Source organism: Cryobacterium fucosi (assembly GCF_004403515.1).
GTDB classification, from domain to species: domain Bacteria; phylum Actinomycetota; class Actinomycetes; order Actinomycetales; family Microbacteriaceae; genus Cryobacterium; species Cryobacterium fucosi.
The window spans coordinates 55817-112548 of the sequence record NZ_SOHH01000075.1 but is presented as its reverse complement, the minus strand read 5'-3'; the positions used below and the strand labels follow the sequence as shown (position 1 = coordinate 112548).

The following is a 56732-nucleotide window of genomic DNA, read 5'->3' as shown; positions in this document are numbered from 1 at the left end:
TGCCCCTCAGCCCAGGCGAGCGAAACAGACTCATCGCTGAGATCGGTGCCGACGTGCTCGGATACGGTCCGCTCGAGCGCCTGCTGGGCGACGAGAGCGTGACCGAGATCATGGTCAACGGCCACGAACAGATCTTCGTCGAGCGACACGGCCAGCTCACCCTCAGCGACGCCAGCTTCACCAGTGAAGCCCAGCTCCGGCGGGTCATCGAGCGGATCGTTGCCAAGGTCGGTCGTCGGATCGACGAGTCCTCACCCCTGGTCGATGCCCGCCTGGCCGACGGGTCGCGGGTGAATGCCATCATCCCTCCGCTCGCGGTCGACGGATCCTCTCTCACAATTCGCAAATTCGCGCGTGAACCGCTCACCGCCGCCGACTTGATCGGGCTCGGTACGTTGAGCCCGGGCATAGCCGAGGTGCTCGAGGCGTGCGTGAACGCCCGGCTCAACATCATCGTCTCGGGCGGGACCGGCACCGGGAAGACGACGCTGCTGAACGTGCTCTCCGGATTCATCCCCGCCACTGAGCGCATCATCACCATCGAGGATGCCGTCGAGCTCCAACTGCAGCAGGACCACGTCATCCGGCTCGAATCCAGGCCGGCCAACATCGAGGGCAAGGGTGAGGTGACCATTCGGGACCTCGTGCGGAACTCGCTCCGGATGCGTCCAGACCGCATCGTGATCGGAGAGTGCCGCGGCGGGGAGAGCCTCGACATGCTCCAGGCCATGAACACCGGCCACGAGGGATCCATTTCGACGGTGCACTCCAACTCGCCAAGGGATGCGATCTCAAGGCTCGAAACGCTGGTCCTGATGGCAGGCATGGACCTTCCGCTGCGCGCCATCCGGGAGCAGATTTCGTCGGCCATCGACGTGATCGTGCAGATCAGCCGGCTGAAGGACGGCACCCGCCGGATCACTCACGTGACCGAGGTACAGGGCATGGAGGGTGACATTGTGACGCTGCAGGATGCCTTCGTGTTCGACTTCGCCGCCGGAGTCGATGAAGACGGTCATGTCCTCGGCCACGCTGTGGCGACCGGGGTGCGGCCGCGATTCGCCGACAAATTCCGCGAGATGGGCATCCCCCTGTCGCCCGGAGTGTTCCAGGCTGAACTGGTGACGCGGGGTCGGCGATGAGCCCCGTCCTGTACGCCGGCATTGCGGCCGGGCTGTTGGCCCTGCTCGTGCTCGTGTTTCTGGTCATCGCGCCGAGCGGCCCGAAGGTTCCCCTCGAACGTCGCCGTGCCCCCGGAAGCGTCGTGGAAGCGTCGACCCTCACCAGGATGACCGACCGAACGGTTGCAGCCATCGACGTGATGATCCGCCGCCGGGCGTCGATACCGTTTGGTGCGGCGGAACTGGAACAGGCCGGCATCCGCATGCAGCCATCCGGGTTCGTGCTCATGGTCTTCTCTGCAGCGACCGTGCTGGCGCTCTTCGGCCTCCTGCTGGGTTCGGACACCGGCTGGACGGTTCCGCTCATGGTCGTCGGTGTGGCCTGCGCCCCGATCGGTGCCATGGTCCTGCTGCGGATCCGCACCGCCCGGCGCCGCGCGCAGTTCGCCGACCAGCTCGACGAGTCGCTGGGGCTCCTCGCCGGCGCCCTGCGTGCCGGTCACGGTCTGCTCCGCGCGGTCGACGCCGTCTCCCAAGAGACGGAATCGCCCACGACCGAGGAATTCGCCAGGGTCGTGAATGAAACCCGGATTGGTCGTGACCTCAGCGACGCGCTGGACAACACAGCGACGCGTATGCGCAGCGACGATTTCCAGTGGGTCGCCCAGGCCATCAGCATCAACCGGGAAGTGGGCGGCAACCTGTCCCAGGTGCTCGATCAGGTCGGACACACCATCCGGGAGCGCAACCAATTGCGCCGCCAGGTGAAGGCGCTCGCCGCGGAAGGAAAGATGTCCGCCTACGTGCTCATCGCCCTCCCGATCGGCGTCTTCTCCTTCCTGCTGTTGACCCAGCCGTCCTATTTCAGCGGCTTCCTCGGCAACATCTGGGGAACCGCAGCCCTGGTGGTCGCCGCCATTCTGCTCGTCGTCGGCTCGATCTGGATGATGGCCGTCGTCAAGGTGAAGTTCTAGGAGAATCCCATGCCATCACTCATAGCTGTCCTGGCCGCCCTTGCCGTCGCCGGCGGACTCGGCGCCCTCATCGGAATCCTGGTCGGCGGACGCGCTCCGTCACCGGTCACCGAGAGGGGTGACGCGTGGACGCTCGGACGCGCTTCCCGGGACCCGCTCACTCTCCGGGCGCGGAACATCGTTCCCCGGGGCTATCTCGGAAAGCTCGAGCGCCACATTGTCCTGGCGGGCCGTCCGCCCGCCTGGACCATCGACAAGATCCTGATCGCCAAACCCCTCATGGCTGCCGGGGGTCTGCTTATGGCGGGGCTGTGGATCAGTGCTGACTCCTCACCGGTACGGATCGCGCTCGGCGCCGCTCTCGTGCTGCTCTGCTTCTTCGTCCCTGACCTGCTCATATTGAGCCGGGGGCAGAAACGGCAGGAACAGATCCAGAACGCGCTCGCCGACACGCTCGACCAGATGACGATCGCCGTCGAGGCCGGCCTCGGCTTCGAATCCGCGATGGCGAAGGCCGCGACGAACGGAAGGGGCCCCCTGGCCGAGGAGTTCATTCGTACCCTCCAGGACATGAGCATTGGCCGCTCACGCAAGGACGCCTATCAGGAGCTCAGCACCCGCACCTCCTCGGCCGACCTGCGCCGCTTCACCCGGTCGGTCATCCAGGCTGACAGCTACGGAATCGCCATTGCCGATGTGCTGCGCGTTCAGGCTGGCGAAATGCGGCTGCGCCGGCGCCAGCGGGCCGAAGAGCAGGCGATGAAAGTACCGGTCAAGGTCATTTTCCCGCTGATATTTTGCATCCTGCCGGTGCTCTTCATCGTGCTGCTCACGCCCGCGGTGATCAGCATCACCAAGGCGTTCACCTAGGCCGCTGGGGATACGGGGCCGGTAGATCGCAGATCAGCCGGTCCTACTCCGGGTCAGGGGCCGAGCAGCTCCGCGGTCGCCTGCTCGAACACGTCGAGGTGGGCCTGCACGTCCTCGGCGCTCGTCTCCGGGCTCATCAGCGCCATGTTGTGGAACGGCGTGAGCAGGATGCCCCGGTTCGCCAGGTAGAGGTGCAGGAAGTCCTCGAGGTCGCCGTCGGCGGCCGCGTTGGACTCCGTGCCGTTCCGGGGGTATGGCTTGACGAAGCGGTACTCGGCGCGCGCACCGAGCTGGTTGATCGACCAGGGCAGGTCGCGCTCGTCGAAGATGCGCTGGATGCCCTCGGTGTAGAGCGTGGCGGCGGCGATCATCTGCTCGAACGCGGCATCAGTGAGCACCTGCTCGAGCGTCGCGCGCATGGCGGCGACCGAGAGCGGGCTGCCGGCCAGGGTGCCGCCGACCCCGCCCATGTCGACGAGATCGAGGTCGGTGCGGCCGAGCGCCCGGTCGGCCAATTCGGTCGACAAGCCATATGCCCCACTGGGAATACCCCCGCCGATGGCCTTGCCGATCACGACGACGTCCGGGTCGAGACCCCAGGCCTGGGTTGCCCCGCCGGGCCCGACCGAGAAGGTGTGCGTCTCGTCGATGATGAGGAGCGCTCCGTAGCGGCGGGTGAGTTCGCGCACCCCGTCGTGATAGCCGGGATCGGGCAGGACGATGCCGATGTTGGTCAGTGCCGGTTCGATCAGCACCGCGGCGACGTCGCCGTGCTTCAGCTGGCGTTCGAGTCCGTCGAGGTCGTTGAACTCGGCGACCCGGCTCGTCTCGGTGACGTCGACGGGGGCGCCGACGTTTCCAGGCCGGCTCATCCCCTCCCCGTCCGGGCCGACGACGATCAGAGACTCGTCGACGCTGCCGTGATAGCAATAGCTGTGGAAGAGGATCTTCGGCCGGTCGGTCAGGGCGCGCACGAGACGGATGGCCCAGCGGTTCGCGTCGGTGGCGGTGAGGGCGAAGCTCCAGCGGTCGACCCCGAACCGGCGGGTGAGTTCCGCGCCCACCCACTCCGCGTCCTCGGTCGGGAGCATCGTCGTCAGGCCGCCCTGTTCGTAGACGCGGCGCCCGATCGCGTCGACCACGGCGGCGGGGGAGTGCCCCGCCATCGCTCCGGTGTCCCCGAGTGCGAAGTCGAGGTATTCGTGCCCGTCGAGGTCGGTGACGCGGTTGCCCCGCGCGGTGGCGAGGTAGAGCGGGAACCCGCCGGCCTTCTTGTTCATCCAGGTCATCGGGACCTTGCCGAAGAGATGGGTCGCGTTCTCGTACGCGCTGGCGGACTTCGGATTGCGTTCGGCGAAGGTGGCCAGTTCACGCTGGTGGAGTCGGGCTAGCCGGTCACGGTCGATCATGGCGCTCCTCGCTGAGACTCACGGATGTGCTGCGAGCATACTGGCGGAGACACCGGATGGTCGATGCCTCGGCTAGCGGAAGTTCACGAACTGCAGTGCGACCTCGAGATCCTTGCCCTTGAGCAGGGCCATCGTGGCCTGCAGGTCGTCGCGGCTCTTCGAGCTGACGCGCAGTTCATCGCCCTGGATCTGGCTCTTGACGCCCTTGGGTCCCTCGTCCCGGATGATCTTGTTGATCTTCTTCGCGTTCTCCTGGTCGATGCCGGCCTTCACCCCGGCCTCGATCCGGAATTCCTTGCCGGACGCGAAGGGCGCGCCGGCGTCGAGGCTGCGCAGCGAGATGCCGCGCTTGATCAGCTTCGACTCGAACACCTCGAGGATCGCCTTGACGCGCTCCTCGGAATTGGCCTTCATGAGCACCTTCTCACCGCTCATCTCGATCGAGGCGCCGACGTTCTTGAAGTCGTAGCGCTGGGCGACTTCCTTGTGGGCCTGGTTGAGGGCATTGTCGACCTCCATCGGGTCAACCTTGCTAACGATGTCGAACGTTGAGTCTGCCATGCCTGCAATGTTATCGACTGGCCAGGGTCAGCGGGGCGTCTGAGCCGTGCTTGAGCGCACGATGAGCTCGAACGGCATCGGGGTGTTCAGGTTCGACGTGACGTGCTTGCCCGGGCTGAGCTGGTCGAGCAGGATCTCGACGGCCTTGGCGCCCTGGCCCTGGGGGAACTGGGCGATCGTGCTCAGCCCGAAGAAGTCGGCCAGCTCGTGGTCGTCGACGCCGATAACGGAGACATCCCGCGGCACGACCAGGCCGAGGTCCCTGGCGGCCAGGATGGTGCCGATCGCCATCTCGTCTGAGGCTGCGAAGATGGCGGTCGGCCGGTCGTGCGGGGTTCCGAGCAGCTGCTTCGCCGCCTGGTAGCCGCCGCGCATCGTGAAGTCGGCCGTCATGAACAGCTCTGCCGACGGGCTGATCCCGGCCGCGTTGAGGGCGAGTTCGTATCCGACCCGGCGGTTCGTCGGCAGGTGGAAGTCCAGGTCGAGGTCCTTGTTGCCGCCGATATGCGCGATCCGGGTGTGGCCGAGCGCGAGGAGATGCTCCGTGGCGAGCCGGGCGACGGCGACGTCGTCGATCGTGAGCGTGCGCACCCCCTCGATCGGGCCGCCGACCCCGACGAGCGGCTTGCCGAGCGCGTGCAGGCTGGTCACCTCGGCCGCCGTCAGCTCGAGCGAAATGGCGATCACGGCATCCACCCGCTGACGGAGCAGGAAATGGTCGAACACGCTCCGGCGTTCGACGACGCCACCGGTGAGGCTGTACAGGGTGAGGTCATAGCCGTTCTTCAACAGGGACTTCTGGGCTCCCGCGACGACGCTGGAGAAGAACCAGTGGTCGAGGAACGGAACGACGACCCCGATGTTCTTCATCCGCCCGGAGGCCAGGCTCGACGCCGTCGACGAGACGACGTAACCCAGCTCGTCCGCCGCGGCTTCCACTTTCAACCGGGTGGCGGGGGAGACGTGGCCGTTGCCGCTCAGGGCGCGCGAAACCGTGGCGGTGGAGACGCCCGCGTGACGGGCGACCTCGTCGATGCCGACCATGGGATCCTAACGGCGGTGAATTGAGCCTTCGTCGATCATATCGACCGGCGGATGCGCGCCTCACGCGGGCGTTGATTTCTCACTGGGGTCAAAACTCTTGTATTCTGTCTGAGCGTCTCCGGTCACGTGTTCTCATATGGTCGGGTGCGTATTGGCAAGTTACCCAAGTGGCCAAAGGGATCTGACTGTAAATCAGCCGTCTTAGACTTCGGGGGTTCGAATCCCTCACTTGCCACTCACTCTTTTTCGTATCCCGTAGCGTTGGAGCATGACTGCTCCCGCTTCGACCGAATTGCTCCGCCTCGCCCAGGACATCGCCCTCGAAGCCGGTGAGCTCGCCCTGACCCGGCGGGCGGAGGGCGTGCACGTCGCCGCCTCCAAGTCGTCGCCCGAAGACGTTGTCACGGATGCCGACCGGGAGACCGAGGCACTCATCCGTCGCCGCCTGGCCGACGCCCGTCCCCATGACGGCTTTTTCGGCGAGGAATCGGACGCCACCGGCGGCACCTCCGGGCTGACCTGGGTGGTCGACCCGATCGACGGCACCGTCAATTACCTGTACGGGATCCCGGTCTGGGGCGTCAGCATTGCCGTCGTCGAGGGTGATCCTGACCCGGCAACCTGGACCACGCTGGCCGGCGCGGTGCGGAACCCCGCCGCCGATGAGCTCTTCACCGCGGCGGCCGGGCAGGGGTCGTTTCTCGGCAAGCGCAGGCTGCAGGTTCCCTCCGGCGTTTCCCTGTCGCTCGCGCTGCTCGGCACCGGCTTCTCCTACCAGGCCGCCCGCAGGGAGCGCCAGGCGGACGTCGTGCGCGGCCTGGTCGGCCAGGTGCGGGACATCCGCCGGATCGGCTCGGCCGCCCTCGACCTGTGCTCGGTGGCCGCCGGCCGGCTGAACCTCTACTACGAGCGCGGCCTGAACCCGTGGGACCAGGCTGCCGGGGCGCTGATCGCGCGCGAGGCCGGGGCCAGGGTCGGCGCGTTCGGCGACGACCGGGAGGGAATAGACCTGCTGATTGCGGGCGCGCCCGACCTCTACGCGGTGTTCGAACCGATACTTTCCGAACTTTTCGACCGGCACATGGATGAGGGCGGTCGGTAGCGCCGCCACGCCGCGCACATCCGCGGAATCCCGGGCGAGTCTCCGGCGGAAGCGCGCTGTCGGGAGCCTCCGTCGGGACGCCCCGGCACCCCCGTTTTCGGGTGTCATTCGGCCTCGCCGAATGGGAAATCGGCGGTTCCCGGGTTACGCTGTAGTGATTCGTTACTTTGGCACCGGCCAAGACGACACTCCTGGCTCCCTGTCCGACGCACCGAAAGAACCCTCCTTTGCCCTCTCACTCCCCCTCATCGGCTGCCTCTGCGCCCGATGCGAGTGACCCGGCAGGACAGCTTTCCGCAGGATCGTCGCTGACCCGTCGCGAGCTGCGCGAACGCGAGCGTGCCGCGCGCACACCCGTGGAGGTCGCCGACGCGCGGCACACGAGCCGCCGGGAATCCGGTGCTGTCGCGACGCCGCTCGCCGGGCCGGTCATGCCCGCGCCTGCCGAGGCGCCCGCGTTCGAGCCGGAGCCGCTCGAACCTGCGCCGGTGTTCATGCCGCTTGCCGAGGCCCTTGCCGACGCGGACCCGCATCTGCCCGAGCTGGACACGGTCACGATTCCCGACACTGACCGGCTCATCGCCGCCCCCGCGGTAGCCGAGGCCCCGGTTTCCGACCTCGAGAAGCTCCAGACGGATGTCTCGCCGGTCACGACCTCGACACCGATCCAATTCCCCACCCGCGCCCAGGCCCGCGCCAGGCAGGCCGCCTCCCGCTCCGAGCAGCCCAGCGTGCAGCCGGCAGCGGTGCTCCCCGACGTCCCGCGCCCGGAAGCGGTGCTCCCCGACGTCCCGCGCCCGGAAGCGGTGCTCCCCGCGGCGTCGTTCCCCGACGCGCCTCGGTTCCGGGCCGCCGCAACGGCGCCGGCGGCGGCACCGAGGTCACCCGGGAACGCCAAACCGACCAGCGGACGTGCCCGGCGGCTCGCGACCACCGGTGTCACGTTCGTCGCGATGGCGTTCGTCGCCCTGATGGCCGTCTCCACCTCACTGCCGGCCGAGGCGCTGCTCTCCTCGGCCGATGTGCAGGCCGCTGCCCGGGCCGCAGTGCAGCCGACCAACACGGAGCCCGCGCAGACGCTCACCATGAGCGGCGGCACCGACGTCGTCTCGGTGCAGCGCGACGGCTACGAGTCGAAGACCATCGCCGAGGTCGCGGTGGCCAGTGGCATCCGGATGGAAGCCACGTTCACCAACAACCCGAACGGCACGATCCAGTGGCCGTTCGCCGTCGGAGTGCACATCGGCGACCGCTTCGGCCCCCGCGACTGCGCCGGCTGCTCGTCCAACCACGGTGGCCAGGACTTCAACCCGGGCCTGGGTGCTCCGATCCAGTCGATCGCCGACGGAGTCGTCAGCTACAGCGACGACGGTGAGGGCACCCTCGGCACGCACATGATCATCGACCACATGATCGACGGCAAGCTCGTGTCGAGCGTCTACGCGCACATGTTCAAGGGTTCGATGCTGTTCAAGACCGGCGACGTCGTCAAGGTCGGACAGGTCATCGGCAAGACCGGAAACACGGGCATGTCGACCGGGCCGCACCTGCACCTCGACATTCGGCTCGGCGGCAAGGACGGCACCAGGGTCGACCCGCTCGTCTGGCTGTACGCCAACACCAACTAGCGGGCCACACGCCGCTCAGGCGCGGTCGCGCTCGGGCAGCTCGTCGTCCAGGCGGGCGCGGGCGATGGCGGTGAGGAACCCCTCGGGCAGCGCGTACTGCGACAGCCCGGCGATGCTGAGGATGTCGGGCTCAGCCCGGCCGTCGGGCTCGAGGGCGACGACCTGGTCGTGCAGGCGTTCCATCTTCACGTCGAGGCGATTGGCGACATCCGCCGCCTGTTTGAGGTCGGTCACCAGGTCGACCGGCACCTCGCCCTGGTACTTGTAGAAGATCTTGTGTTCGAGGCTGGCCCAGAAGTCCATCGCGACGGTACGGATCTGAATCTCGACGGTGACGGGCTCGACCCGGTCCGACATGAAGACCGGAATCGCGACGATGAGGTGCAGGCTCTTGTAGCCGTTGGGTTTCGGGGCCGCGATGTAGTCCTTGACCTCGAGCACGGTGATGTCCTGCTGGTTCGTGAGCATGTCGAGGATGCGGTACGTGTCGGAAATGAAACTGCAGGTGATCCGGATGCCGGCGATGTCCTGGATCTGGGCGCGGATGTCGTCGAGCACGAGCGGGCAGCCCTTGCGGACGGCCTTCTTGAGGATGCCCTCCGGCGACTTCAACCGGAAGTTCACGTGCTCGATCGGGCTGTAGTCGTGGATCGAGCTGAACTCTTCCTTGAGGATGTTGATCTTGGTCATCATCTCGTCGGTCGCGAACTTGTAGGACATCATGAATCGGGTGAGCTCCGTCTTCAGCTCCCGGTGCTCGGCGGTGCTCCTGGCGGTGTCGATCCCCTTGTCGATGCCACTGACGGTCACGTTGACTCCTCCTGCGCGCTCACGGTACCGGCGCTGCATGTCGATTCTCCCACCCGGGGTTGCGGGGCGGCTGGCAGAGCCAAGGGCGCGCACCCGGGCGAAGCGGGCCGAGCTGGAGCAGCAGACGGGGAATCGCTCAGCCGGCGCGGAACACTTCCGCCGCGATGACCAGGTCTTCCCAGGACATGCCCGAACTCGAGAAGACGCGTGGGCGAGAGCGATCGACGGATGCTGCGCCGGTCACGATGTAGCGCATCGGCACCAATGTGCCGGGCTCGACCAGGCCCTCCCCGATCGGGATGAGCAGATTGCCGGCCTCGCGGAGCGCGACGGAGGTGTCTTCCACGACGAGTTGTGCGCGTCCGACCAGGGCCGAAGGGAGTTCCCGCGCTCCTGGTTCGTGCGAACCGACGGCCACGGTGCAGGAGTCATCCGGCACCAGGGTCCCGTCGAACAGCGGTTCTCTGGCGGTCGTCGCGCAGACGATCAGCTGGGCATCGGCTACCTGGTCGGCCGTGCCGACGCTGGCCCTCAGGCCGCTCTCCCGCAGGCGGGAGGCCAATGAAGCGGTTCGTTCCGGGTTTCTGCCGACGATCGTCATCCTTTCGATCGACCGAATGGCCCGCATCGCCTCGATGTGACCCCACGCCTGCGGTCCAGAGCCGAACACGAGCAGGTGCTCCACTCGAGGCGGTGCCAGGTAGTCAGCCGCTACTGCCGAGACCGCCGGCGTGCGGAGCGTAGTCAGTGCGGCCCCGTCGAGGAGCGCGATCGGGCTGAGGGAGGAGGCATCCATCAGCAGGTAGACGCCCTGGATGCGGTCCTTGCCCAGGGCCGGGTTGCCGGGCGACACGGTCGCGATCTTGACCCCGGCATAGTCGCTGGACTCGCTGGGCATGAGCAGTAGTTGCCCGTTGGTCAGGTCGAGGACGCTGCGGTCGAAATCCTTCGCGGGGTCCAGGCCCGCTGCCAGAGCCCGATCCAGGGCAACCACTGCGTCGCCGAAACTCACGCGGGCGAATACCTCGTCGGCCGAGATCCAGGGGAGCGCCGCATTCGTTGTCACAGCACGAATCCTGTCGAGAGTGGGTCGTGCGCGTCGAGGGTGAAGGTGTGTTCACCGGTACGGTACGCCATCCCCTCGACCTCGGGAATGATCGCGTCGCGCCTGCCGGTTTCGGTGTGAGGAACCGGCCGGGACCGACCGATGAACCGAGTGCCGATGATCGAGTCGTGAGTCAAAACCTGATCCGCGGTGAGCCTCCCCGAGCCGGCCAGGAGTGCGAGCCTGGCGCCGGTGCCGGATCCGCACGGTGACCGGTCTACCCGGCCGTCGGCGAAAACCGTGACATTTCGCTGATGTGGCCCATCGATCGTGTCGCCGAGATCATCGAAGATGACGGTGCCGTAGACGCCGTTGAGGCGCTCGTCTTCCGGATGCCGTGCCAACTCGGTGTCGTTGAGCGCCCATTTGATCTCCCGCCCGATGGCGCACAGCCGATCGTAGTGTTCCGGCGTCACCCGGAGGCCCAACTCCGACGCCTCGACGGAGGCGTAGAGCGCCCCGCCGAAGGCGAGATCGACGGCGACCGTCCCTCTCGACGTCTTCACCTCGACCGAACGGGCGACCGGATACGAGGGGACGTTCTCGAAAGTCACGCCGGTGACCCGTCCGGCGCTCTGGCGAACACGGGCGACCACGCGTCCGGACGGGACATCGATGGTGACCGGGGTTATCCCATCCGGCGCTGCTCGCACCCTCCCGCTCTGAACCGCCCATGCGCCGAGCGCAATCGTGCCGTGCCCGCACGCGGTGGAGTATCCGTCGTTATGCCAGAACAGAGCGCCGAAGTCTGCGCCGTCGTCGTCGGGTGGCACGATGAAGCCGCCATACATGTCGGCATGACCGCGAGGCTCGCGACACAACAACTGACGAACGGCGTCGACGTCAGCGGACTCTCGTGCGTGGACTCGTCGTTCGCCGACGGTCGTTCCGTCGACCGGTGGGAGCCCGTCTACTACTATTCGAAAGGGTTCACCCGCCGTGTGATAGTCGACAGTTCGCACCGGGCGCGTAATATGGCACATACCACGATGGTACCGAGTCGAAGATAATCCCGCGAGCACTGCGGTGCACACTGGGGCAATGAGAGTGAGAGCAGCCATGGCCGTCTCGGCAATTCAAAAGGTGGTGAAGGTCGCGAGTCTGCGCGACCGGATCGGTGAGTCGTTGTCGGCCGCGATCATTTCCGGCGAACTCGCTCCCGGAACGCTCGTCTCGGTTCCCACTCTCGCGGCCCAGTTCGCCGTCTCCGCGACCCCGGTGCGTGAAGCGATGCTCGATCTCGAGCAGCGCGGATTCGTGGCATCCGTGCGCAACAAGGGATTCCGGGTCACGGAGGTCAGCGAGCAGGACCTTCGGGAGATCATCGAGCTGCGGCAGCTGCTCGAGGTGCCGGCGATGCGGGCCCTCGCCGGTCGATTCCCCGCAGACACGCTGCCCGGCTGGCGTGCGCTGGCCGCTGAAATATCGGCGTGTGCGGAGAAGGCAAACCTGACCGGCTTTATCGAGCGGGACCGGGAATTCCACCTTGGACTTCTGGGGCTGTACGGCAACGATCGTCTCGTCGGGGCGGTTCGCGAACTTCGGTTGCAGACCCGCATGGTCAACCTGGCCCGGATGGCGCACAGTCAGGAACTCTCGGAGTCGGCCCGTGAGCACCACCTGATGCTGGATCTGCTCGAGCGGGGGGATGGTGCGGCGCTCGAAGCCCTCACCATCAAACATCTCGGCCACGTCGTTGGCTGGTGGGCGGGTAACACCGAAGTTTGAGCGCTGGATCGGCGATGGTAACGACATCGTTTCGATCGTTGACGACAGTGGCTGTGGCATGTCATATTGTACTGGCGCGACCATGAGACTCACGCCAGCGCGTGGACACCTGGTTCGAGCATGAAGAGGTACCCGATTGTCACCATCAAAGGAGAGGCAGACAATGAAACTCGGAAAGCGCAGCACACTTCTGATGGGAGTCGCTACGGCGGTGCTCCTCACGACCGCCGGATGCAGTGGCGGCCTGCTGGGTGGTGGCGGGAACAGCACGGCTGATTCCGGTCCGATCAAGCTCGCCATGGTCATCCCGATCTCGGGCAGCAGCGCCCCGACGGGGGCTTACATGCGCAACGGCGCCCAGATGGCGGTCGACGAGATCAACAAGGATGGTGGCGTTCTCGGCGGGCGCCAGCTCGAACTGGACGTCGAGGACGAGGCCTGCGACGCACAGCAGTCAGTGGCAGGCGCCAACAAGGCCGTCTCCAACGGCGCGGTCGTCTCCGTGGGCGGCTACTGTTCCGGCGCAACGCTGCCGGAGATTCCGATCTTCCAGAAGGCCGACATCCCCATGATCATCCCTGCGGCGAACTCGCAGGACCTGGTCAAGCAGAATGCGAACAACGTCTTCATGATCAACGGAACCGGCAAGCAGCAGTCGACGGCCGCGCTCACCTTCATCAAGAAGCAGGGGTTCGCCACGGTCGCACTCGTGGATGACAACACGAGCTATTCGAAGGACATCAACACCGAGACGAGGTCTCAGATCGAGGCCGACGGGACGGTCAAGGCCGTCCTCAGCACCTCGGTCACCGCGGGAGAGAGCGACTACTCGGCTGTCGTGCGCGACATCATGGGCGCCAACCCCTCGCTCGTCTACTGGACCGGCTACTACCAGGAGGGTGGCCTGATCATCAACCAGCTGAAGAATGCCGGCTTCGCAGGAAAGATCATGGTGGCCGACGGCAGCGTCGACCCGTCGCTGGCCCAGATCGCCGGCGCCGGCGCCGAAGGCGTCTACGCGACGATGACGCAGACACCCGAAACGCTGAAGGGAGCAGAAGACTGGATCGCAAACTACAAGAAGGCCTTCAAGTCAGACCCGGGCCCGTATTCGACCCAGTCCTACGACGCAGTCCGGCTGGCGGCCAAGGCGATCGATGACGCGAAGAGCACTGACGGCAAGGCCATCATCAAGGCCCTGGAGGCCATCGATGGGTTCCAGATGTTCTCCGGCCCCCTGAAGTTCACGCCGGAGCGCACGCTCTCCAGTGGCGGCTTTGTCATCCTGGCCATCAAGGGCGGCAAGTTCGTCCTCGAGGATGATCTGTCCTGATCCGTTGTGACGGATGCCGCGCTCGATGCCGGACAGGGTCGCCACGGCATCCGTCACCACTGCTGATTCGAAACGGATTCCTATGTCTCAACTCATCTGGGACGGGCTGTTCGTCGGCTCGTTCTATGCCCTGATCGCGCTGGGATACAGCATGGTCTACGGAATCATCAAACTGTTGAATTTCGCCCACGGCGACATCTACATGTTGGGAGCCTTCGTCGGCTTCGCCGCTCTCACCTCCCTGGGGGGCATCCCGGCATCACTGTCGATCGGCGCGCTTCTCGTCGTGATGCTGGTGAGCATGCTCCTGACCGGCACTGCGGGGGTCCTCATCGAACGCCTCGCCTACCGTCCCTTGCGCGGTGCGCCTCGACTCGCTGTGCTGATCACGGCGGTCGGAGTCTCGTTTTCGCTTGAGTACGGCGTCAGCGCGATCGCAGGACCCAACCCCCGGGCATTCCCCATTCGCCTGGAGGGCAACGTCTTCAGCCTGCTCGGGGCCCGGATTTCCCTGCCGCAGATCATACTGATGCTCATCGCCGCGGTGCTGATGATCCTGCTGAACTTCTACGTGCAGAAGACATCCACGGGCCGGGCGATGCGGTCCATCGCGCTCGACCGGAACGCGTCCCTGCTGATGGGCATCAACGTCAATTCCGTGATCACCCGCACCTTCTTCATCGGCTCGGCGCTTGCCGGCGCTGCCGGGGTCATGGCGGGTGCCTACTATGGCAAGATCGATTTCCTGATGGGCTTCATCATAGGCCTGAAGGCGTTCACCGCCGCCGTGATCGGCGGCATCGGAAACATCAAGGGCGCGATGCTCGGCGGGTTGGTCCTGGGGTTTGTGGAGGCCTTCGGCGCCGAGTGGTTCGGCGGGCAGTGGCGCGATGTCTTCGCCTTCGCCGTGCTCATCCTCTTCCTCACCCTGCGGCCGACCGGCATACTCGGCGAACGCGTAACGGAGCGTGTCTGACATGAGCGAGAACGTGGACACCACCCTGGCTCCGCGCATGACTCGGCCACCCTCCTCCCGGCTCTCGCGGCTATTCGAGAGCAGGCAACTCGGCTGGGTGGCCCTCGGCATCGCGGTGTCGGCACCGTTTGTGATCGCCACGCCGTATGCGCTGAATGTGATGACCACCGCCGCGATCTTCGTGTTGCTCGCCTCCGGCCTCAATATCGTGGTCGGGTATTGCGGGCTGCTCGATCTCGGCTACATCGCATTCATGGCCGTGGGGGCATACACCTCGGGAATCATCGCCAAAGCCTTCGATCTGCCGTTGATCTTCACGATCCCAGCCGTGTTGGTCATGACGGTTCTCGCCGGTCTCATCATTGGGGCGCCGACACTGCGGCTCCGAAGCGACTACCTGGCCATCGTCACCCTCGGCTTCGGTGAGATCACCCGAATCACGGCCAATAACCTGACGGTCACCGGTGGCCCATCCGGTATCTTCGGGATTCCGGGTCTGTTGAAAATCGGCGATTTTGACCTGCAGAGTCCCGCGGTGTTCTACTACGTCACTGTCATCATCGTTGCCGGCTTCGTGCTGGCGGCCGCCCGCCTCGGCAGGTCCCGGCTCGGTCGTGCCTGGCGATTCGTGCGGGAGGACGAGGATGCCGCAGAGGCCATGGGCATCCACACCTACAGAGTGAAGCTCCTCGCGTACATCTTCGGTGCGATCTGGGGCGGTTTCGGCGGCCTCCTCTTCGCCGCCCATCTTTCGGCCGTATCGCCGCAGAGTTTCATCTTCCTGCAATCGGCACTGGTGCTGATGGCCGTCGTGCTCGGCGGCATGGGCAATATGCGCGGCGTCGTCATCGGTGCGCTCGTGATCAGTCTGCTTCCCGAGCTGCTCAGGGACCTCGCCGCCTACCGCTACCTCGCCTTCGGCCTGCTGCTCATCGTGGTCATGGTGTTCCGTCCGCAGGGCTTCTGGCCGTCACTCGGGTATGAGCCGGAACGGCGAAAACCGGACATCCCCGATCCGGCCGGCGCCACGGAGGCGAGTCGATGAGCGCCGTACTCGCCGTGACAGACCTCCAGATCGCCTTCGGAGGAGTCAAGGCCGTAGACGGGCTGAGCTTCTCCGTGCAGGAAAGGGAGATCATCGCGGTGATCGGTCCGAACGGGGCTGGCAAGACCAGTGCCTTCAACTGCATCACCGGCTTTTACAAGCCCACGGCGGGGGCGGTGATTCTGGGAGGGAAGGACATCACCGGCAAACGCCCGGCGGATATCGCGGCGGCGGGAATTTCCCGAACCTTCCAGAACCTCAGGCTGTTCCCAGATCTGACGGTGCTGGACAATGTGCGTGCCGGAATGCACCTGTACGGCGGGCAGAACTGGGCGGATGCCATCTTCCACACTCCGCGGTTCACGCGCAGCGAGGGTGCGTACACCGCGGAAGCTCACCACTGGCTGGACTTCGTGGGCTACGAGGGCGCACGTGGAGTGCCGATCCGCAACCTGTCCTACGGGCAACAGAAACAGGTCGAGATCGCCCGCGCCCTCGCGCGCAAGTCGGGCCTCCTGCTCCTGGATGAACCGGCGGCCGGGCTCAACTACGCGGAAAAGCAGGGGCTGCTCTCGCTCTGTCGTCGTATCCGCGATCTGGGCACCGCCATCGTGCTGATCGAGCACGACATGGGGCTGGTGATGAAGCTGTCCGAACGGATCGTCGTGATGAACTTCGGCCGTGCGATCGCCGAGGGCACGCCGGCCGAGGTCAAGCTGAACCAGGCCGTGATCGAGGCCTATCTCGGCAAGGACGACGAGGAGGTGGCGAGCCATGGCGATGCTTGAGTTCGACAGTGTCGAGGTGTTCTACGGCAAGGTTCAGGCGCTGCGCGGCATCAGCCTCAGCGTGGAGGAGGGCGAGATCGTGGCGCTGCTCGGCAACAACGGCGCGGGCAAGACGACAACGTTGTCGACGGCCTCCGCGCTGGTCAAATCGCACTCCGGGAAGGTGCGTTTCAACGGCGCGGACATCACGAAGGCACAGCCGTGGACCGTGGTCGGCGCCGGGCTGATCCACGTGCCGGAAGGTCGGCGCATCTTCAGCACCCTGACCGTGCTGGAGAACCTGCAGCTCGGCGGCTATCTGGTCAAGGACCGGACGGCGGTCGCCAAACGGATCGAGCGGGTATTCGAACTTCTTCCGCTCCTGGCCGAGCGCCGAGCGCAACAGGGCGGCACCCTGTCAGGCGGCGAGCAGCAAATGCTGGCCATCGGACGGGGGCTCGTCGCCGGACCGAAGATGCTCATGCTCGACGAGCCATCGATGGGGCTGGCCCCGCTGATCGTCGCGCAGGTCATGCAGGTGATCTCCTCGATTCGTGACCAGGGCACCACCGTTCTGCTGGTGGAGCAGAACGCGCGCGCGGCTCTCAAAGTGACCGACCGAGCGTATGTCATCGACGGGGGAGTGACCACCGTGGCGGGGCGCGCAGTGGATCTCCTCGCCGACCCGCGGATCATCGACGCCTATCTGGGTGCCTGATGGGGTCGACAACTGCAACGGCACTGATCCTGACCGAGGAGGATGAGGCGAAGCTCGCCGGTGAGCACGGGCAGGGCGTCGCGATGGCGATGCGCATCATCGTGGCGCTCGCCCGAATTTCGCAGGCGCCCCGGCTGATCGATATCTCATCCGCCCACATCGACGGATGCCTGTATCACGGCCAGGCCGGACTCGACTTCGCCGAGAAACTGGTCAGCCTGGGTGCGGAGGTCACCGTGCCCACGACGCTGAATGTGAGTTCGCTCGATCTGATGCATCCGGGGATCGTGCGCCTGGACCCCGAGGAGTCGGCCGCGGCCCGCCGGCTGATGGACGCCTACGTTGCCATGGGGGCGCGGGCGACGTGGACCTGCGCGCCGTACCAACTGGAAGGCCGGCCCGAATTCGGGTCCGACATCGCGTGGGCGGAGTCGAACGCGATCGTCTTCGCCAACTCAGGGCTCGGCGCGCGTACGGCCCGGTATGGCGACTTCGCCGATGTCTGCGCCGCAATCACCGGGCGGGCGCCGCTGGCTGGGCTGCACGTTACTCTGAATCGAGTGCCCACCCTCGAACTGGACTGTTCGGGCATCCCCTCCCGGGTCCTCGATACGGATGCGGCCTGGGCGGCTCTGGGATTCGCCGTCGGGCGCATCGTGGGTGAGGAGGTGTGCATCCTCACCGGCATCGATCCCGCGCTGGTCGACGAGGACCGCATCAAGGCGCTCGGGGCGACGGCGGCTTCGAGCGGGGGCGTCGCGTTGTTCCACGTGGCGGGTTCCACGCCGGAAGCGCTCGTCGCCGGGGCTGCGTGGCCGCCGGCCGGGGTGCGGCGCATCCCGGTCACGGGATCCGTGCTGCGCGCCGCCAGGGACGAACTGACCACAGCATCGGTCGCCGACCGGCTGGACGCGGTCTCGATCGGCACGCCGCACTTTTCGCTGACCGAGTTTGCCAAGCTGGCTGACCTGCTCCGCGATGGTGCGCCGTTCGATCCGTCCTGCACCGTCTGGATTTCCACCTCTCGGGACGTGCTCGCCGAAGCCCGTTCGGCCGGGTATGCCCAGTTATGCGAGCGGGCCGGAGCGAAACTCGTGGTCGACACCTGTACCTATCTCGTGCCGATCCTCTCTGAAACGGTGCGCACAGCCATGACGACCTCGGGGAAGTGGGCCTGGTACGCGCCGGCCAACATGGGTATCAACGTGGTCCTGGGCACCCTGGCCGAGTGCATGGCCTCGGCGCGAGCGGGGCGGGTGATCCGTGATGAGTCGGCCTGGAACTGATCTGGCACGCGAGTCCCGGGTCGCGGCCGAATCGCTGTGCCCGGGTGTCGGTTGTGGTGAGCTTCTCTGGCTCGATGAACCACTTTCGCTCTGGGGCGGTACCGACCTCGCCACCGGCATGATCACCGATGTGCACCATCCACAGCATGGTCTCTCGATCGCCGGCCGGGTGCTCGTCATGAGCGCTTCCCGCGGTTCCAGTTCGTCCACGAGCGTCCTGGCCGAGCAGATCCGGGCCGGGGTGGCGCCGGCCGCGATCGTGCTGTCCTCCAGGGATGCGATCATCACACTCGGGGCTCTCGCGGCCGCCGAAGTGTATGAGGTCTGGCTTCCGATCGTCCTGGTCGACGAGCACGGGAGAACAGCCCTGCCCCGCTCGGGACCGGTCGCGGTCGTCGCGACGGATGCCGGGGCATCCGTCACCTGGAACACCCCGCCCTTCCCGAACGACTGACCCGGAACTGTGTGTAATATGTAACATATTATCAACTCGGTCGAAGGCGACCTCGATGGCAAGGACGGAGCGGTATGACCAACAACGTGATCATTGTCGGAGCCGGAATCATCGGTGCGGCCTGCGCCCGTGCGCTCGCCGTGGCCGGTGTCGAGGTCACCGTCATCGACCGCGGCACCGTCGCCGGGGGAACCTCCGCCGCCTGCGAGGGCAACCTCCTGATTTCGGACAAGGGCCCAGGCCACGAACTGGTGCTGGCGCAGTACGCATCGACGTTGTGGAAGCACACCGTCGCCGAACTTGCCGAACAGCTCGGCGACACCTTCCCCTCCGTCGAGTACGACCCGAAGGGTGGTCTCGTCGTCGCGACGACCGTGACCGGCGCCGGCCCGCTGCTCTCCTTCGCGGCCGGCCAGCGCGGCGCCGGAGTCGACGCGTGGACCATCGACGCCGATGAGGCGCGGCGTCTCGAACCAGACCTCGGTCCTGCCGTCGAAGCGGCCGTGTACTACCCCGAAGACGCGCAGGTGCAGCCGACCATCGCCACGGAGGCGCTGATGGCCTCGGCCAGGCTGCACGGCGCCCGGGTGCTCGAGAATACGCCGGTGCTCGGTCCGATTCATGACTCCGCCGGTGCGCTGGTCGGCGTGCGCATCCCCTCCGGTGAACTCCGCGCAGGCCGGGTGCTCGTGGCGGCCGGCCCGTGGTCCGGCCAGGTCGCGAACCTCCTGGGGGTGTACCTTCCCGTGCGCCCACGCCGCGGCGAACTGCTCGTCACCACTCGCATGCGCCACCGCATCTTCCACAAGGTCTATGACGCGGACTACGTCGGCGCCGTCGGCTCAGACGACGGCGCCCTGCAGACCTCCAGCGTGGTCGAATCGACCGCTTCGGGCACGGTGCTGATCGGATCGTCCCGGCAGCAGGTGGGGTTCGATTCGAGCCTCCGGGTCGACGCGCTGAGCGAAATCGCCGCGAAGGCCATCCGCCTGTTCCCCTTCCTCGCCGACGTGGCCGTCATGCGCAGCTACGGGGGCTTCCGCCCGTTTATGCCAGACCACCTCCCGGTCATCGGCGAGGACCCGCGGATGCCCGGACTCTGGCACGCGACCGGTCATGAGGGAGCCGGCATCGGCCTCAGCCTCGCCACCGCGGTACTCATCCGCGACCTGATGCTCGGAATCATTCCGCCGATCGACGCTTCCCCCTACTCTGCCTCACGGGCGTCGCTTGCGCCCCACCTCGTGGACGTGGCTTGATGGGGCCACGACTGTTTCCGTTCGGCGTCGACCCGATTCGGCCGGAGCCGACGACTCCGCTGACGATCATCCTCGACGGTGTGCCGGTGGCCGGTGTCGCCGGGCAGAGCGTGGCCGGCGTCATCCTCGCCGGCGGCACCCTCGGCTTCCGCCGCACGTCCGTGCACGGCACACCACGCGGCGTCTTCTGCGGAATCGGCATCTGTTACGACTGCCTGGTCGAGGTCAACGGCCGGCGCGACGTGCGCGCCTGCCAGCGGCGCGCGACCGAGGGTGACGTCGTCACCACGCAGCATGACGCACTGCCGCCGGGCGGTGCGGCCGCGTGAACGCCTCGAACATCCAGGTGCTGGTGATCGGAGCCGGGCCCGCCGGGCTCGCGGCGGCGCGCGCGGCGCGTGCGCGCGGCGCGTCCGTCACCCTTCTCGACTCCTCCGACCAGCTCGGCGGACAGTTCTGGCGGCATCTCCCACCGGAGCGGCCGTCGGCCGAGGAGCGGATGCTGCACCATGGCTGGGCGACCTTCCGTGAGCTCAGCGAGACGCTCGAAGCCGACGACGGATGTCAGATCTTTCGAGGCGCGCAGGTGTGGGCGATTGAGCGTTCGCCGGAGCGTGTGGACGGGACGGCGGTGGGGCTTCCCGGCGCCGTGCACGTCGTTGTCGGCGAGCCTGACGGAGTCGGGCGTCAACGGTTGGCTCTCCGCCCGAACGCGATCGTTCTGGCGACCGGCGCGCACGACCGGACCCTTCCGTTCCCGGGCTGGGATCTCCCCGGTGTCTTCACCGGCGGGGCGGCGCAGGCCCTGGCCAAGGGGGAGCGCCTGGCCGTCGGCCGGCGGGTCGTCGTCGCCGGGGCGGGCCCCTTCCTGCTGCCCGTCGCGGCCGCTCTCGCCACGACCGGCGCAACAGTGCTCGGGGTCTTCGAAGCCAATCGGGCGGCGGCCCTGGTGCGTGGCTGGCTGCCGAACCCGTGGGAGCTTGTCGGAGCCGCGAACAAGGGTACCGAACTGGCCGGCTACCTGGCCGGTCACCTTCGCCACCGCATCCCGTACCGGCTTGGGCGGGCGGTCGTCGCCGCCCACGGCAGTGACCGGGTCGAATCCGTGACCATTGCATCCGTGGCGGCCGACTGGGCGCCCATCCCCGGCACCGAACAGCGGATCGAGGTCGACGCCGTCTGTGTCAGCCACGGCTTCACGCCCCGGCTCGAGCTGGCCATCGCCGCCGGTTGCGCGCTCACCGCCGACCGATTCGTGAAGGTCGACGACGGGCAGGGCACCAGCGTGTCCTCCGTTTTCGCGGCCGGTGAGATCACCGGCATCGGCGGCGTCGATCTTGCCCTGGCCGAAGGCAGGGTCGCCGGCCACGTCGCGGCCGGCGGCACGGCGTCCGACCGAGAACTGCGCCAAGACAGACGCCGGCGCCGCACCTTCCGTGGTTTTGCGGCCCGCCTCGAAGCCGCCCACGGCATCCGGTCGGGCTGGCCCGGAATGCTCACCGACGGCACCATCGTCTGTCGATGCGAGGAGGTCAGCTTCTCCGCCCTGTGCGGGGCGGCCGAGAGCACCGGGTCGCGGTCGCTGCGGTCGCTCAAACTCAGCACCCGCGTGGGCCTCGGCATCTGTCAGGGGCGGGTCTGCGGGCGCACCGTCGAAGAACTGCTCGGCCGCCGACTGGTCGGCGGGCTGGGTGACGGCGTGACCGCGGATCGCCGACCGATTGCCGCTCCCATCCGGCTCGGTGAGCTCGCCGCCGATCCGGTCGCTGACGTCGCGACCTCGGGCGTCGACGAGTTCGACCAACGAAATTCCGAATCAACGAGAGGACCAACATGACCACGCGGGAATTCGATCTCGGCGGCGTTATCGTCGCCACCACCCTCGCATTCAAGGCGGATGCGTCCGCGCCGGCCGGACTGGCCGTCGACTACGACAAGTTCGCCACGCACTGTGACTGGCTGATCAGCAACGGATGCCGCGGGGTCGGCCCGAACGGCTCGCTCGGTGAGTACTCGTCCCTGACCGACGAGGAGCGCCGCACGGTGATTCAGGTCGCCGTCGAGGCGGTCGACGGCCGCGGACTGGTGGTCGCCGGTGTGCACGGCGTCGGCTGGCACCAGGCGCGGCAGTGGGCGGAGTACGCGAAGGAAGACGGGGCAGACGGCGTGCTGCTGCTTCCGCCGACCATTTACCGGGCGAACGATTCAGAGGTCATCGAGCACTACACCCGCGTCGCAGCGGTCGGTCTGCCGATCATGGCGTACAACAACCCGTTCGACACCAAGGTCGACCTCACTCCGAGTCTGGTCGCCAGGCTCGCCGAGATCCCCGAGGTCGTCGCGATCAAGGAGTTCTCCGCCGACATCCGTCGCGTGCTCGAGATCAAGGAACTCTGCGACATCGACGTCATCGCCGGGGCCGATGACCTGCTTTTTGAATCTCTCGTGGCCGGCGCAACCGGTTGGTTTGCCGGCTACCCGAATGCGTTCCCGCGCGAAGCGGTAGAGATCTACAACCTGGTCAAGGCCGGCAGGGTGCCAGAGGCGCTGGAACTGTACACGCAGCTGGTCACCGTGTTCCGCTGGGACTCGAAGACCGAATTCGTTCAGGCCATCAAGCTCTCGATCGACATCGCCGGCGGCAGCTACGGTGGCCCGACCCGCCCGCCGCGCGGCCCGCTGAACGCCGAGCAGGAGGCAAACGTTCGCGCCGGAACGAAAAAGGCGCTCGACTACCTCGCTACCCGTCGCAGCGCCGGGTAACGGTCCCGCACGACCCGCACGGCACTGGAAGGATTACACCATGCGTTCCAAGCGGATGTTCACCGCGGTCGATTCCCACACCGAGGGCATGCCCACCCGGGTCATAACCGGCGGCGTGGGGGTTATCCCCGGCGCGACCATGAATGACAAGCGCCTGTATTTCATGGAGCATCTGGACGACATCCGCCTGTTCCTGATGAACGAACCTCGAGGCCACGCGGCGATGAGCGGTGCGATCCTCCAACCGTCGACCCGGCCGGACGCCGACTGGGGCGTCGTATACGTCGAGGTGTCCGGATGCCTGCCGATGTGCGGCCACGGAACCATCGGTGCGGCCACGGTCCTGGTCGAAACCGGGATGGTCGAGGTTGTCGAACCTGTCACCACGATTCGGCTGGACACGCCGGCAGGGCTGGTGATCGCGCGGGTCGCGGTCAGCGACGGCCACGCCGATTCTGTCACCATCGAGAACGTTCCCGCTTTCAGCGTGCGGCTGGACGACACGGTCGAGGTTCCCGGCTACGGTCCCGTGCGGTACAGCCTCGCCTTCGGCGGGAACTTCTACGCCATGGTCGACCTGGACGCGGTCGGGCTTGCGTTCGACCGCGCCGACCAGCAGGAGATCCTCAAGGCCGGCCTTGCGATCATGACCGCGATCAACGAGACCGACCCGCCGCGGCATCCGGAAATCGAAGGCGTCGACCACTGTCACCACGTCGAGTTCATCGCGCCGGGATCGACCGCGCTGCACTCCAGGCACGCGATGGCCATCTACCCGGGCTGGTTCGACCGCTCCCCCTGTGGCACCGGAACATCCGCCCGGATGGCCGAACTGTGGGCACGCGGCGAGCTCGGCCTCAACCAGGACTTCGTGAACGAGTCGTTCATCGGTTCGACGTTCACGGGTCGACTGGTCAGGGAGACCGTCGTCGGCGGTATCCCCGCCGTCGTGCCCACCATAACCGGCCGGGCCTGGGTCACCGGCATCGGCCAGTACCTGCTCGACCCCGCGGACCCGTTTCCGACGGGATTCCAATTTTGAGGAGCACCATGACTTCCCTGAGCACCCCCATGACCCCCGCCGGCACAATCCCCGCCGGCACGACGGCAGGCGAACTCGACCGGATCGCCCAGTGCGCGGCCGATGCCGCCCCGGCGTGGGCGGCGATGCCGCCGCATGGTCGCGCCGCGGCCCTGGTCGCCGCGGCGGATGCGCTGCTCGCCGCCCGCACGGAGCTGGTTGGCGTCGCGATGGCCGAGACGGGTCTGTCCGAAGCACGACTGAACGGTGAACTCACCCGCACCGCCGTGCAGTTGCGCCTCTTCGCGGACGTCGTCGTCGACGGCTCGTACCTCGATGTGCGCATCGATGATGCCGACGACAACTTCGCGCTGGGGATACGCCCGGACCTTCGCCGCTACCGCATCCCGGTCGGGCCGGTGCTGAACTTCGCGGCGAGCAACTTTCCGTTCGCGTTCTCCGTCGCCGGTGGCGACACCGCGGCGGCTCTCGCGGCCGGCAACCCGGTGATAGTGAAGGCGCACTCCGGCCATCCGGTGCTTTCGCTTCACACGGCGGTTGTCGTCTCCGGAGCGCTCGAATCCGCTGGGGCACCGGCTGGAACCCTGCAGCTGATTTTCGGCCAGACGGCCGGTGTCGAGATGTTGAAAGACCCGCGCATCGCCGCCGGAAGTTTCACCGGGTCCATTCGGGCGGGCCGCATCCTCGCCGACATCGCGGCCGCGCGCCCGGCGCCAATCCAGTTCTACGGTGAGCTGGGCAGTGTGAACCCGGTCTTCATCACCCGGGCCGCGCTGGCCGAGCGAGCCGAGGCGATCGCCGACGGATACGTGGCAAGCGTCGCCGGTTCAGCCGGGCAGCTCTGCACGAAGCCGGGTTTCCTGTTCGTGCCGACCGGGCACGGTTTGAGTGAGGCACTGGCCTCCCGCGCCGGAGCGGTGGCCGAGCACCGCCTGCTCAACCCCGGCATCGCAGCGGGTTACCGGGACCGCCGCGCCAGCATTCTCAACACTCCCGGAGTGACACCAGTTGCCGGGGGCTCGCTGCGCTTCGACGAGTTCGGACAGGGCTGGGCCACGCCGACGATCGTCAGTGTCCGTCTGGACGACCTGGTCGCCCAGCGAGGACACTTGCTCGACGAGGCGTTCGGTCCGCTGTCGATCGTGGTCGAGTATGACGACGAGGACGACCTGGCCGCGCATGCCGAGACGATTTTCGGGGGCAACCTCACCGGCACGGTGCATGCGGGGCACGGAGAGGACTCTGCGCCTCTGCGCTCGCTGATCCACTGGATCACGCGGCATACCGGACGGGTGTTGTTCGGCGGTTGGCCGACCGGTGTTGCCGTCACTTCGGCGATGCAGCACGGCGGTCCGTGGCCGGCGACCACCAACGACAGTGGTACCTCCGTCGGAAGCGCGGCGATTGACCGGTTCCTGCGCCCGGTCACCTTCCAGGGTGTGCCGCAGGAGCTGCTCCCGGTGCCGCTCCGAGACGACAACCCGTGGAAAGTACCCCAACGGCGCAGCCGCGCGGGGGAATCCCAGGCCTGGGGAACCGCCGCCCGCTGACGGAGTGAACCGGGACGCGGCGATGCGGGCCTAGGTCGACAGCCAGGCGGTGGTGTCCCCCGGCAGCGTCCGCCCGGCGAGCGGCTCGCTGGCCAGCAACAGCTCGCCGCCCGGCAACTCGACGGAGGCCGTGCCCGTGTTCGCGATGACGGTCACGTCCCCGTTGCGGAACGCCACGACGTCGTCCGCGAACCCGCCCAGCCACTCCACCGAGCCCAGCCCGAGGGCGTGCTCCCGGCGCAGGCGCAGTGCGAGCTTGTACAGCTCGAGGGTCGACCCGGCGACGCCGTCCTGCGCATCGCGGGCGAGGGGCGCCCACTCCGCGGGCTGCGGCAACCAGCTGGACGAGGTCGGACCGAAGCCGAAGGAGGGCGCGGCGCCCTCCCAGGGCAGGGGCACGCGGCATCCGTCACGGCCGTACCGCTCGCCGTTGGTGCGGAACCAGGTCGGGTCCTCACGGGAGGCATCCGGCAGGTCGACGACCTCGGGGAGTCCGAGTTCCTCGCCCTGGTAGAGGTAGCCGGAGCCGGGCAGGGAGAGCATCAGGGCCGAAGCGGCCCTGGCGCGCTTCAGACCGATGACGGTGTCGGGCAAACCGGCCGTCTTCGGGCCGATTCCGTGCCCCTGGAGGTTCTCCGCGGTGAGGGCCAGGCGGGAGGCGTGGCGCACGACATCATGGTTGGACAGCACCCAGGTGCTCGGGGCGCCGACGGCACTGAACGCCTCGACGGAGTCGTCGATCACGCGGCGCAGGGCCGCACCGTGCCACGGTGTCTCGAGGTAGGCGAAGTTGAAGGCCTGGTGCATTTCGTCGGGCCGCACCCATTCGGCGACGCGGCTGAGCGGGTCTACCCATGCCTCGGCGGCCAGGATGCGTTGCCCGGGGTACTCGTCGAGCACGAGCCGCCAGTCCCGGTAGATCTCGTGCACGCCGCCCTGCGCCCAGTACGGCGCCGTCTCGGCCCACTCGGCGACGATGCCCGGCTCCGGAACCGAGGCGCCGCCCATGCTGCCCCCCTCGACCGGAGGGGTGTAGTCGGGAAGACCGGCCGCCTTGATCATGCCGTGCGCGACATCCACCCGGAAGCCGTCGGCGCCGCGGTCGAGCCAGAACCGGAGCACGTCGCGGAACTGGGCGCGCACCCACGGGTTGTCCCAGTCGAAGTCCGGCTGGGTGGTGTCGAAGAGGTGCAGGTACCACTGGCCTGGCGTTCCGTCGGCATTCGTGACGCGGGTCCAGGCGTTGCCGCCGAAGACGGATTCCCAGTTGTTCGGCGGCAGCTCGCCGTTCTCGCCCTGGCCGTCACGGAAGATGTAGTGCGCTCGCTCGGCGCTGCCCTCCGGGGCCGCGAGCGCGGCCTGGAACCACGGGTGCGCGCTCGAGGAGTGGTTCGGAACCAGGTCGACGATCACCCGGATGCCCAGCTCGTGGGCGGTGCGCTGCAGGGTATCGAAGTCGGCGAGGGTGCCGAAGATCGGGTCGACGTCGCAGTAGTCGGCGACGTCGTAACCGGCGTCGTGCTGGGGAGAGGTATAGAACGGGGACAGCCAGATGGCGTCGATCCCGAGCTCGCGGAGGGCCGGGAGGCGCCCGGTGATGCCGGCGAGATCACCCATTCCGTCACCGTTGGCGTCCGCGAAGGAACGGGGATAGATCTGGTAAATAACTGCGGTTCGCCACCACTCAGTGCCTGTCATGAAAGAAAACCTTACGGCATTCCCCACAGCATGGAAGCGCTTGCATGGCATTCTCCCAAAACGAACCGAACAAATATTTCGTGACCCCAAGCTCTTGAGTTGTCAATCGATCTGCGAGAAGCTATACATGTAAACGCTTGCACATTTGTCAATGTCCTTACGAAAGGCACACACCAATGATGGTGAATAAGAAAGGCCTGCTGGCTGCCGGCGCAGTCGCTGTCGCCGCGTCCCTCGCCCTGGCCGGATGCTCCGGCGCGGGCTCCTCGAAGAGCGGAGGCTCAGATGCGGCCTCCAGCACACTCACGGTCTGGGTCGATGCCGACCGCGCGGCAGTGCTGAAGGACGCGGCAGCGGCCTTCACCAAGGAATCCGGCGTCACGGTCAAGCTCGTCCAGAAGGACTTCGGGAAGATCCAGGAGCAGTTCATCGCCCAGGTTCCCACCGGCAAGGGCCCCGACGTGACCATCGCCGCCCACGACTGGCTCGGCAACTTCGTCGGCAACGGCGTCGTGCAGCCGGTTGAGCTCGGCGACACGGCCAAGGACTTCCAGAAGGTCGCGGTCACCGCCATGAGCGTCGAGGGCAAGACCTACGGCGTGCCGTACTCGATCGAGAACGTCGCCCTCCTGCGCAACACGGCCCTCGCGCCCACCGCGCCGGCCAGCTACGACGACATGATCGCGGCCGGCACAGCAGCCGGAACCGAGTTCCCGTTCCTCGTGCAGGTCGGCCCCGAGTCTGACCCGTACCACCTGTACCCGTTCCAGACCTCCTTCGGCGCCCCCGTCTTCGGCACCAACTCCGACGGCAGCTACAACGCCGGCGACCTGTCCATCGGCAACACCGGCGGAGAGGCCTACGCGGCGTGGCTCGCCAAGGAAGGCGCCGCCGGACACCTGAGCGTGAACGTCACCGGCGACATCGCCAAGGAGAAGTTCAACGCCGGCGCCTCGCCGTTCCTCATCACGGGCCCGTGGAACGTGCCGGACGCCCAGAAGGCCGGCATCGACGTGGCCGTCGACCCGATCCCGTCGGCCGGAGGCCAGACCGCGCAGCCGTTCGTCGGCGTGCAGGGCTTCGTCGTCTCCGCCAAGTCGAAGAACGCCATCGCGGCGAACGAGTTCCTGGTGAACTACATCGGCAGCGAAAAGGTCCAGACCGAGCTGTACAAGGTCGGCGGCCGTGCACCGGCCCTGACCTCAGCCTTCGAGGCCGCCAGCGCCGACCCGATCACCGCCGGTTTCGGCGCGGTCGCGGCCAAGGCCGTTCCGATGCCCAGCATTCCCCAGATGGGCAAGGTCTGGCAGTTCTGGGGCGTCACCGAGGCCGCGATCATCAGCGGCCAGGGTGACCCTGCCGCGCTGTGGCAGAAGATGACGGCCGACATCCAGACCGCCATCAAGTAGTCGCTCCACCGGTCGCCCCGGCTGCCCCGGCCTCTGGTTCGAGGCCGGGGCGGCCCGGCGCGGACCCCGCCGCGCCGCGGCCCGGCCCCGATTTTCCCCTGGCGGCACCACCCGGCAGGCGAACAGATCCACGATCAGATCCACATTGCAGAGCGGCAGAGAGCGGACGAAGATGACCAACCCAGGCACCGAGCGCGACGAGGCGCAGGTCAGAGAGTCGAAGCGCTCACGGCAGGCCGCCCGCATCGCGGAGGCGGCCTCGGCCGGGGTGAGGACGCTCCTGGTCAAGATCTTCCTGCTCGCCATCGTCGACGCGATCAGCGTGTACGCGCTCTTCGTGCTCCTCCTCCGCTCGGACTGGGCCGTCTTCGGCGCCGTGCTCCTGGTCACCCTCATCGTCAACTGGATCTACTTCAGCAAGCAGAAGCTGCCGGCCAAGTACCTGACCCCCGGGCTGATCTTCCTGCTCATCTTCCAGATCTTCGTGGTCGGCTACTCCGGTTACATCGCCTTCACCAACTACGGCACCGGCCACAACAGCACCAAACAGGACGCGATCACCGCCCTGATCGTCTCCTCCCAGCAACGCGTGCCCGACTCGGCCACCTACCAGCTCACGGTCCTCGAGCAGCTCGGCAGCTACAGCTTCCTGGTCACCGAACCCGACGGCACCGTCAGCCTCGGCGGAACGGATGCCCCGCTCCGCCCGGTCACCGACGCCACCGTCGACGACACCGGCAAGGCTGTCGCGCTCCCCGGCTACACGAGCCTCAAGTTCAACGACATCGTCGCCAACCAGGAGAGGATCGCGGCGCTGTCCGTGCCGCTCTCAGACGACCCGAACGACGGAACGCTCCGCACCCCGGACGGGTCGAAGGCCTATCTCTACCTGTCCGACCTCGTCTACGACGAGGCCGCAGGCACGATGACCGACACCAGGACGGACACGGCCTATACCGACAATGGCAAGACCGGGTCGTTCGTCGCCGCCGACGGCACCGAGCTGCTGCCCGGCTGGAAGGTCGAGGTCGGCCTGGCCAACTTCGCCAAGGCGTTCGGCTCCGAATCGATCCGCGGGCCGCTGATCAGCGTGACCCTGTGGACCTTCGCCTTCGCCTTCCTCTCCGTGCTGACCACCTTCGGCCTCGGCCTGTTCCTCGCGATCGTGTTCAACGACCTGCGGATGCGCGGCCGGAACGTCTACCGGGTGGTCCTGATCCTGCCGTACGCGTTCCCCGCCTTCCTCTCCGCGCTCGTCTGGGCCGGGATGCTGAACCCGCAGTTCGGCTTCGTCAACCAGGTGCTCTTCGGCGGCGCCGACATCCCGTGGCTGACGAACGAATGGCTGGCCAAGTTCAGCATCATCTTCGTGAACCTCTGGCTCGGCTTCCCGTACATGTTCCTGGTTTGCACCGGGGCGCTCCAATCGATCCCGGATGAGATCCAGGAGGCCGCCACGGTCGACGGCGCGCGGCCGTTCCAGGTGTTCCGGCTGATCAAGCTGCCCCTGCTGCTGGTCTCGGTGGCCCCGCTGCTGATCTCCTCGTTCGCATTCAACTTCAACAACTTCAACCTGATCTACATGCTCACCAACGGCGGACCCCGCGACGTCACGGCCGGGGTGAACGTCGGAGCCACCGACATCCTGATCTCACTGGTCTACAAGGTCGCCTTCGTCGGCGCCAACCGCGACTACGGGCTCGCCAGTGCGTTCTCGATCATCATCTTCCTGCTGGTCGCGCTCGTGTCCGTCATCAGCTTCAAACAGACCAAGGCGCTAGAGGAGTTGAACTGACATGCGGATCGCAGCCCCCGAAACCAGCGACCTGTACATCCCGACGAAACGACCGTTCCACTTCGGCCGGTGGTTCTCTCGCACCGGCTGGCGCCACCTCGTCGGCGCGATCATGGTCGTCTTCTCCGCCTTCCCGCTGCTGTACGTGCTCTCCGCGTCGTTGCATCCCGGCGGCACCCTGATCACGGCGAATGGCCTCTTCAGCCAGGTCGACCTGGGCAGCTACCAGACCCTGTTCAACCTGCCCCAGCAGCCCTACGCGGCGTGGTACGGCAACACGCTCCTGATCGGCGGCATCACCTCGCTCTGCACCGTGTTCCTCGGCGCTCTCGCGGCCTACTCGTTCTCCCGGATGCGCTTCGTCGGCCGCCGCCCCGGACTGTTGATGCTCGTACTGGTGCAGATGTTCCCGCAGCTGCTCGCCGTGGTGGCCATCTTCCTGTTGCTCAACGGCATCTCCGACATCTTCCCGGCGATCGGGCTCGACTCGCAGGTGGGCCTGATCATGGTCTACCTCGGCGGCGCCCTCGGCGTGAACACCTACCTGATGTACGGCTTCTTCAACACGGTCCCGGCCTCGATCGACGAGGCCGCCAAGATCGACGGCGCCGGCCACGCCCGGATCTTCTTCACGATCATCCTGCGCCTGGTCGCGCCGATCCTCGCCGTGGTGGGACTGCTCTCGTTCGTGGGCACCACCAACGAGTTCGTGATCGCCAGCATCGTGCTGATCACGCCCGAGAAGCAGACCCTCGCCGTTGGGCTGTACCAGTTCGTGTCGCAGGAGTTCTCCAGCAACTACTCCGTCTTCGCGGCCGGAGCCGTGCTCGCTGCGCTGCCGGTGATGGCCCTGTTCCTGTGGCTGCAGAAGTACATCGTCGGCGGGCTGACCGCCGGCTCCGTGAAGTAGCGGTCCCGTGCCCGACCCGCTGGACCGTTCCGTCCTGACGCCCCACCACGACGGCTCGCCGCTCCACGTCTCCACGCCGAATCCCGAACTGGGCGAGAGCGTCACGGTGCGGGTGCGCATCCCCGAGTCGTTCGGAACCGTCGCGACCGTGTATGCCCGCTCCAACCCCGACAAGGAGCCGCGATTCGACGCCGCCAGGCTTCTCGGCACGGCGGACGGCTGGCACTGGTGGGAAGCGGCGATCGTGGTCCTGAACCCGGTGCACGGCTACCGGTTCCTGATCGACCTGGCCGACGGGACCCACTGGTGGCTGAACGCCACGGGCCTGTCCGGCATCGAAACCCTCGACACCGAGGACTTCAAACTGCTCGCCCACCCGGCGGCGCCCGACTGGGCCGCCTCCAGCGTGATCTACCAGATCTTCCCCGACCGGTTCGGGCGCTCCCCGGACGCCGACGCCAGGGAAACACCCGAGTGGGGCATCCCCGCGGACTGGGACGACCCGGTCGACCAGGTCGGCCCGGGCCGCTCCCACCAGTTCTACGGCGGCGACCTCGACGGCATCATCCTGCACCTCGACCACCTGCAGAGGCTCGGCGTCACCCTGATCTACCTCACTCCGGTCTTCCCGGCCGGGTCGAATCACCGTTACGACGCCTCCAGCTTCGGCGAGGTCGACGAGGCGCTCGGCGGCGACGCCGCACTCGTGCGCCTCGTCGTGGCCGCCCACGACCGGGGTTTCAAGGTGATCGGCGACCTCACCGCCAACCACTCCGGCGACCGGCACGAGTGGTTCAGGGCCGCGCATTTCACTCCGGATGCCGCGGAGAGCTCCTTCTACTACTGGCTCGACGCCCAGCACGGCAGCTACACCTCGTGGTTCGGGGTGCCGACCCTGCCCAAGTTCAACTGGGCATCCGCCGAGCTCCGCACCCGCTTCATCGAGGGGGAGGGCTCGGTGGTCGCGAAGTGGCTGCAGGCGCCGTACCACCTCGACGGCTGGCGGATCGACGTGGCCAACATGACCGGCCGCCTCGCCGGGGAGGACCTGAACGCGGAGGTGCGGCAGACCATCCGCCGCACCATGATCGAGGTCAACCCCGACACGCTCCTGCTGGGGGAATCGACCAACGACGCGTCAGCCGACTTCCAGGGCGACGGCTGGCACGGCGCCATGACCTACGCGAACTTCACCCGGCCGCTGTGGAGTTGGCTGTCGCGGCCGGACAGCCCGTCGTCGTCGTTCTTCGGCCTGCCGTACGCCACGATCCCGCAGTACGACGGGCGCCAGTTCGTCGCCACGCACCAGCGGTTCGTCGCCGGCTTCCCGTGGCGCACCCGCCTGTCGACGATGAACGCCCTCGACACCCACGACACGCCCCGGTTCCGAACCCACGCGACCGACGGCGCGGTGCCGGTGGCCTTCGGGATGTCGGTGACGCTGCCGGGCATCCCGATGATCTTCGCCGGCGACGAATTCGGCCTGGTCGGGGTCGACGGGGAGCACTCCCGCACCCCGATCCCGTGGTCGAGCGTGGACTCGCCGCAGGTCGCGAGCACGATAGACCTCTACTCGGCGCTGATCCACCTGCGCACGGGGCACCCCGCGCTGAACGAGGGCGGGATGCGCTGGCTGCACGTGGGCGACGATGTGCTCGTCTACGTGCGCGAAACCGCAGGCGAATCGGTGCTGCTGGTGGCGGCCCGCGCGGCCGGCGAGGCCGTGGTCCCCGGCTGGGCGGTGGCGGGAGCAGAGGCCGCCACGCGGCTTGTCGGGGGCGCCGAACTGCGGGTGGGGGGCGACGGCATCCGCTTCACGGTGGACGGCCCGTCATTCACGGCGTGGGCGCTTCCGGGGGTTCGGGCGCCCAACGGCTGAACCGGTCAACGGGCAGGCAAAGTTGGTGATAATCTTTACCGGTTGCCGAAAAACGAAGGCTCAGCTTCTGCCCGTTGGAAGCTTTGCCCCCTTAGCTCATTGGTAGAGCACTTCCTTGGTAAGGAAGAGGTAGTGGGTCCGATTCCCACAGGGGGCTCAGGCTTGGAAGCTCTTGCAGCCGACAGGCCGTGGCGGGGTAGCTCAGTTGGTTAGAGCACACGGCTCATAATCGTGGTGTCGCGGGTTCAATTCCCGCTCCCGCTACACATAAAGGCCCTTTGACCAGGAATTCATTCGGTCACAGGGCCTTTCTTCTTTGTTGGATACCGCTCAGCTCCGCTCTAGACTCCGGCCTGGGTCTGAGTCTGAGTTTCGGGAAGAACTCCGATGCGCGCCCCCTCTCGGCAGGCAGGGGGTCTCAACTCTGATGCACGAATGCGACACAGCTCCTGATCTGGAGCATTCACGCAACAGTTCGATGTATCGTTGCATCCATGGAAGAAATTATCGACCAGATCATCGAGGGATCCGGGCTGTCCAAGTCCGCTCTCGCGGCGCGGTCTGGGCTCGCGCGTTCCACTCAGTACCGGATACGCGATGGCCTCGTCGACCCGACCCTTGGTAGCCTCCGCGAGCTTGCCCTGGCCGCCGGCTTCGAGCTCGTCCTCTCTCTGGCGCCCCTGTCGGACCCGGATGCCGCGCGTGCAGCGCGGGTCATCCTCGACCCTCGGTTCGAGGCTTCGTACGTCCTGAGCGGAGGGTCAAAGGAAGTCGATGCGTGGGTCGAGCGTCTGCGCCGGTGGGTACCAGGCGGGGACCCGGTGGACATCGTTTGGCAGGCCGGTCAGAGCTCGAGCCTTCTGCACCGACGGGGCACTGTATTTCTGCGCGGCAATGTCACCGAGCTCAAGCTCGCCTCGGCCGGCGACTTCTCCCAGCAGGAGTGGTTTCTCTCCGGCGCCGCTGTTATCGACCGCATCGGCGAGCCTGATGACGACGGTGCTCTTTACGGTGGTGCTTTGCCCGGCACGAGCGCCAGCCCGTACATCGTGCACAGCGCCGATACTCACCGCTTCGCGCGCCTCCTCGACAACATGGAGGAGGTGCGCCCCAACAAGGCCAACCTCATCATCGCCGAGCACACCGATGGTGTGGGGGTGGACTCGTGGGAGGACGGCAAGATCAAGCTCGTCGCTCCGATCCAAGGTCTGATCGACGCCTTCGGCATCGGAGGCGCTCTCGGGCAGGCCGCAGAGCGCATCGCCAGGAGCTGGTGAAGCATGGCTGAGAACAACAGGCCCGACAGTTCGGATAAGCACGGAGCATGGGCCGTCGGCGCCGACCAGTACGCAAAGCGGCCGAGGCGACCATGGCCGGCCAGGCCGACTGGATCGGCCACCTCGACCAATTCGAGAGGCAAAGCCGCGCAGGTCCAGCTCGAGGAGACGGGCATCACCTGGGATCGGTCCGCCGTCGATTGGTCGCTTCTCGAGCGATCGACCGTGGACCGCGTGAGGAGCCGGTTCCGCGCTTCCCTGCCGGAGTACATCTGGGACGCTGCCGCGCTGGAGGGAAACCCGTACACGCTCCCTGAGGTGCAGACCCTCCTCGAAGGCATCACCGTCACCGGGCATCGCATCGCGGACCAGGACCAGATCCTCGCTCTGAACGAGGGGTTCAATCTCACCGACGAGTTCGTCGGCCGCGGCAGGTTCCGCCTCGACAAGGCGACGAGCGATGAGATCCATGGGAAGGTCGCCGTCCATGAGGCGATAGAGTCTGGCCACTTCCGTGGCGAGGGAGCGGCCGGCGGCGGCGGACACGTCAGCATCGGCGCGCTCGGAACCTTTCATGCCTCGGAGCCCGGGGAGAACAGTGCGAACCTCAAGCGAGAATTCCGCCGCTTGACTGACTACCTCCTGGAGGACGTGGGGGACCCACGCGAGCAAGCGGTCGCGTACTTCTGCGCCGCGACGAGGCGACAGTTCTACTTCGACGGCAATAAGCGCACCTCGAAGTTGATGATGGCCGGGCACCTGTTGCAGAACGGCTACGACGCGATCTCCATCTCGGCCAGACGCCAGCTGGAGTTCAACCAGCTCCTCGCTCCCATGTTCGACGAAGGCGACGCCACCGAGATGATGCAGTTCATCATCGACTCGCGCCCGGAGTGACGCCTTCCAGGGCGCCCACCGGGGCGACTTCGTAGCCGGCGGCTCCGACGATCGGGGAGCCAAACGCGCTGATACCGGGCAGGGCGAACGGGCATGGGTCGTGCTCGCCAATCCGGAAGGCAATGAGTTCTGGATACTGGAATCCAAGAATTCCACGGTGGCAGCGCCGAAAGCGCTCTGCAGCGAGATCTTTCCGAATTGTGTAGCCGACCGTTTCATCGTCCCGATTCGGTTCCGTTACGGTGGGTTGCGTAACGTGGTCGACTGTGTTACGTTACCAACCGATACGTAATAGGGAGTTGGGTTTGATGTCAGAGTCGCCCTTGGCACCACGCCGCCCCGGAGGTCGCGGCAGCGGTGTCGGGCGCCCCCGCGACCCGGACATGGATCACAGGATACTGCGGGCCACGGTCGAGTTGCTCTCCGAGGTCGGCTATGTCCGCGTGTCGGTGGCGGAGGTCGCCCGGCGGGCGGGGGTGAGTAAGCCCGCCATCTATCGGCGATGGTCGCAGAAATCCCAGCTCGTCGTCGAGGCGATGGTGACCCAAATGAGCCCTGGCAAAGCACATGATTCGGGCAGCGCCGCCGCCGACCTGCATGCTCTCACCGAACAGCTGATGAATGTTCTGACCCGCACACCGCTCGGGCGCGTGCTGCCCGGTCTCGTGGCAGAGATGGCCGCCGATCCCGTGCTCGCCGACAGCTACCGCGATCTGATCATCAAACCCAATCAGCGGCACTGGCGCGCCGCCGTGGAGCGCGGAATCGCCTCCGGTGAGTTCTCCGGCGACACCGACGTCGACGTCGTGCTGAATACTCTTGCCGGGCCTTTGTACTTCTGCCTCCTCATCACGGGCGATCCCATCGAAGCCGGCTACGCTCGCTCGGCCGTCGACCTGATCCTCGCCCGCTACGGGAATGACATTGCGCTCCCGGCCCGGTGAGCGAGGGCGGTATTGCAGACCAGGAGTTTTGCACGACAAAGGAGAGCGATGATCAGGGAAACTTCGTCAATCGGCGTCGACCGGCGACGCGCCAGCGTCGGAGCCAGAACATGGCTGCGTTTGTCGATCGCCGCCGCCGTTCTGGCCTTTATCGGGAGTGTGATTGGGCTCACCGTGCACGGAATCTATGGCAGTCTGACACCCACTTTTCTGTTCCAGGCGCTGGCACAGGACATCGTCAACACGGTCGTGGTCACTCCGCTGATGGTGCTCTGCGCTGTTATGGCACTTCGCGGATCATATCGCGCATACGTGGTCTGGCTCGGAGCTGTCGCCTTCACGGTGTACAGCTATGTGATCTACACCTTCTCCGTCCCGTTCGGCCCCGTGTTCCCGCTCTGGGTCGCCGTTCTTGGCCTCAGCCTCTACGCCCTCATCGGCGGGTTGGCATCCATCGACATCCCGAGGACCGCTGAACACTTCACAAACGATCGTGCTGTCACAGTCGGGGCGTGGACTCTGGTGGTCGTGGCCGGAATGTTCGCGCTGCTGTGGCTTTCTGAGGACGTGCCCGCCCTGCTCACGGGAGTAAGGCCACAAAGCGTGGTCGAGATGGCGCTGCCGACCAACCCCGTCCACGTCCTCGACTATGCCATTTTCCTCCCCGCCGCACTCGGCGTCGGCATCAGGCAACTTCAACGGCAGGCGTTCGCCTACCCAATCACTGCAGCCTTCCTCGTCTTCCTCCTCCTGACGTGCATGCCCATTCTGATCACGCCGTTCGTGCAGACGGCACTCCACGAACCGGCAGCGTGGGGCATCATGATCCCCATCGGCATCGTGGCGGCGGTCATCCTCGGGATACTGAGTTGGCTTCTGGCGACGGTCCGGACACTGACTGTGTCCCCGGAGATTTGACACAGCGAGGCGATGCACTTGCGATCTTCCTGCCCCATGCCGCGCTGGGAGACGAGTCGGCTCCCCCCGTTGACAGGCCAGGCCTGAACACGCTTCGGCGCTTCTCGATTCCTGGTAGCGGATCGCGATCCCCTGAGCGCACTCTCTCGTAGAGGGTTCCTATGTGACAACACCAGCGGCGGATAGCGGCCCCCAGCCAAACGCGCTCGAAGAGCGTCTCTGACGGGCTGGCGATGGTAGCATCGGCACTGCCAGCCGGGCGGCCGAGCCGCTGTACTGGTGTCGGTCTTCAACACCGGAGAGGCACACCGCTCATGTACGAATTCGTCCACATCACCCGCTGTCAGTTCCGCAGTCGCCTGTCATGATTCGTGAAGATTCCCTAAGGCGCATGTACGCCGGCGGACGCCCGAATCGGTGGGCGCGTTTTCTGAACCGGATCAGCGCGATGGTGTTCTCGCTCGGTGTCGTTGGCCACGGCGCGGTCAGCCTCGAGACCGTCAATCCGAAGTCGCGCACCCTGCTCACGCTGCCCCTCGTGGTCGCCCGCTACGAAGGCAGTGAGTACGCGGTCTCGATGCTGGGGCAGGGCTCGCGGTGGGTGCGTAATGTGCGGGCCGCGAATGGGAACGCCGTCATCCACGCGGGGCGCAGGCGACCGGTGCTGCTCGAAGAGGTTCGGGCGGATGCTCGTGCGCCGATTCTCAAGGCCTACCTGGCGCAAGCGCCCGGCGCCCGACCGCACATTCCGGTCGATCTGTCGGAGCCGGTCGCAGCATTCGAGAGCATTGCAGCCGACTTCCCGGTGTTCAAGATCCGGGATGTCTAATGGGATTTGGGTCGCTAACCTGGCCAGCAGACGATCCGCCCCCGCTGGGTCGGCAACGGAGACGGCTCTCCTGACTCTTCCGCGGGTCGATTCCGTCCGTTGAGCACTGGATTGCGGCCGCCGTGGCTGAGCATCGCGAGGGCGATCAGGGGTGTCGGGTGATCTGAATCCGAAGGCGATGCGGGTGATGAGTCTGATCTTGGTGTACATGGATTCGACGCGTGCACGTTCTTTCACCGTCTCGTGCGTCGAGGCCGGCCCAGGCGGACAGAGGTGTTGAGATCGAATAAGGTCACTTCGCACAGGGAATTCCTAGTCAGACCTGGCTGTGACGAGGTTTCCTAGCGTGGGGCCGACGGTTCTGTCGGGGGTCGAGCGCCGCATCCGTTCGTCGCCTATCCGGCCGGGCGCGCGCCGGCGACCGCGCGCAGCTCGTCGAGCACCCGGCGGACCGAGGCGCGGAGCAGTGTCTCAGGACGGCTGAGCACGTCGATCTGTCGCCCGACGCGCAGGTCGTTGAACGGCACCAGCACCAGGCCGGACCCCGGCGACGGCGCCATCGTGTGGCGCGGCAGCAGCGCGATCGCGGCCCCCGAGGCGACCACGGATGCCGCCATGAAGAACTCGTTGATCCGGTGCTCGATCCGGAGCGGCCGGCCGGCTCTCGCCGCGACGACGTTCACCGCCTCCGCCAGCGGGAAGCCCGGGTGCCCGGCGATCCAGGCCTCGTTGGTGATGTCGGCGACCGACACCGACGACCTCCCGGCCAGGGGATGCCCGGCCGCCAGGGCGACATCGAGCGGTTCGTAGATCAGCGGGGTGACCGTGACCCGGTCCGGCCAGAATGGATCGTGTGGCAGCCGGTGGGCGACGACGAGGTCGTAGTCGGCGACCAGCGCCGGGAATGCCGACCGCGCGACATCCTCGTCACCGCAGCGGAGCGGCGGCAGGGCGGGCCCGTCCGACGCGGCCAGGCGGGAGAGCAGGGGCCCGAACCAGGCCAGGCCGGCGCTGTGGAACGCCGAGAGGCTCACCGGGGTGGCCGGCTCATCGTGGAAGCGGGCGACCGCCTCCTCGGCGCCCGCCATCGCCGTGGACACGGTGGTGGCGGCGGCAGCCAGCGCGGTGCCCGCCGGAGTCAGCACCAGGGTGCGCCCGCTTCGTTCGGTCAGGGCAACGCCCGTACTGCGCTGCAGCGTCGACAGCTGCTGCGACACCGCCGATGACGACACGAACAGCGCCCGGGCCACCGCGGCGACGCTGCCGCGCTCGCCGAGTTCCCGCAAAACGAAGAGCTGATGCAGATCCATAAGTAAATTCTAAAGTGTTGGTTCAGAATTAGCCATCTAGACTTAATGGATGCCGCCCGGGAGCATTGGACCCATGCTCACTCTCGCGCGGCTCGGGCGCTACCGCATCGACGCCGTCCTGCTGCTCGTCGCACTTGTCTGGGGCGGCAGCTACCTCGCCGCCAAGGTGCTCACCGAGCAGGCGAGCGTGGGCGCGGTGCTCGCGCTGCGCTTCCTGGTGGCGGCGTTGGCGCTGCTTCTGATCTGGGCGCTGAGCCGGCCGCGACGGCCGAGCCGGGCCGAGCTGGCCGTCGGCGTACTGCTCGGACTCACCCAGGCGGCGATCCTGTGGCTGGAGACGGCCGGGGTGGCCATCACCTCGGCAACGAATGCCGGCCTCATCATCAGCCTGACGATCATCCTCACGCCGATTCTCGAGTCGGTCGCGGCGCGCAACTGGCTGCCGCGCTCGTTCTTCATCGCCGCGGTGCTGGCGGTCGTCGGTGTGGCGTTGCTCGTGTCCGGCAACGGATTCCGCGCCCCGAACCCGGGCGACCTGCTCGTGCTCGCGGCCGCATTCGTGCGCGCCCTGCACGTCACCATGGTCGGCCGGTTGACCCGTGGCGGCAGGTCTGGCCGCCGGCCAGGCACCCTCATCATCACGCTGGTGCAGGCCATCGTGGGCGCCGTCGTGTTCTGCGCAGCGGATGCCCCGGGCGCCTTGCAAGCGATCGGCACCTTCGGCCCGGCCGCCTGGCTCGGGGTGCTCTACCTCGGCCTGGCCTGCAGCGTCTTCGCTTTCCTGGCCCAGACCTGGGCGATCCGCCGCAGCTCCGCCGCACGGGCCAGCCTGTTGATGGGCACTGAGCCGGTCTGGGCCGTGCTCGTCGGGGTGAGCCTCGGCAGCGAGAGCCTCGGTCTGGCAGTGGTGCTCGGGGCAGGGCTGATCGTCACGGGCACCTCCTGGGGGCAGCGGGTGGAGCTGCGGCACCGACGCTCGGCACCGCTGCAGCCGGCCCCGCAGCATCCGTCGCCCGCCGTCGTCGGCGCAGAGCTGGGAGGGTCGGTGTCTCCGCACCGGAACTCGTGAATCCACGATGCTCGTGCAGTCGTACGGTTCGGTTCAGGGAGCCGAAGGCCGGTCAGCCATAACTGCCCCAGACGTCGTCGAGGACCGAGCGGCGGCTGGAGCAACGCGTGCACGTGCCAGTCTCGCCGGAGCGCAACGCCCGGCCACACCGGTCGCAGCCGGCGAATTGCACCCTGGTTATCTGGGTGGAACCGAATGAGGGGCGGGGTTGGCCGGGGAGGGTGCAGCCGAGGGAGAGCACGTTCTCAGGACACACCCGAACACATTCCCCGCACGCGATGCAGGCCTGCTCGTCGACACCGAGGGTCGACATCGTGGAGGTCTCCCCCCACACCAACGCACCTGTGGGACATACGCCGCTGCAGGCCTGGCACGCGGTACACCCTGGCCCGGCGAATGGTCGGGGCATCGGGGCATGCGGAGCGACGGCAAGAAGAGCACGGCGTGACTCCGAGACTGCACCGGACACCGGCGCCGGCGTCGCGGGCGAGTCCTCCCGACCCTTATCGGCCCTGTGCGCCTTGGGGTCTCCGGCGCGAGGCGCGGGTGCACCGATCAGGCCCCGGATCAGTCCCCTGCGGCTTATGCCCACCGGATCCTTTTTCCTGACATAGTCGGTGTCGGTGAGCGGATCCGCACCCTCCCTGTTCTCACCGGCGGTCACCACGACGACGGTGCGGTCACCCGCGCACTGTGCGGACAACGCCACACCACCGGAAACGGTCTCCTCGACCTGCCGCTCCGCTCCGACGGGGCAGCTCGCGCAGTCACCGCGTACGAGCGTCAGCGTCCCGCCAGGTTCGAGTCGGACCGCGGCGGCAGCGACGGTCTCAGGGTGCACAGCGGCCAGGCAGAGCACGTCGACGGCACTCATCTCCGATCGGGCCGCAGTTCGTGCCGCTCCGCAGCGAATCTCAAGCTTGTCTGCGGCGGTCTCTGCCGCCCTCATCAGCCGCTTGGGTGCGACGCCGACGCCGGCGATCGCTGCCGTCGGACAGGCCACCGTGCAGATGCCGCACCCGATACAGGCGGTGGGATCGAACGCTGGGACCTGTCCCTCTCCCGTGAGATGCAGCGCCGCCTGCGGGCAGGATTCGACGCAGGCGTCGCAGCCCGATCCATGCTTGCGGCTGCACGAGCCGGGATCGATCGTCATCACCCTGCCAGGCCCGTCAAACAGGCTCAGGACACCGATGACCGCACGAACTCCTGTCATCCGACCCGGCCCCCTACCGGACCTTTGCCAATTCGACCCACGTGTCGAGCTGAGCCGCGCCCCCGCCGATGGGGTCGTTGATGCCCCCGCCGCCCGAGTTCACATCATCGTCGAGAAGAGCGTTGACCTGGAATCCCTCGCTGCGCGCGCCGGCGTAACCGGTTTCCTCGTGCATCGGGGTGATTCTTCGTGCGGACTGGCCGTGGCCGTAGCGGGCCGGAGGATTGACCTTCTTGCCATCGATCTCCACCGCGCTGGCGAAAAAACCTCGATGGCCGAAGGCAGCGTCGGCACCGACCACGCCGGGCCGAATGCTTTCTACGACCATGACAATGCCCTCGACCACGGCCGTGGCCGACGTCAGCTTGACGCGATCTCCGCTCTCGATACCCCGCGCCCTGGCATCCAGGGTGTTGACCCAGACGAAGTTCGAGGGACGGACCTCGCGCAACCAGGCATCGCCGATGGTCCGGTGAGTGCCCTGACTACGGGATTTCCAGGTGATGAAGTGAAGTGGCCGGCCGCTTCTGTCCACCGGCTTTCCATCAGAACGTAGTGGGGGCCGTACCCCTGCCAGCCCGTCGAAGGGTTTCCCCGTGATGGAGTTCCTGGTGGCTGGAAGCTTTGGATTGTAGAAGTCGCACTCTCCGGCGTATCTGTGCCTCAGCCACTCTCCCTCGTAGCCGTCGGCGCGGTCCGGGGTCGCCCCGTCGAAGCGCCCGCCCCGGTTGAGCACGTAGACCACCTTGCGCCACTCTTCCGGCGTCACCGCTTTCTTCCAGGCGCGTTCGTCGAAGGACTTGCCCAGCGCTTTCGTTCGCGCGGCCGTGAAGATCCGCAGTTCCTCCGCATCGGCATCCGGAACCGGGGGATCCTGGAACGCGACATTCGCAGCCATCTTGAGCCAGTAGTCCTCCACAGTGTCGAAGCTGGCCCCCGGCCCGAAGGCATCCTTGCCGACCCCAGGAAGGCCCATGGCTTTCATCAGGTCCAGGTAGAACTGTTCGACCGGACGGGGACCCTCGAATGCGAGAGTGGCCGGCTGGCCCAGCTGGGTGGCCATGTACTGCTGGCTGGGATAGATCGACTCCTGGGTGAATCGCTCCAGGTAGGTGAGGTCCGGCAGCACATAGTCGGCATACAGGGAGGAGTCACCCATGGTGATATCGAAGCTGACCACGAGCTTGATCTTGTCGACCTTTTTCATGATCTCCGCGAGGCGTCTCGCACCGGGCTGAGAGTTCAAGGGACTGTGCCGGTGCATGAACAGTGCGTTCAGGCTGTAGGGATAACCGGCGTTGGCACTGGGCAGGACCTCGTGGGCGAGGTTGCCGGCGAAGGGGTACCACGGCCGCTTCGCCGGGTAGCCGTCTTCGCCGAAGAAGGGGGAGTCCTCATACTTGACCTTCTCGCGGGTGATCGGCACGCCCCATGCCGGATTGGCGTTGGGGACGGTGTTCAGATCGTAGCGGCCTGCAATCGGGTCGAAGCGCCGGCCGGTTCCGAGGTGACCGCCCTTCCAATCGTGGTTGCCGATCAGGAAGTTGAGGTAGCCGATGGCGCGCACGGTGTCAAACCCGTTGGCGTGCATGGCCGGACCCCGATAGGCCATGACGGCGGCACGCTTGCCGTGGTTGGTGAAGTCGTGGCCGATCTGGGCGACCGTCGCGGCGTCTGTGCCTGCTTCGGCGGCGTAGTCGGTGATTTCTCGCTCACGCAGGCGGTCGACGAGCAGACGGAAGACGGACTTGACCCTGACTTTGCCCCCCGGCGTGTCTACTTCGGTGTCCACGTCGAGGTCAGCGGGCGTGGTCACGGTTGCTGCGCCCTGAGGCGTCCCGTCGACGAGGACCACCCGCTCGGCCTCGACGGGTTTGCCGCCGGGCAGAGGCTTGGCGGCCACCGCCCTTCCGATGTCGACCATCGTCAGCTTGCCCTTGGTCGGCTCGTCAACCTTGACCAGGTGGGTGGCGTCCGACCAGGTCGGTTCGCCGATGGCCGAGGCGGCGTTCTTTCCCGCCGACCTCAGATAGGCCGCATCGTATCGGTTGTTGTCGACGATCCAGCGCGCGATTGCGAACGCGAGTGCGGCATCGTGTCCGGGTTTCACCGGGACCCACAGATCGGCCTTCTCGGCCGTCTTCGACATGCGTGGGTCGATGACGCACATCTTCATGCCGCGCTCTCGTGCCGCGCCGATGCGTGGAGCCAGCCAGGTGGGCCCTTTCTGGGCGGTGAGGGGCTCTGTTCCCCACACGATGAGATACTCCACATAGTCGATGTCGGCATACATCCGCTTGTGCCCCGTGGTCGGGTGGCTCAGGGCGTTGGCAATGACTCCGGTCACGCCGCAGATGCCTCCGTGGTTGAACTGGTTGATCGAACCGAACCCGTTGAGGCTCATCCGCTCGCCAATCAGCTGCATGCGGTCGCCGCCGAGGATCGTCATAAGGTTTGACTTCGGCCCAAGCTGGGGGCGCTTCGGGTCGAGGAGCTTGGCGCCCCATTTTCCCTCGAACTCAGCCGCCGACAGTGCACCGGACCCGACCTTGGCCCAGTCGGCCATCACGGGCTGCTTGGGCGCATACGCCCACCACGATTTCAAGCCGGTGGTGCCGATGTCCGCGGCACCGTCGAGCACCTCCTTCAGCGCGCGTTCCCACGTGATCGTCCGCCACTTTCCGCTACCGCGTGGGCCGACTCGCTTCAGTGGTTGAGTAATGCGCTTCGCATCATGCACGGTCTGGATGCCGGCCTGGCCCTTGAGGCACGCGATGCCGCCGCTGCGGGACTTGGACTCCAGGGCCATGACGCCCAGGCCCTTGACGGCATCCGCCGGGGTTGTCCCGTAGGGGATCGGGCCGATCGGTTGAGTGGTGAGCGGGCTGTACGGGTTCCCCGCGATCTTGCGCACCAGCGAGGTGGCCCCGCTTTCACCGGGGTCGGTCAGGCGGACCTTGATGGTGCAAAACGTATTGCACTGCATGCACATCGTGTAGATGACGTCCTCTGGCCCATACGCATCGTTCGCGGCACCGGTGCCGTGCGCGGTGGGTTCCAGGTAGGGGTCCTCGAACCCGTCCTTGAACATGCCGCCCACGACGGCGACGCCACCAACGGTCGCGGTGCCACCGAGGAAGAGTCGACGGGTCAGGCCCGATTTGGTCGTCTCCTCGGGTGCCGTCGTTGCAGCCTTCTCGTCAAGTGTCTTGTCGGTCACGCCTTCACTTCCTTTTCGGGGGAGACCATGGAGTCTTCTTCGAGCTCGTCAACGGGGTCCGGCTCGTGGATGGGCATCCACTCGGCAATGAGGCTGTAGACCAGCATCCCGCCCGCGATGAAGAAGGCGGATGAAGCCCACTCGACCAGAGTGGGGAAATAGTCGTTGGAGGGGTAGCCCTCGATGATCGGCGGAATCAGCGCGGGAACCACGATGTTGAACCGTACTGCGACAATGCCGATGACCACCATCGTGGCAGCCAGAACGACCGCAGGCGTGTTCGCGCGAAAGCGCGGCACCACCAGGATGACGAAGGGAATGATCATGCCGCACAACAGCTGCACAATCCAGAACGACCACCAGAATGGGCCGGTCGTCATCACGGTGATGATGGACAGGTCCTGGTGCTCCGAAGCCAACAACGGCACGACGAACTCATAGAACAGGAGACCGAGGTCGACTGCGAGCACTCCGGAAAGCACAACTCCGAGGCCATTCAGGAGCGACTTGCTGGGGCGCCGATAGCTTGCACGCGATTGCCAATAGTGCACCAGGATGAGCAGAGCCGTACCGGAAACCATGGCGCTGACCACGAAGATCACCGGGAAGAGTCCGCCGAACCACATGCCTCGTGCCTTGACCACGGCGAAGATGGTTCCCGTGCCACCATGCACACCGAAGATCGCCAGCGGCAGCCCCACCGTGCCGAGGATCTTGAGCCAGCGCAATGACTTCTTTACCGACCACACCATTCGTTTGTGCACACGGAGCGCGATCACCAGCTCAGCGGTGAGCAGGGCGATGTAGATGACGTAGAAGCGGACCTCCCAGGACAGCGGGCTGGTCCAGTGGAAGAAGATCAGGGTGATGGGGCCGCGCTCGAAGCGCCCGAGGTCGAAGCCGACGAAAGCCAGCGCCACACCCATGCTGACAATGGCCGACAGAAGAGCGGCCCGCCCGATCCGCTCGAACTGGTGCATCCCGAACACGTAGACCAGGGAAGAGAGGAGGAAGGCGCCGGCGGACAATCCGACGAAGAAGATGTAGAAGGCGATCCACGCACCCCAGGGCATCTGGCTGGTCAGGTCTGTGACGGCCAGGCCCTCCGACAGCCGCAACCAAACCGGCCAGGCGGTCGCCAGCATAACGACACCGAGGAATCCGTACCAGACCGGCTTGTTCCGCCTGACCCTTCCGTCCGTGTGATTGCCGGCCTGGATCGATTCAACTGTGGATGCTGCGGTGCGGATTGACATTGTCCTTACCTGAGGTAGTAGACACGGGGTTTGGTGCCGAGTTCTTCCTTGAGGCGGTAGGCCCGAGGGTCTGCGACCAGCTTGGAGACCTTGGAGTTCGGGTCGTTCAGGTCGCCGAAGTAGCGGGCATCCCCGATGCAGGTTTCACAGCACGCCGGCTCTTCGCCGTGCGCGAGCCGATGCACGCAGAAGGTGCATTTGCGCACCGTTCCGACAGGGGGCTTGTAGCTTCCGCGAGCGCCTCGGTCCACTCCCCACTCGGGCGATTGGACGTCGTCATACCCCTGCATCTCGTCGGAATAGGTTTCACCGAAGTCGAAGGATCGGGCGCCATACGGGCACGCCGTGATGCAATACCGGCAGCCGATGCAACGATCGGCGTCGATGACCACCGTGCCGTCGTCGGCCTTGTACGTTGCGTTGACCGGACACACCGCCACGCACGGTGGTTCATCGCACTGCATGCAGGGCCGCGGCACGTTCACCCGGCGCACATTGGGGAATGTCCCCTGTTCGTCCTCCAGGACGACGTTGTAGCTGATCCCAGGAGGAGTACGATTCTCCGCCTTGCAGGCCACCGTGCAGGAATCACAGCCCACGCACTTCTGCAGGTCAATCACCATCGCCCATTGCGGGCCATCCGGTCGCTTACCTATGGACACATCGGTTTTGGTCACAATTGACTCGCTTCGACGTTGAACCCGATCAACGCGCTTAAGGTGGCGTGCCCGGCTTAACCGACGCTAGCACGAGCGGGTGGTGTTATCAGACCACACGTGCACCGGGTCTAGTGTGGAATGAAGATCGATCATCGTGATGGTAACCGGCCGAGGATTTCTGGCACGCTCAGAGGACCGAGGCTTCACCGCTCCCGAGGAAGGGAACAGCTCCATGACTGTGGCGAATTGGCATCTTCATCGGATCCGCTGTCCGCTGGGCCTGGACGCAGCTTGACGCACTACGAACCAAGTCGAACTCCGGTTGGGGCTGTGTCCGCGCCTGTGCCCGCCGGTCATATTACTGCGCCGGACGCAGCGACGCGGAACGGCGTCGCGACTGTCGCCGGAGTCCGTGCCCGCGGCTGGCGGGTGATCGCTGAGCTGTTGACCGAACCCGACGGCAACCTTGTAGAACGGCTGCGGAATGGCGACCTGGTTGGCGAGCTGAGGGAGAGCGTTCAGTGGCTGGGCGATGACGCCGGCCGATTCATGGACGGCTTCATGGTTTTGGACATCTTTGGCCGAAGAGCTGGTCGTCGCACGGTCGAGGAGGAACTCCACAATCTCCATGCGGAGTACGTGCGGTTGTTCCCCGACGGCCCGCCGGCGCTTACTGAGCAGTTGCGCGAGATGGCGGCCCTGGCCGAGGCAGAGGCAGAGGCGTGGAGCAGGGGCGACTATGAGACCGGCAAGACGATGCGGGTCCAGCAGAACGCGCGCCTTGAGGCCGAGATGGTGGACACTGTCCCTGCCTGGTGCGTCGAGCTGGACGATCGGGCTTCGCTCATGCTGTACAAGCTCACCCCGCGACTGCTCACGTCTTACCTGACGGTGGAGAGCGGACGAGATTTTGATCGCGTCGTCTTCTACCGGGGCAGCCTCTTGTCGTTCGAGGACTAGGAACAGCCGTCCACCGGGGGCGCGGTCAGAGGCGTAAGCCTCTGCAACGGTTCCTGATCTCTCTGGCCACCTCAGGGCTGCTGGGTGCGACAGGCCGCGGTGCCACCCGGTAGACGGTGACGGTTGCGGTAGAAGACTGGTTGGAGGTGGTTCAGTAGCCGTGAAATACCCGGGGCAATCATCGCACGACCGAAGAGCGGATACGGATTGCGAGCCGTGCGCAGCATCCCGGCCATCGCGCCGACACCGACTACGTGGCTGCGATCTGCTCGAACGAGCACGGGGCCTTCGAGGCAGGTCGCAAGAGTCACGTCAAGGGCGTCCAGGTCGACTGATTGGTAGGTTGCGAAGTCGATCGGTGGAGCGATGCGGCTCTTGATCCGGTCGATGGCATTTTGGCACAGCCCGCAATCGCCGTCGAAAAGGAATAGTGGTTTCGTGAAGATGAGGAAGCCTTCCGTGTTGGCACTCTTGATAGAGGCGGCCCCATTGGACAACCCGCGGTTGCGATCGTACGAGCACGTGGCGGTGTTGTTGCGGTGGTTGAGCTGGCCGATGGACACCGATCAGTATACCCCACAGGGTATTGAATCGTGCCGACGTGGCCTACCACCGGTCAGGCGTCGGCGTACGGGTCCGCGATGCCCACGTAGCGGGTCTCGAGGTACTCGTCGATGCCCTCGAAGCCGCCCTCGCGCCCGAGACCGGACTGCTTCACCCCACCGAACGGTGCCGCCGGGTTCGAGACGATGCCGGTGTTCAGGCCGAACATGCCGACCTCGAGTTCTTCGGCCAGCCGCAGCCCGCGGTTGAGGTCCCGGGTGAACGCGTAGGCGACAAGCCCGAATTCCGTGTCGTTGGCGAGACGGATGGCCTCCGCCTCTGTGGCGAACGTCAGGATCGGGGCGACGGGCCCGAAGACCTCCTCCGACATGATCCGCGCGTCCGCCGGGACGTGGGTGAGCACGGTGGGCTCGTAGAAGTAGCCGGGGCCGTCGACGCTCCGTCCGCCGAGGGCAAGGGTTGCGCCCCTGTCAACGGCGTCCGTGACGAGTTCATGCACCTTTGTGCGGGTGCCCTCGTCGACAAGCGGACCGATTTTCGAGGCAGGGTCGGTGCCGCGGGCGACAGTGTGGGCCCGCATCCGTTCGAGCAGCTTCTCGGTGAATTCCTCGGCGACACCCTCGTGCACGAGGATGCGGTTCGCCGCGGTGCAGGCCTCGCCGCCGTTGCGCATCTTCGCCAGCATCGCGCCTGCCACGGCCTTGTCGAGGTCCGCATCGTCGAAGACGAGGAACGGCGCATTGCCGCCGAGCTCCATCGACACCCGAAGCACCTGGTCGGCCGCATCCTTGATCAGGCGGCGGCCGACCTCGGTCGAGCCGGTGAAGGACAGCTTGCGCAGCCGGGGGTCCTGGATGAGAGGCGCCGTGACCGGGCCGGCATTCGTGGTCTGCACCACGTTGAGCACCCCGGCAGGGAGCCCGGATTCCTGCAGGACCTGAGCGAACAGAAGCGCGGTGAGCGGGGTGAGGGCGGCGGGCTTGAGAACCATGGTGCAGCCGGCCGCAATCGCGGGGGCGATCTTGCGGGTGGCCATCGCCAGAGGGAAGTTCCACGGGGTGATGAACAGGCACGGTCCGACCGGTCGCTTGGTCACCAGCAGCCGACTGGCGCCGTCGGGCGCGGTGGCGAATCGACCCGAGATCCGAGCGGTCTCCTCGGAGAACCAGCGCAGGAACTCGGCGCCGTAGGCGACTTCCCCACGCGCCTCTGCGAGCGGCTTGCCCATCTCCAGGGTCATCAGCAGGGCAAAGTCGTCGGCGCGGGCGGTCACCGCCTCGAAGGCCGTGCGCAGGATTTCCGCACGCAGCCTCGGGGCCGTCTTCGCCCAGCCCTTCTGGGCGGCGAAAGCGGACGCCAGGGCAGCGTCGCCGTCGGCGGGCGTGGCGTCGGCGATGCTCAGCAGCACGTCCCCGGTGGACGGGTCGCGCACGTCGAAGGTGCCGCCGTCAGCGGCCTCCCGCCACTGGCCGCCGATGAACAACCCGGTCGGAACGCTGGCGAGCAGGGCGCGTTCGGCTTCGGCGGTGATGGTCGTTCCGGCGGTGCTGGTCACAGGGATTCCTTGAGGATGCGCATCACGTCGTCGATGCTGGGCTGGATGGGGTTATTGACGGTCACCGCGTCGGCGAGGGTATCCGCGGCCAGGGAGGCCAGAGCGTCTTCGGTCACGCCGAATTTCGCCAGGGGGCCGGTCATGCCGACCGCCAGGGCGAGGTCGGCGATGGCCAGAATGGCTGCCTCGGCGTTCTCCGCGGTGGTCGCCGCGGTGTCGCCGGCGCCGAGGGCGAACGAGACCCGGGCGATCCGGTCCTCCCTCGCCGCCAGGTTGAACCGGAGCACGGCCTCGATCACGATGCAGAGGGCCAGGCCGTGCGGGATGTTGAACTGGCCGCCGAGCGGATGCGCGATGCCGTGCACGAGCCCGAGACCGGTGTGAGAGAAGCCGACGCCCGCCACATGGCTCGCGAGCAGCAGTTCGGCCCTGGCCTCGAGGTCGGTGCCGTCTGCGACCGCGCGCGGCAGGAACGCCGCGACCGTCGAGATGACCTGGAGGGCGATTCCGTCGCTGTACGGGTTGGCCCGGATGGAGAGGTACGACTCGAGCGCGTGGGTGAGCGCGTCCATCCCGGTGGCCGCGGTCGCACCCGGGGGCAGGCCAACCGTCAGCTCGGGGTCGAGCACCGCGGCACGGGCGAGGGCGCTGTCGTGGCCGACGTAGAACTTACGGTGGCTCACGACATCCGTGATCACGCCGAACGCGTTCACCTCCGCGCCGGTCCCGGCCGTGGTGGGCACGGCCACGATCGGCAAGGCAGGCCTGGCGAACCGGGTGGTGTAGTCCAGACCGATGCCTCGCTCAGGGTTGACCGCGCCGAGGGAGATCCCCTTGGCGGCGTCCATCGACGAGCCGCCGCCGACGGCCACGATGGCCTCGGCGGCGACGGATGCCGCGAGATCGCTGCCCTCGTCCACGCACGTTGTCGTCGGGTTGGGGGTTACCCCGCCGTAGACGGTCACGGCCAGGCCGGCGAGTTCGAGCGAGCTGCGGACGGCTTCGACAACCGGGGAGGACGCGAGGAACGGGTCGGTGACGATGAGGGCCCGGGTGGCTCCCGTGGCGGCTGTGATCCGACCGACCTCGCTGACTTTGCCCCGCCCGAAGTAGGCGATCGGTTTCGGGTCGAGCGTCAACTCGGACTCGGACAGCGGGCGTGGCAATGGCGCGAGGCCGGTACGGGCCCGGCCGACGCCAACCGGCGCGATCATGCCGTGACCGTTTCGAGACGGAGTTCGACGCCGATCAGGTCCTCGTAAAGCTTCATGGGCGTCATCTCTCCTGCGCGGTCACCGTATTGGGCGCGGGCGCGGCGGTAGATCTGCTCGACCAGACCACTGAGCTCGGCGGGCACTCCGACCGAACGGGCCAGGTCGATCGAGAGGCCGAGATCCTTGCAGGCCAGGGCGATCGCGAAGCCCTCGTCGTAGTCGCCGTTTTCGAGGACGGACAGCACATCGTGCTGCACGAAGTTGCTGTTGGCGGGGCTCGCGATCAAGGACCTGCGCAACACGTCGAGATCCACTCCCGCCTTGACGCCGATGCTGAGCACCTCGGCGGTCGCGACCAGGTGGGAGAACCACAGCTGATTGATCATGAGCTTGACCGCGTAGCCCGACCCGGCGGCGCCCACGTGCAGGATGCGCTCCGGGTCCCCCATCGCCTCGAACACCGGCCGCAGCCGTTCGACGTCGTCCGTCTCCCCGCCGATGAAGATCTGCAGCATCCCGTTGGCGGCCCCGACGGCCATCCCGCTCACCGGGGCGTCCAGGATGTGCAGACCACGCGTGGACTGCTCGGCGCGCACGCGCTGGGCCACCTCCGGCACGGAGGTCGACATATCGACCCAGGTGCCGCCGTCGGGGATGCCGGCCAGGATCCCGGTCGGTGAGTTCACGACGGTGTCGACGTGGCGCGGTGTGGGCAACATGGTGATGACCACGTCGCTCTGCGCCGCGGCTTCGGCCGGAGTGTTCGCCCAGACCGCGCCGCCGGCGATGAGCTCGGCGGCCGATTCCCGGCGGATGTCGTTGACGACGAGTTCGAATCCCGCGCGCTGGAGGTTGCGGGTCATTCCGGAGCCCATGTTGCCCAGGCCGATGAAACCGACGCGGGTCGGCGATGCAGAGGTCATTGGTTTCGCTTTCTCAGTTGTTGCTCAGGGGCGAGTCGCCCAGGTTGATCCAGGTGGTTTTCAGTGCCGTGTAGGCATCGAAGGCGTGCAGCGAGCGATCGCGGCCATTTCCCGAGTTCTTGAACCCGCCGAACGGGGTGATCACATCGGCCACGTCGAAGGTGTTGACCCAGACGGTGCCCGCGTTGAGCTCCCGGGCCACGGTGTGGGCGGTGGTGATGTTCGAGGTCCAGACACTCGCGGCGAGTCCGTATTCGCTCTGGTTCGCCACGCGCACGGCCTCCGCGGCGCCCCGCACGGTCGTTACCGCCAGGGCGGGGCCGAAGATCTCCTCCTGGCCGATCCGTCCGGCGTTGTCGACCCCGGTGAACACCGTGGGTTCGACGTAGTAGCCCTCATCCAGGCCCTCCGGTCGCACCCGTCGGCCACCGTAGACGATCGCGCCCTCCGACTCGGCGATGTCCGTATAGGCCAGTACTCGTTCGAGCTGCCGTGCGCTGGCGATCGCGCCGATCTGCGTGGATTCGTTGAGCGGGTCGCCGAGCACGAGCTCCCGGCCGACCTTGATGACCTCCGCGACGAGCTCGTCGTGCACGCGCTCGTCGACGATCAGCCGGCTGCCGCCGTGGCAGGTCTGCCCCGAGTTGTAGAAGATGCCCCAGGCGACGGAGGACGCGCACGCGGCGATGTCATCCACGTCTGCGAGCACGACCTGCGGGGACTTCCCGCCGAGTTCGAGGGCAACTTGTTTGCCGTTCGATTCCCCGGCGTAGCTGAGGAATCCCCGGCCGACGGCAGGTGAACCGGTGAAGGTGATCTTATCGACCAGCGGATGCCGCCCGAGCGCCTGCCCGGCCACCGGGCCGAACCCGGGCACGACACTCAGGACCCCGGCCGGAAGCCCGGCCTCGGCGGCGAGCTCGGCGAGCTTGAGCGCGGACAGGCTGGTGAGTTCGGCAGGTTTCAGGACGACCGAGTTCCCGGCCGCGAGAGCCGGCGCGATCTTCCATGCGGTGATGATCAGCGGGTAGTTCCAGGGAACGACGGCACCGATGACGCCGAGCGCCTCCCGCGTCACCAGTGCCAGTGCGTTGCGCGGAGTCGGGGCGACTTCGTCGTAGACCTTGTCGATGGCTTCCGCATACCAGCGCACGGTGCGCGCCGCGTTGGGGACGTCCACTCCTCGGGCATCGCCGATCGGGTGGCCGGAGTCGATCGACTCGAGCAGGGCCAGCTCGTCGAGGTTTTCGAGCATGAGGTCGCTGAGTCGCAGGAGCACCCGCTGGCGCTGCCGGCGGTCGGCCCGGGACCAGACGCCGGATTCGAACGCGCGTGCGGCGGCCCGCACCGCGGCGTCGACATCCGCCTCGCCGGCGGCGCTGACCGCGGCGATGAACCGGCCGTGGCGAGGTGCGATGGTGTCGAACGTGGCTCCGTCGAGCGCTGGGCGGAACTCTCCGTCGATGAACAACCGTGTCTCAGGGGTGAGTGCGTTCGCGCGGGCGATCCAGTCGGTCATACGGTGTACCTCCTGACGGCATCCCAGTCGATCCGGGCGCCGAGCCCCGGGGTGGCCGGCACCAGCAGGTTGCCGTGTGAGTCGATGTCGAGCGGTTCCATGAAGAAGTCCCGTCGCTCGGGGGTCCAGCCCGGAGGATCGTAGGGGAACTCGAGGTACGGGCCGGCGTCGACGCCGGCTGCGACGTGCAGGTTGGCGAGAAGGCCGAGTCCGTTGCTCCAGGTGTGGGGCGTGAAGAGGCGGTGGCGGAGGTTGGCCGACTCGGCGACCTGCCTCGCCCGGTACATGCCCACGGCGAGCACGACGTCCGGCTGGTAGATGTCGTAGGCGTCCGCCTCGATCAGGGCGGCCAGCTCGGTCATGGTGCGAACCATCTCCCCGCCGGCGACCTGGATTCCCGTCTCTGCGCGCACGCGACGGGCACCGACGATGTCTGCCTGCGGCAGCGGTTCCTCGAGCCAAAGAACGCCGAGATCATTCAGCTCGGCCGCGACACGCCGTACCTGGGCCAGAGGGAGCGCTGCCTCGATGTCACCGCTCATCCGCCACATCTGATTGAGGTCGACCATGATGTCGAAATCGTCGCCGACGGCGTCGCGGGTGGCGCGAACCGCGGCGATTCCCTCGGCGATGCCGGTGCGGGAGATGCGGATCTTCATGGCGCGAAAGCCGCGTTCGCGGGCGGCCAGGGCCGACTCCGCCCGGGCCGCCGGTGCCTTCAGCTCGCCGCAGGAGGCGTAGGCCCGCAGCCGGTCCCTGGCCCCGCCGAAGAGCACGCTGACCGGAAGGCCGGCAATCTGGCCCACGATGTCCCACAGCGCGGCCTCGAGGGGCCAGTAGCGGCCGCCGTGGAAATTGATCGTCTCGATCCGCCGAACCTGGTTGAGGATCTGGAGCGGGTCCGTTCCGAGGAAGAGGTCTTCGTAGGCTTCGAACCCGTCCATGGTGTCGCCCGAACCGACCCCGACCAGGCCGCTGTCCGTTTCCACCTCGACGAGGGTCGCCGGGAAGGACGTCCGTGGGTTCGGGTCCCACGCCGCGTGGAACGGGGGGTCGAGGGGGAGGCTCAGCCGGGTCAGGCGGATGGCCGTGATCAACATGTGGGGCTTCCTGGTTCTGCAGGCACTAGGTCTGCGGGGTGAAGAACGGATTGGTCGGGGTGGAGCGGGCCGCGATGACCTCGTCGGTGTCGGGGAGGCTGCGGGCGCCGTTCTCCAGGGCAGTGCGCACCGACAGCCGGTTGTTCGCGTAGACCGTTTCGGCGTCGTCGGCACCGGGGTTGACCCAGACCGCCGCGATGATGACGTGGGAGTCGGCTTCCTCCCGGGAGATGACCCCGTCGGCCAGAGCTTCGGCCACTCCGGCGGCGATGCCGGCCTGGGCGGGACCCCAGATGAGGAGTCCGTGGGCGTCGCCGGTGGGCGCCGCCTTGGTGACGAACAGGGTGAGCGGCTTGACCGGAAGCGATGGTCGGAGCACGGTCACGAAGGGAACGTGCCCCTGGCTCGGGGTGGCCAGGGCCGAAGCCCAGGCCACCCCCGCCGGCCCTTCGCGATGTCCGAAGACAGTGTTGACGTGGGCGGCGTTGACGCCGTCGCCAACAAAGCTCTCGCCGATTTGAAGGGCCTGCGGCACCTAGATCAGTCCCTCTTCGGTCAGCCAGTCGCGGGCGATGTCCTCGGGGTCGTCTCCGTCGACATCCGCCTGCGCGTTGAGGGCCTGCATGACCTCGGTGGTGAGCTTCGGCGACAGCAGCGCCATCACGTCGGCGATTCCCGGGTATTTGTCGAGGGTGGTCTGCTTGAGCGTGAATGCGCCCTGGTAGACGGGGAAGAATGCCTCGTCGTCCTTCATCACGGTCAAGTCGAGCGCCTTGATGCGACCGTCGGTCTGGAATACCTCGCCGAAGTTGCAGTCGTCGCCCTTCTGGGTGGCCGTGTAGATGACGCCGGTGTCGAGCAGCGCGACGTTGGAGTCCGGCGCGTCGATGCCGTAGGCCTTCTTGAGCCCGGGCCAGCCGTCATCGCGGGTCGAGAATTCGCTCTCGATGCAGAAGGTCTGTTCCTTGGCCGGCAGCGCGGCGATGTCGCTCAGCGAGGTGACCCCAAGCTCCTTGGCCTTGTCGGAGCGGATGGCGAAGGCGTAGGTGTTGTTGAGCGGGGCCGGGTCGAGCCAGGCGATCCCGTTCTTCGCGTCCGCTTCCTTGGTGGCCTCGAACTGGGCCTCCTCGCCCTGCACGGGCGCGGTGTTCTTGTTGTAGGTGATCCAGGACGTGCCGGTGTACTCCCAGTAGCCCATGAAGTCGTCGCTCTCGAGTGCCGCTCGAACGTTTGCGGATCCGACGACCTTCGTGTTGGCCTCGGTCTTCGCGCCGTGGGCGTTGAGCAGTTCGCTGGTGAGGTAGGCGAGGATGAACTGCTCAGAGAAGTCCTTGGCCCCGATGGTGCCCGTGAGGCCGGCGACCTCGTCGCCCTTCCCGGCGGCGGATCCGCCGGAGGATGCCGCGCCAGAGCAGGCGCTGAGCGCCAACGTGCCGAGGGCCGCGATGGCCAGCAGCGAGAGGGTGGTCCGTTTATTCATGATTACTCCTTTTGGGTGGTGCGCTGTGGGTGTAGTGAGTGGAGGTGGAGGAGGTGCGGCTGGGGAGGGCTAGATGCCGCGTGGGCGAAGCAGGTCTTCGGCAATGCCTGCTATCCAGTCGATCAGCAGGGCGATGGAGGCGACGAGCACCGCGCCGGTGATCAGCACCGGGTAGCGCTGCAGCTTCAGGCCGTTGACGATCATGTCGCCGAGACCGCCGGCGTTGATGAAGGTCGCGATGGTGGCGACGCCCACGGCGAAGACGAGGGACGTGCGGAGGCCGGCGAGAATCACCGGGACCGCGAGCGGCAGCTCGATCCTCAGCAGCACCTGATTGCGGGTCATCCCCATGCCCTTCGCGGACTCGCGCACGCTCTCGTCGATCTGCTGCAGTCCGACGAGGGTGTTGCGCAGCACCGGGAGAAAGGAATAGACGACGAGCGCGACGAGGGCGGTGGTGTAGCCGGTCTTCCACACGATCGCCAGCAGGATGATGACGCCGACGGCGGGAGTGGCCTGACCGATGTTGGCGAGACCGAGGACGATTGCCCGCACGACGCGGGATTTCGTGCGGCTCAAGGCGACG

The 56732-nt window shown here is 66.7% G+C and carries 51 protein-coding genes and 3 tRNA genes (2 of these 54 running past the window's edge); 33 read left to right on the top strand and 21 right to left on the bottom strand.

The window, feature by feature from the left end; all coding sequences use genetic code 11:
- The 3 genes in view from E3T48_RS11550 to E3T48_RS11540 are tightly spaced (at most 9 nt apart) and all read left to right on the top strand, a layout consistent with a single transcriptional unit that may run on beyond the window.
- A protein-coding gene (locus tag E3T48_RS11550) for a TadA family conjugal transfer-associated ATPase (RefSeq protein WP_134524189.1) crosses the window boundary here: on the top strand, positions 1–1142 show its 3' portion. Its footprint begins 313 nt before the window's first position; 1142 of the gene's 1455 nt are visible here — the last part of the coding sequence; its start codon lies beyond the left edge, outside the window; its stop codon occupies positions 1140–1142.
- Positions 1139–2095, top strand: a complete 957-nt coding sequence (locus E3T48_RS11545) for a type II secretion system F family protein (RefSeq protein WP_134524188.1) — start codon at positions 1139–1141, stop codon at positions 2093–2095. Before E3T48_RS11550 ends, E3T48_RS11545 begins: the two co-directional genes overlap by 4 nt.
- Positions 2096–2104: 9 nt before the next feature.
- The gene (locus E3T48_RS11540) at positions 2105–2965 is read left to right on the top strand and encodes a type II secretion system F family protein (protein WP_134524187.1); all 861 of its coding nucleotides are present in this window, start codon (positions 2105–2107) and stop codon (positions 2963–2965) included.
- Between the two features lie 53 nt (positions 2966–3018).
- On the opposite strand, the gene E3T48_RS11535 is transcribed toward E3T48_RS11540, so the two are convergent.
- The 3 genes from E3T48_RS11535 to E3T48_RS11525 form a co-directional block, all read right to left on the bottom strand.
- Positions 3019–4374 (bottom strand): transaminase, encoded by a 1356-nt coding sequence (locus tag E3T48_RS11535; RefSeq protein WP_134524186.1) that lies wholly within the window; start codon positions 4372–4374, stop codon positions 3019–3021.
- 72 nt (positions 4375–4446) lie between these two features.
- Positions 4447–4935, bottom strand: a complete 489-nt coding sequence (locus tag E3T48_RS11530) for a YajQ family cyclic di-GMP-binding protein (RefSeq protein ID WP_134524185.1) — start codon at positions 4933–4935, stop codon at positions 4447–4449.
- Between the two features lie 27 nt (positions 4936–4962).
- A complete protein-coding gene (locus tag E3T48_RS11525; protein WP_134524184.1) occupies positions 4963–5979 on the bottom strand; it encodes a LacI family DNA-binding transcriptional regulator in 1017 nt (338 codons plus the stop codon).
- 153 nt (positions 5980–6132) lie between these two features.
- On the opposite strand from E3T48_RS11525, the gene E3T48_RS11520 reads away from it, so the two are divergent.
- The 3 genes from E3T48_RS11520 (at position 6133) to E3T48_RS17475 (ending at position 8709) form a co-directional block, all read left to right on the top strand.
- Positions 6133–6214, top strand: a tRNA-Tyr gene (locus tag E3T48_RS11520).
- A gap of 33 nt (positions 6215–6247) precedes the next feature.
- Entirely contained in the window at positions 6248–7081 is an 834-nt protein-coding gene (locus tag E3T48_RS11515; protein WP_134524183.1) for an inositol monophosphatase family protein, read from the top strand.
- 431 nt (positions 7082–7512) lie between these two features.
- On the top strand, positions 7513–8709 hold the full coding sequence (locus tag E3T48_RS17475) for a M23 family metallopeptidase (RefSeq protein ID WP_166789714.1): 1197 nt from the start codon (positions 7513–7515) through the stop codon (positions 8707–8709).
- A gap of 15 nt (positions 8710–8724) precedes the next feature.
- Here the strand turns inward: E3T48_RS17475 and E3T48_RS11505 are convergent, their stop codons facing one another.
- The 3 genes from E3T48_RS11505 to E3T48_RS11495 all read right to left on the bottom strand — a co-directional run bounded on the left by E3T48_RS11505 (position 8725) and on the right by E3T48_RS11495 (position 11607).
- The gene (locus E3T48_RS11505; RefSeq protein WP_241986781.1) at positions 8725–9519 is read right to left on the bottom strand and encodes a GTP pyrophosphokinase; all 795 of its coding nucleotides are present in this window, start codon (positions 9517–9519) and stop codon (positions 8725–8727) included.
- A gap of 136 nt (positions 9520–9655) precedes the next feature.
- Complete coding sequence (locus tag E3T48_RS11500; RefSeq protein ID WP_134524180.1) at positions 9656–10585, bottom strand: ornithine cyclodeaminase family protein; 930 nt, start codon at positions 10583–10585, stop codon at positions 9656–9658.
- The gene (locus E3T48_RS11495) at positions 10582–11607 is read right to left on the bottom strand and encodes a proline racemase family protein (protein WP_134524179.1); all 1026 of its coding nucleotides are present in this window, start codon (positions 11605–11607) and stop codon (positions 10582–10584) included. The genes E3T48_RS11500 and E3T48_RS11495 overlap by 4 nt, the downstream gene beginning before the upstream one ends.
- A 58-nt stretch (positions 11608–11665) precedes the next feature.
- Between E3T48_RS11495 and E3T48_RS11490 the strand changes: the two genes are divergently transcribed.
- From E3T48_RS11490 to E3T48_RS11425, 14 genes are all read left to right on the top strand, one after another.
- On the top strand, positions 11666–12352 hold the full coding sequence (locus E3T48_RS11490; protein ID WP_241986780.1) for a GntR family transcriptional regulator: 687 nt from the start codon (positions 11666–11668) through the stop codon (positions 12350–12352).
- A gap of 163 nt (positions 12353–12515) precedes the next feature.
- Positions 12516–13685: a branched-chain amino acid ABC transporter substrate-binding protein gene (locus E3T48_RS11485; RefSeq protein WP_198417665.1), complete on the top strand. Its 1170-nt coding sequence runs from the start codon at positions 12516–12518 to the stop codon at positions 13683–13685.
- An 82-nt stretch (positions 13686–13767) separates the two neighbouring features.
- Positions 13768–14661 (top strand): branched-chain amino acid ABC transporter permease, encoded by an 894-nt coding sequence (locus E3T48_RS11480; RefSeq protein ID WP_134524178.1) that lies wholly within the window; start codon positions 13768–13770, stop codon positions 14659–14661.
- Position 14662: 1 nt separating this feature from the next.
- Positions 14663–15706: a branched-chain amino acid ABC transporter permease gene (locus tag E3T48_RS11475; RefSeq protein WP_134524177.1), complete on the top strand. Its 1044-nt coding sequence runs from the start codon at positions 14663–14665 to the stop codon at positions 15704–15706.
- On the top strand, positions 15703–16494 hold the full coding sequence (locus tag E3T48_RS11470) for an ABC transporter ATP-binding protein (protein WP_134524176.1): 792 nt from the start codon (positions 15703–15705) through the stop codon (positions 16492–16494). The genes E3T48_RS11475 and E3T48_RS11470 overlap by 4 nt, the downstream gene beginning before the upstream one ends.
- Positions 16481–17191, top strand: coding sequence for an ABC transporter ATP-binding protein (locus E3T48_RS11465; protein ID WP_166789713.1), 711 nt, complete (start codon positions 16481–16483; stop codon positions 17189–17191). The genes E3T48_RS11470 and E3T48_RS11465 overlap by 14 nt, the downstream gene beginning before the upstream one ends.
- Complete coding sequence (locus E3T48_RS11460; protein WP_134524175.1) at positions 17191–18477, top strand: aconitase X; 1287 nt, start codon at positions 17191–17193, stop codon at positions 18475–18477. The genes E3T48_RS11465 and E3T48_RS11460 overlap by 1 nt, the downstream gene beginning before the upstream one ends.
- Positions 18458–18931 carry an aconitase X swivel domain-containing protein gene (locus E3T48_RS11455; protein ID WP_134524174.1) on the top strand — a complete coding sequence of 158 codons (474 nt, stop codon included), beginning with the start codon at positions 18458–18460 and terminating at the stop codon, positions 18929–18931. Before E3T48_RS11460 ends, E3T48_RS11455 begins: the two co-directional genes overlap by 20 nt.
- Before the next feature lie 74 nt (positions 18932–19005).
- Positions 19006–20190, top strand: coding sequence for an NAD(P)/FAD-dependent oxidoreductase (locus E3T48_RS11450; protein WP_134524173.1), 1185 nt, complete (start codon positions 19006–19008; stop codon positions 20188–20190).
- Complete coding sequence (locus tag E3T48_RS11445) at positions 20190–20519, top strand: (2Fe-2S)-binding protein (protein WP_134524172.1); 330 nt, start codon at positions 20190–20192, stop codon at positions 20517–20519. The genes E3T48_RS11450 and E3T48_RS11445 overlap by 1 nt, the downstream gene beginning before the upstream one ends.
- Entirely contained in the window at positions 20516–22027 is a 1512-nt protein-coding gene (locus E3T48_RS11440; protein WP_134524171.1) for an NAD(P)/FAD-dependent oxidoreductase, read from the top strand. The genes E3T48_RS11445 and E3T48_RS11440 overlap by 4 nt, the downstream gene beginning before the upstream one ends.
- Positions 22024–22953 (top strand): dihydrodipicolinate synthase family protein, encoded by a 930-nt coding sequence (locus E3T48_RS11435; RefSeq protein ID WP_134524170.1) that lies wholly within the window; start codon positions 22024–22026, stop codon positions 22951–22953. Before E3T48_RS11440 ends, E3T48_RS11435 begins: the two co-directional genes overlap by 4 nt.
- 40 nt (positions 22954–22993) lie before the next feature.
- Positions 22994–23995 carry a proline racemase family protein gene (locus E3T48_RS11430; RefSeq protein WP_134524169.1) on the top strand — a complete coding sequence of 334 codons (1002 nt, stop codon included), beginning with the start codon at positions 22994–22996 and terminating at the stop codon, positions 23993–23995.
- Positions 23996–24003: 8 nt separating this feature from the next.
- On the top strand, positions 24004–25545 hold the full coding sequence (locus E3T48_RS11425) for an aldehyde dehydrogenase (NADP(+)) (protein WP_241986779.1): 1542 nt from the start codon (positions 24004–24006) through the stop codon (positions 25543–25545).
- A 30-nt stretch (positions 25546–25575) separates the two neighbouring features.
- Here E3T48_RS11425 and E3T48_RS11420 read toward each other — a convergent pair whose 3' ends face one another.
- Positions 25576–27243 carry a glycoside hydrolase family 13 protein gene (locus tag E3T48_RS11420; protein ID WP_241986778.1) on the bottom strand — a complete coding sequence of 556 codons (1668 nt, stop codon included), beginning with the start codon at positions 27241–27243 and terminating at the stop codon, positions 25576–25578.
- Between the two features lie 176 nt (positions 27244–27419).
- Between E3T48_RS11420 and E3T48_RS11415 the strand changes: the two genes are divergently transcribed.
- The 11 genes from E3T48_RS11415 to E3T48_RS11360 all read left to right on the top strand — a co-directional run bounded on the left by E3T48_RS11415 (position 27420) and on the right by E3T48_RS11360 (position 38101).
- Entirely contained in the window at positions 27420–28652 is a 1233-nt protein-coding gene (locus E3T48_RS11415) for a sugar ABC transporter substrate-binding protein (RefSeq protein ID WP_134524167.1), read from the top strand.
- Between the two features lie 172 nt (positions 28653–28824).
- On the top strand, positions 28825–30447 hold the full coding sequence (locus tag E3T48_RS11410; RefSeq protein ID WP_134524166.1) for an ABC transporter permease subunit: 1623 nt from the start codon (positions 28825–28827) through the stop codon (positions 30445–30447).
- Between the two features lies 1 nt (position 30448).
- Complete coding sequence (locus E3T48_RS11405; protein ID WP_134524165.1) at positions 30449–31357, top strand: sugar ABC transporter permease; 909 nt, start codon at positions 30449–30451, stop codon at positions 31355–31357.
- A gap of 7 nt (positions 31358–31364) precedes the next feature.
- Positions 31365–33236, top strand: a complete 1872-nt coding sequence (locus tag E3T48_RS11400) for a glycoside hydrolase family 13 protein (protein ID WP_241986777.1) — start codon at positions 31365–31367, stop codon at positions 33234–33236.
- 85 nt (positions 33237–33321) lie between these two features.
- Positions 33322–33393: transfer RNA gene (locus E3T48_RS11395), tRNA-Thr, on the top strand.
- 33 nt (positions 33394–33426) lie between these two features.
- Positions 33427–33500 (top strand) — tRNA-Met (locus E3T48_RS11390).
- Positions 33501–33730: 230 nt separating this feature from the next.
- Positions 33731–34513 (top strand): hypothetical protein, encoded by a 783-nt coding sequence (locus E3T48_RS11385; RefSeq protein ID WP_134524164.1) that lies wholly within the window; start codon positions 33731–33733, stop codon positions 34511–34513.
- A gap of 225 nt (positions 34514–34738) precedes the next feature.
- Positions 34739–35410 carry a Fic family protein gene (locus tag E3T48_RS11380; RefSeq protein ID WP_198417664.1) on the top strand — a complete coding sequence of 224 codons (672 nt, stop codon included), beginning with the start codon at positions 34739–34741 and terminating at the stop codon, positions 35408–35410.
- 323 nt (positions 35411–35733) lie between these two features.
- Positions 35734–36354, top strand: coding sequence for a TetR/AcrR family transcriptional regulator (locus tag E3T48_RS11370; RefSeq protein ID WP_166789712.1), 621 nt, complete (start codon positions 35734–35736; stop codon positions 36352–36354).
- Between the two features lie 48 nt (positions 36355–36402).
- Positions 36403–37272, top strand: a complete 870-nt coding sequence (locus tag E3T48_RS11365; RefSeq protein ID WP_134524162.1) for a hypothetical protein — start codon at positions 36403–36405, stop codon at positions 37270–37272.
- 448 nt (positions 37273–37720) lie between these two features.
- The gene (locus E3T48_RS11360) at positions 37721–38101 is read left to right on the top strand and encodes a PNPOx family protein (protein WP_198417663.1); all 381 of its coding nucleotides are present in this window, start codon (positions 37721–37723) and stop codon (positions 38099–38101) included.
- 395 nt (positions 38102–38496) lie between these two features.
- Here the strand turns inward: E3T48_RS11360 and E3T48_RS11355 are convergent, their stop codons facing one another.
- Positions 38497–39411 carry a LysR family transcriptional regulator gene (locus E3T48_RS11355; protein ID WP_134524160.1) on the bottom strand — a complete coding sequence of 305 codons (915 nt, stop codon included), beginning with the start codon at positions 39409–39411 and terminating at the stop codon, positions 38497–38499.
- A gap of 73 nt (positions 39412–39484) precedes the next feature.
- Here E3T48_RS11355 and E3T48_RS11350 point away from each other — a divergent pair, with 73 nt between their 5' ends.
- Positions 39485–40480 carry a DMT family transporter gene (locus E3T48_RS11350; RefSeq protein WP_134524159.1) on the top strand — a complete coding sequence of 332 codons (996 nt, stop codon included), beginning with the start codon at positions 39485–39487 and terminating at the stop codon, positions 40478–40480.
- Positions 40481–40532: 52 nt separating this feature from the next.
- Here the strand turns inward: E3T48_RS11350 and E3T48_RS17625 are convergent, their stop codons facing one another.
- The 4 genes from E3T48_RS17625 to E3T48_RS11330 all read right to left on the bottom strand — a co-directional run bounded on the left by E3T48_RS17625 (position 40533) and on the right by E3T48_RS11330 (position 46849).
- Complete coding sequence (locus tag E3T48_RS17625; RefSeq protein ID WP_166789711.1) at positions 40533–41636, bottom strand: NADH-quinone oxidoreductase subunit I; 1104 nt, start codon at positions 41634–41636, stop codon at positions 40533–40535.
- Between the two features lie 73 nt (positions 41637–41709).
- A complete protein-coding gene (locus E3T48_RS11340) occupies positions 41710–44916 on the bottom strand; it encodes a molybdopterin-dependent oxidoreductase (protein WP_134524157.1) in 3207 nt (1068 codons plus the stop codon).
- Positions 44913–46172, bottom strand: a complete 1260-nt coding sequence (nrfD, locus tag E3T48_RS11335; protein ID WP_134524156.1) for an NrfD/PsrC family molybdoenzyme membrane anchor subunit — start codon at positions 46170–46172, stop codon at positions 44913–44915. The genes E3T48_RS11340 and nrfD overlap by 4 nt, the downstream gene beginning before the upstream one ends.
- Before the next feature lie 5 nt (positions 46173–46177).
- Entirely contained in the window at positions 46178–46849 is a 672-nt protein-coding gene (locus tag E3T48_RS11330; protein ID WP_241986776.1) for a 4Fe-4S dicluster domain-containing protein, read from the bottom strand.
- Between the two features lie 312 nt (positions 46850–47161).
- On the opposite strand from E3T48_RS11330, the gene E3T48_RS11325 reads away from it, so the two are divergent.
- Entirely contained in the window at positions 47162–47791 is a 630-nt protein-coding gene (locus E3T48_RS11325) for a hypothetical protein (protein WP_134524155.1), read from the top strand.
- Between the two features lie 71 nt (positions 47792–47862).
- On the opposite strand, the gene E3T48_RS11320 is transcribed toward E3T48_RS11325, so the two are convergent.
- The 9 genes from E3T48_RS11320 to E3T48_RS11280 all read right to left on the bottom strand — a co-directional run.
- Entirely contained in the window at positions 47863–48354 is a 492-nt protein-coding gene (locus tag E3T48_RS11320) for a thiol-disulfide oxidoreductase DCC family protein (protein ID WP_134524154.1), read from the bottom strand.
- Positions 48355–48407: 53 nt separating this feature from the next.
- On the bottom strand, positions 48408–49910 hold the full coding sequence (locus tag E3T48_RS11315; RefSeq protein WP_166789710.1) for an NAD-dependent succinate-semialdehyde dehydrogenase: 1503 nt from the start codon (positions 49908–49910) through the stop codon (positions 48408–48410).
- The gene (locus tag E3T48_RS11310) at positions 49907–51124 is read right to left on the bottom strand and encodes an iron-containing alcohol dehydrogenase family protein (protein WP_134524153.1); all 1218 of its coding nucleotides are present in this window, start codon (positions 51122–51124) and stop codon (positions 49907–49909) included. Before E3T48_RS11310 ends, E3T48_RS11315 begins: the two co-directional genes overlap by 4 nt.
- Complete coding sequence (locus E3T48_RS11305; RefSeq protein ID WP_134524152.1) at positions 51121–52047, bottom strand: NAD(P)-dependent oxidoreductase; 927 nt, start codon at positions 52045–52047, stop codon at positions 51121–51123. The genes E3T48_RS11310 and E3T48_RS11305 overlap by 4 nt, the downstream gene beginning before the upstream one ends.
- 13 nt (positions 52048–52060) lie before the next feature.
- Entirely contained in the window at positions 52061–53566 is a 1506-nt protein-coding gene (locus E3T48_RS11300) for an aldehyde dehydrogenase (RefSeq protein ID WP_134524151.1), read from the bottom strand.
- A complete protein-coding gene (locus E3T48_RS11295) occupies positions 53563–54666 on the bottom strand; it encodes a mandelate racemase/muconate lactonizing enzyme family protein (RefSeq protein WP_134524150.1) in 1104 nt (367 codons plus the stop codon). The genes E3T48_RS11300 and E3T48_RS11295 overlap by 4 nt, the downstream gene beginning before the upstream one ends.
- 25 nt (positions 54667–54691) lie before the next feature.
- Positions 54692–55201, bottom strand: coding sequence for a formaldehyde-activating enzyme (fae, locus tag E3T48_RS11290; protein WP_134524149.1), 510 nt, complete (start codon positions 55199–55201; stop codon positions 54692–54694).
- Positions 55202–56146: a glycine betaine ABC transporter substrate-binding protein gene (locus E3T48_RS11285; protein ID WP_134524148.1), complete on the bottom strand. Its 945-nt coding sequence runs from the start codon at positions 56144–56146 to the stop codon at positions 55202–55204.
- A gap of 69 nt (positions 56147–56215) precedes the next feature.
- A protein-coding gene (locus E3T48_RS11280; protein ID WP_241986775.1) for an ABC transporter permease crosses the window boundary here: on the bottom strand, positions 56216–56732 show its 3' portion. Its footprint extends 272 nt past the window's final position; 517 of the gene's 789 nt are visible here — the last part of the coding sequence; its start codon lies beyond the right edge, outside the window; its stop codon occupies positions 56216–56218.

Bases quoted from the DNA above. Each gene is read 5' to 3' on its own strand.
- E3T48_RS11545 (WP_134524188.1), top strand. From the start codon at position 1,139: ATGAGCCCCGTCCTGTACGCCGGCATTGCGGCCGGGCTGTTGGCCCTG.
- E3T48_RS11540 (WP_134524187.1), top strand. From the start codon at position 2,105: ATGCCATCACTCATAGCTGTCCTGGCCGCCCTTGCCGTCGCCGGCGGA.
- E3T48_RS11535 (WP_134524186.1), bottom strand. From the start codon at position 4,374: ATGATCGACCGTGACCGGCTAGCCCGACTCCACCAGCGTGAACTGGCC.
- E3T48_RS11530 (WP_134524185.1), bottom strand. From the start codon at position 4,935: ATGGCAGACTCAACGTTCGACATCGTTAGCAAGGTTGACCCGATGGAG.
- E3T48_RS11525 (WP_134524184.1), bottom strand. From the start codon at position 5,979: ATGGTCGGCATCGACGAGGTCGCCCGTCACGCGGGCGTCTCCACCGCC.
- E3T48_RS11515 (WP_134524183.1), top strand. From the start codon at position 6,248: ATGACTGCTCCCGCTTCGACCGAATTGCTCCGCCTCGCCCAGGACATC.
- E3T48_RS17475 (WP_166789714.1), top strand. From the start codon at position 7,513: ATGCCCGCGCCTGCCGAGGCGCCCGCGTTCGAGCCGGAGCCGCTCGAA.
- E3T48_RS11495 (WP_134524179.1), bottom strand. From the start codon at position 11,607: ATGTGCCATATTACGCGCCCGGTGCGAACTGTCGACTATCACACGGCG.
- E3T48_RS11490 (WP_241986780.1), top strand. From the start codon at position 11,666: ATGAGAGTGAGAGCAGCCATGGCCGTCTCGGCAATTCAAAAGGTGGTG.
- E3T48_RS11485 (WP_198417665.1), top strand. From the start codon at position 12,516: ATGAAACTCGGAAAGCGCAGCACACTTCTGATGGGAGTCGCTACGGCG.
- E3T48_RS11480 (WP_134524178.1), top strand. From the start codon at position 13,768: ATGTCTCAACTCATCTGGGACGGGCTGTTCGTCGGCTCGTTCTATGCC.
- E3T48_RS11475 (WP_134524177.1), top strand. From the start codon at position 14,663: ATGAGCGAGAACGTGGACACCACCCTGGCTCCGCGCATGACTCGGCCA.
- E3T48_RS11470 (WP_134524176.1), top strand. From the start codon at position 15,703: ATGAGCGCCGTACTCGCCGTGACAGACCTCCAGATCGCCTTCGGAGGA.
- E3T48_RS11465 (WP_166789713.1), top strand. From the start codon at position 16,481: ATGGCGATGCTTGAGTTCGACAGTGTCGAGGTGTTCTACGGCAAGGTT.
- E3T48_RS11460 (WP_134524175.1), top strand. From the start codon at position 17,191: ATGGGGTCGACAACTGCAACGGCACTGATCCTGACCGAGGAGGATGAG.
- E3T48_RS11455 (WP_134524174.1), top strand. From the start codon at position 18,458: ATGAGTCGGCCTGGAACTGATCTGGCACGCGAGTCCCGGGTCGCGGCC.
- E3T48_RS11450 (WP_134524173.1), top strand. From the start codon at position 19,006: ATGACCAACAACGTGATCATTGTCGGAGCCGGAATCATCGGTGCGGCC.
- E3T48_RS11445 (WP_134524172.1), top strand. From the start codon at position 20,190: ATGGGGCCACGACTGTTTCCGTTCGGCGTCGACCCGATTCGGCCGGAG.
- E3T48_RS11435 (WP_134524170.1), top strand. From the start codon at position 22,024: ATGACCACGCGGGAATTCGATCTCGGCGGCGTTATCGTCGCCACCACC.
- E3T48_RS11430 (WP_134524169.1), top strand. From the start codon at position 22,994: ATGCGTTCCAAGCGGATGTTCACCGCGGTCGATTCCCACACCGAGGGC.
- E3T48_RS11425 (WP_241986779.1), top strand. From the start codon at position 24,004: ATGACTTCCCTGAGCACCCCCATGACCCCCGCCGGCACAATCCCCGCC.
- E3T48_RS11420 (WP_241986778.1), bottom strand. From the start codon at position 27,243: ATGACAGGCACTGAGTGGTGGCGAACCGCAGTTATTTACCAGATCTAT.
- E3T48_RS11415 (WP_134524167.1), top strand. From the start codon at position 27,420: ATGATGGTGAATAAGAAAGGCCTGCTGGCTGCCGGCGCAGTCGCTGTC.
- E3T48_RS11410 (WP_134524166.1), top strand. From the start codon at position 28,825: ATGACCAACCCAGGCACCGAGCGCGACGAGGCGCAGGTCAGAGAGTCG.
- E3T48_RS11405 (WP_134524165.1), top strand. From the start codon at position 30,449: ATGCGGATCGCAGCCCCCGAAACCAGCGACCTGTACATCCCGACGAAA.
- E3T48_RS11385 (WP_134524164.1), top strand. From the start codon at position 33,731: ATGGAAGAAATTATCGACCAGATCATCGAGGGATCCGGGCTGTCCAAG.
- E3T48_RS11365 (WP_134524162.1), top strand. From the start codon at position 36,403: ATGATCAGGGAAACTTCGTCAATCGGCGTCGACCGGCGACGCGCCAGC.
- E3T48_RS11360 (WP_198417663.1), top strand. From the start codon at position 37,721: ATGGTGTTCTCGCTCGGTGTCGTTGGCCACGGCGCGGTCAGCCTCGAG.
- E3T48_RS11355 (WP_134524160.1), bottom strand. From the start codon at position 39,411: ATGGATCTGCATCAGCTCTTCGTTTTGCGGGAACTCGGCGAGCGCGGC.
- E3T48_RS11350 (WP_134524159.1), top strand. From the start codon at position 39,485: ATGCTCACTCTCGCGCGGCTCGGGCGCTACCGCATCGACGCCGTCCTG.
- E3T48_RS17625 (WP_166789711.1), bottom strand. From the start codon at position 41,636: ATGACGATCGATCCCGGCTCGTGCAGCCGCAAGCATGGATCGGGCTGC.
- nrfD (WP_134524156.1), bottom strand. From the start codon at position 46,172: ATGTCAATCCGCACCGCAGCATCCACAGTTGAATCGATCCAGGCCGGC.
- E3T48_RS11310 (WP_134524153.1), bottom strand. From the start codon at position 51,124: ATGATCGCGCCGGTTGGCGTCGGCCGGGCCCGTACCGGCCTCGCGCCA.
- E3T48_RS11305 (WP_134524152.1), bottom strand. From the start codon at position 52,047: ATGACCTCTGCATCGCCGACCCGCGTCGGTTTCATCGGCCTGGGCAAC.
- E3T48_RS11300 (WP_134524151.1), bottom strand. From the start codon at position 53,566: ATGACCGACTGGATCGCCCGCGCGAACGCACTCACCCCTGAGACACGG.
- E3T48_RS11295 (WP_134524150.1), bottom strand. From the start codon at position 54,666: ATGTTGATCACGGCCATCCGCCTGACCCGGCTGAGCCTCCCCCTCGAC.
- E3T48_RS11285 (WP_134524148.1), bottom strand. From the start codon at position 56,146: ATGAATAAACGGACCACCCTCTCGCTGCTGGCCATCGCGGCCCTCGGC.